This is a genomic window from Janthinobacterium sp. JF4, from assembly GCF_059617925.1.
Genome location: NZ_JCAQAV010000035.1, coordinates 1 through 56927 on the forward strand (window position 1 = coordinate 1; position 56927 = coordinate 56927).

A 56927-nucleotide genomic window follows, 5' to 3' on the forward strand; every position below is an offset into this window, starting at 1 on the left:
AGCACTGCCAAGGGAAGATTCCGGCATTTCCCCTATTTGCCGAGGACAGAGCCTTATTTTTTACTCCGGCATCACCGGCAAGATCCTGGGGCGACTACCCGCCGGATTTGGCCTGCCTGTCGCCGGCCAGGCCATGCAGGAAAAAGACCCGCCGGCAGCACAGTAACTGCTGTGCATCCATTAATGCGCGCTTGGCCCTGGAACGGCATGTCCCGCAGCGGCGTCTTCTGCCCCACCGAAGCTAACGAAAAAAACGCCAACCCGCAGGTTGGCGTTGTCAGTTCATGCCAGGCGGCCGCCTGCGGCCAGCCCCACGTGCTTACCACATCAAATCATCAGGAATCTGGAACGCCGCATACGGATCGTCCTCGTCCACTTCGGTGCTGGCCTGTTTTACACGCACGACGATGGCAGGGTCGCGTTCGGCGATCTTGTCGGCGATGATGCGCGGCACCAGTTCCACGGCGCCGCCCAGGCAGATGATGACCAGGCGGCCCGCCACCAGGTGGGCTTGCACGGCGGCCGTCACGTAGATGCGCTCGATCTTGTTATTAAATGTAAAGTTGTACGGCACGTCACCGTTGTTGCCCTTGCTCTGGCGGTTCTTTTGCACCATTTGCGCGATCTGCGCCACGATGGCCTTCTGGTTGGCGGCCGCGTCGCGCTGGGCGTTCAGTTCACGCGCGCGTTCCGCGTTCTTGCGCTGGGTCTCGAGCGCGGCCAGGCGCACCTCGTCGACACTTTGCGTGCCGCTCTTGCGCTCGTCCTTTTTTTGCTTGCTCTTGTCCTGGTTGGCCAGCTTGACCTTCTTCTTGTCGACCAGGCCGGCCTTTAAAAACTGCTCTTGCAACGAGACCATAACTACTCCGTATTGAGGGTGCGCCGGCCAAGGCAGCGGCATCGGCCGGTGGAAAGACGCTAGCATAGCAAAAAACAGGGGCGCTGCCGCCGCAAGATGGCTGCCCGGGCCGGCTGGCGAGCGTCCAACGCCCAGCAGTAACAAAAAGACACACTCGCGTGGCAATTTTGTTGATAAATGTCATATAGTTAGTTACGTTCTGCATATCGGCTTAGCTGCCGGTTGCATGCTCCCTTCCACTGACTGCGTCTACAAGGATTTGCCATGAAAAAATTAATCGCCCTCTGCATCGCCGCCGCGTTTGCCAGTACCGCCTTTGCCGCCGCACCGGAAGCGGCGCCCGTCGCCAAGACGGCGCAACAGTCAAAAATGACCACCTGCAATGCGGACGCCGCCGGCAAGAAAGGCGATGAGCGCAAGGCCTTCATGAAAGAATGCCTGAGCGCCAAGCCGGCGCCGGCCATGACGCAGCAAAACAAGATGAAGGCGTGTAATGCCGACGCCAAGGACATGAAGGGCGACGCGCGCAAGGCCTTCATGAAGGAATGCCTGAGCGCGCCGAAGAAATAAGCGCCTCGCCTGCCCGCCCCACAACGCCAGCGTCACGCTGGCGTTTTTTTTCACGGCGAGGCGTACGCCTGCATGAGCCGGTCAAGGAAAACAAACAACTTGCCGTTCATGGCGTGCCAGTCGTGTGTGCGCAGGACCGCTGGCGGCTGCACGAAGCGGTGCGCGGCGAGCGTGGCCAGTTCCGGCTCTGACGCGGCGATCAACAGTTCGACCACCTCCGGCGTGAACTCCAGATGGCACTGGAAGCCGTACACCAGCTTGCCGTACTCGACGATCTGGCGGGGGCAGCCTTCACTGCTGGCGATGACCTTCGCGTCATCCGTCAGACCCGGCATGTCGCTGTGCCAATGCCCGGCATCCAGGACATCGCCGAAATGGGCGAACTTGTCGCTCGCCTTTCCGTCTGCCGTCAGCATGATGGGGAACTTGCCGATCTCCTTTTCTGGGCTGTGCGCATGGCGCGCTCCCAGGGCTGCGCCGATCAGCTGCGCGCCCAGACAAACGCCGACGACGGCTTTGCCCGCCGCAGCACATGCGGCAATCAAGGCCTGTTCCGCTGCGGCGTCGAAATGCGGGCATTCCTCGCGCGTCGTGGACGGCGACTGCGGCCCGCCCATGACGACCAGCAGGTCGATGTCCGCGATGGAGCGGGGCAGCGGCTCATGGGCATGGACGCGGGAATACGTGGCCGCGTAGCCGCGCTCACGCACCCATGTTTCATAGGCGCCCGGCGCCTCGAACGCTTCATGCACGATGAAATGGACTTTCATGATGTTCCCTTTCTGTGACGAGGAATTAAAAAACTAGGGCCGGCCCAGCACCTGGGCCAGCACGCCGGCGAACGCCTGCGCGCTCGCTTCGTCGATGGTCGACACGGTGATCCGCAATCCCTGCGCCGGGGCCTGCACGCCGAAGGCTTCGCCGCCGCGCACCAGCCAGCCATGCCGGGCCAGCGCCTGCACGACCGCCTGGCTGGCGCCCGGTAGCGGCAGCCACAGGTTCAGGCCATCGGCAGGGTCGGCGCAGACCAGGCCTTGCGCCGCCAGCGCCGCCGCCAGGATGCCGCGGCGGCGCGCGTAGTCTTCGCGGGCCAGACCCACCTGCGCCAGCACTTCGGGCGACGACAGGCAGGCGCTCACGGCATCCTGCAAGAGATGGCTGACCCAGTTCGTGCCGGGCGCCAGGCGCAGGCGCAGGCGCTGCGCGGTCTGCCCGTCGCTGGCGACAACGGCCAGGCGCAGGTCGGGGCCGAAGATCTTCGACACCGAACGGATCAGCGCCCAGCGCCGGGCGGCAGGCGGAATCACATCGTGGTAGCCGGCGACGGACAGCAGCGAAAAGTGGTCGTCGACGATGACCAGCACGTGCGGGTAAGCGGCCAGCAGCGCGCGCAGCTGATCGGCGCGCGCCGCGCTCAGGTTGCAGCCGGTCGGATTGTGCGCGCGCGGCGTCACGATGACGGCTTGCGCGCCTTGCGCCAGCGCCCGTTCCAGCGCCCCGGGCCGCATCCCCTCGGCATCGACCGCCACGCCAACGGCATGCAGCCCGGCGATGCGCAAGGTGTTGATGCTGCTGACGAAACAGGGGTCTTCCACGGCCACCTTGTCGCCTGCGGCCAAGTACGCCGCCAGCAGGCGCTCGACCGCATCGACCGCCCCATTCGCCAGGGTGACGTCGTGCTCTTCCGGGCAATCGCCGGCCAGCCAGCGCCGCGCCAGGAGTTCCAGCGCCGGATCCAGCGTGGCCTCGCCATACAGGCGCGCCCGGTATGGCTTGCGCGCCAGGGCCGCGCCAACATCGGGCAGCCAGGCAAGGTTCGGATTGCCGCCGCCCAGGTCGGTCAGCGGCGAGCCGGGCAGCAGACCTTCCTGCTCGCCGGGATCGCGCTGCGCGCGGATGGCCGTGCCCAGGCGCCCTTGCGTGACGGCGATCCCGGCCGTCACCAGGCGCTTGTACGCCAGCGACACGGTATTGCGGTTCACGCCCAAGGTCGCCGCCAGCTCGCGCACGGTCGGCAGCGCCTGGCCCGGCGCCAGTTCGCCCGCCTGCGTCAGCGCGCGGATGCTGTCGCATAGCTGCGCCGCGGTTTTCCCGGTAATTCTCACGGTAGGCTCAGACATGATATATTTTGGCATAGGACAATCATACATCAATCTGCGCACTTCTTCCGCCAACGAGACTGACACATGCACAATGGCATTCCCCTGCTCACTCCCACCATGCACGAGCAGCATGGGCGCTGGCCGCAAGCCGTGTCGGTGGACGACTTGCGCCGCAATCTGGCGGCAGTGCATGCGCGCATGGCGGCCGCATGCCGGCGGGTCGGGCGCGATCCGGCCGGCGTGCGCCTGCTGCCCGTCAGCAAGACCAAGCCCGAAGCGAGCGTGCGCCTGGCCTACGCCGCAGGTTGCCGCCTGCTGGGAGAGAACAAGCCGCAGGAGGCGGCCCGCAAGTGGGAAGCGATGGCGGACCTGGCCGACCTGCAATGGTCGGTGATCGGCCATTTGCAGACCAACAAGGCCAAGCTGGTGGCGCGCTTTGCCAGCGAGTTCCAGGCGCTCGACAGCCTGCGCGTGGCCGAGGCGCTGGAGCGGCGCCTGCAAGCGGAAGGGCGTGGACTCGATGTGTTCGTGCAAGTGAACACCTCGGGAGAAGCCAGCAAGTACGGCTTGCCGCCGGACCAGGTGGCCGCTTTCCTGCGCGAACTGCCCGCCTTCCCGGCGTTGCGGGTGCGCGGACTCATGACCTTGGCGCTGTTGTCGGCGGAAGCGGTGCGCGTGCGCCGCTGCTTCGTGCTGCTGCGCGAACTGCGCGACCGGCTGCGCCAGGACGTCCCCGCTGGCATCAGCCTCGACGAGCTGTCGATGGGCATGTCCGGCGACTATGAAATCGCCATTGAGGAAGGCGCCACCGTCGTGCGGGTCGGCCAGGCCATCTTCGGCGCGCGGGACACGCCGGATAGCCACTACTGGCCCGCGGCGCAAACGGAATAGGCGGACCGATGCGCCCTGCAGGTGGTCATGGCATCAACCATGCCGAATGATCAAGATGACATGCAGAAAGATAGCGCGTAGTATTTAATCAACCTACTGCTCAGTACGGTTACACGGCATTCTGGAGAAAGGACGGCAGCGTGGCGGCGTCGAACGATCTCGCGCACTGGCGCGGCCAGGTCTTTAGCCGCCTGCTACAGGTGGTGCTGCTGCTTGGCTTCCTGACGGCCATTCCCAGCGCGCTGCTGGCCGCCAGCGAAGCCATCTGGTCCATTGTCGCGCTCGACTTGCTGGCCATCGGCTGGGTCGGCGTCATCTGGCATTGGCGCGCCATGCCCTACCGCTGGCGCGTGTGGCAATTCCTCATCGTCGCCTACCTGGTGGGCGTGGGCCTGTTGCTGAAAATCGGCCCCGTCAGCCAGATCTACATGATGCTCATGCCCGTGCTGGCGGCATTGCTGCTGGGTATGCGGCCAGCCTTGTCGACGCTGGCGCTGACCTCGCTGAGCATCTTTTTCCTCGGCCTGCATCCCGACGTCGCGCTGCAAATGCCGGGCACGCCCGATTCTCCCGTGCTGCGCGCGCTGATCGTGGCCCTGAATTTCCTGTTCATCGCCGCCGTGCTGACCCTGTCCTGCGCCTTCCTGCTGCGCCACCTGGAGCGCAGCAGCCAGGCCCTGTCGCAGCTGAACGCCGAGCTGCGCCTGACGGCCACGGCGCTGGCCCGCCTGAACGACATGGTGATGATCGCCGAAGTGCTGGACGGCCCGCGCGGCCCCGGCGCGGTACCGGGCACGCGCATCATCTTCGTCAACGACGCCTTCGAACGCAGCAGCGGCTATGCGCGCGCCGAGGTGATGGGCCGCAGCCTGCTGTTCCAGCAGGGGCCCGCCACCGATGCGGGCGAACTGGCGCGCGTTGCCGCCGCCATGGGCCGCGCCCAGCCGGCACGGGCGGAGCTGCTCAATTACAACAAGGCCGGCAAGGCATACTGGGTCGAAGCGGAACTGGTGCCGTTCACGGATGCGGACGGCAAGCAGACGCACTGGGTAGCCGTCGAGCGCGAAATCGACGAGCGCAAGCAATCGGAAGCGGATATCCACCGCCTGGCCTTCTACGACGTGCTGACGGGCTTGCCCAACCGGCGCCTGCTGATGGACCGCATCGGCCATTTGCTGGCCGCCGCGCCGCGCGACCATACCATCAGCGCGCTGATGTTCATCGACCTCGACCACTTCAAGCACATCAACGACGCGCGCGGCCATGCCACGGGCGACGCGCTGCTGCGCCTGGCCGGCGAACGGCTGGCGCAGCTGATGCGCAAGACCGACACGGTGGCGCGCATCGGCGGCGACGAATTCGTCGTGCTGCTGGCGCACCTGGCCGATGACCTGGACAGCGCCGCCCGCGCGGCGGCACAGGTGGCCGAAAAAATCCGCGCCGCCATCGCGCGCGACTTTGATATCGACGGGCAGTCCTACCACTGCTCGGCCAGCATCGGCGTATCCCTGCTGCCGAAAGCGGGCCAGCAGGCGCACGATCTGCTGCGCGAAGCGGACATCGCCATGTACCGCGCCAAGGCGGAAGGACGCAATGGCATCGCCTTTTTCGAAGCGGCCATGCAGGCGGGCCTGGAGCGCCGCCTGACCCTGGAACGGGCGCTGGCGCGCGCCCTCGCCCTGGACGAATTGTGCATGCACGTGCAGCCGCAGGTCGACCGCCACGGCCGGGTGACGGGGGCCGAATTGCTGATGCGCTGGCCGCAGGCCGACGGCACGCACATCACGCCCGGCGTCTTCATCCCCATCGCCGAGGAATCGGGACTGATCGTCAGGCTCGGGCACTGGGCCCTGCGCGAAGCATGCCGCGCCGCCAGCATGCTGGCGCGGGCCGGATCGCCCGTCGCCGTGTCGGTGAATGTCAGTCCGGCGCAGTTTCGCCAGCCCGATTTTTCCGCCCGCGTGCAGGCGGCGCTGGCCGAACACGGCACGCCGGCCGGCGCCCTGATCCTGGAACTGACGGAAGGCTTGCTGATCGACCAGCGCGACGCCTCGCTGGCGCGCATGCGCGAACTGGCGACCCTGGGCATCCGCTTTTCCATCGACGATTTCGGCACCGGCTATTCCAGCCTCGCCTACCTGACCTCGATGCCGCTGTACGAACTGAAAATCGACAAGCGCTTCATCGACGACACGCCGCGCGATGCGCGCGACACGGCCATCGTGCAAGCGATACTGGCCATGGCGCGCCACCTGGGCTTGCGCGTCGTGGCCGAAGGCGTGGAAACGCAGGAGCAGGCCGACTTCCTGCTCGCCCACGATTGCGACGGCTTGCAGGGCTACCTGTATGCGCGGCCGATGCCGCTCGACGACTTTCTCGCCTGGCTCGCTCAAAATCAAGCTTAGCTTTCCGACATTTCCTGCACGAAACTCCTCCGCTAGAATACCGGCCTCATAGCCTGTACCTTCACCATCCCCGTTGAATAAAGTGATCCCCGATGCGTCTGGTTCTTCCTCTGCTGCCGCTCCTGCTGCTTGCTCTGCTGCCCGCCGCCCATGCGGCCCCCTCCACCACCGCGCCCACGCCGATCACGCTGGACCAGGCCATGGCCGATCCCGACTGGATCGGCACACCCGTCGAAGCGGCGTGGTGGGGCTGGAATGGCCAGCTCTACTACAAGCAAAAGCGCCCCGGCTCGCCCCTGCGCGACACGTTTCAAGTATCTGGCGCGAATGCGAAACTCAATAGCGGCAAGAAGGTCGACGATGGGCAGCTGGCCAACCTCGATGGCCAGCAGATGGTGGTCAACCGGGCCGGCACGCGCGCCATCCTGCTGCGCAACGGCGACTTGTTCGAGCGCGACCTGAAAAACGGCGCCTTGACGCAAATCACGCGCGGCGTCCCGGCCATCAGCGACCCACAATATTCCGCCGACGGCGGCGCCGTGCAATACCGCAGCGGCACCGACTGGTTCAGCTGGAACCGCTCTGACCGCCTGAGCGCCCCCGTGGCCCTGCTGCGCGCGGCCAAGGACCCGGACGCCAAGCCGGAAGCGGACGCCCTGCGCGAGCTGCAGCTGCGCCTGATCGTCAACCTGGCGCGCCAGAAGGAAGACCGCGATGCGAACCGCGCGCGCCGCCAGGAAGAGCGCCGCCTGGACAGCACGCGCGCGCCGGAACCGATCTACCTGGGCGACAAGGTCACCATTTCCGGCAGCGCCCTGTCGCCGGACGGCCGCTGGCTGCTGTTCGTCACGCAAGAGAAGGCCGCCGAGAAAGGCAAGCTGGGCAAGCTGGCCCGCTACGTCACGGAAACGGGCTACCCGGACGTGGATGACGAGCGCACGCGCGTGGGCCGCAACATGCCCATCGCGCAAAGCCTGCAACTGGCCGACCTGCGCACGGGCCAGGTGCGCGACATCGCTTTCGAGGGCCTGCCCGGCATCGCCACCGATCCGCTGGCAGCCATGCGCGCCGAACAGAAGCTGCCGCCCCTGAAAGGCAACCGTGCCGTGCGCATCGACGCCCAGCGCGACGGCATCGCCTGGAGCGATGACGGTTCCAAGGTGGCCGTGCGCGTGCGCGCCATCGACAACAAGGACCGCTGGATCGCCAACGTCGACCTGGCCAACGGCACCCTCGTGCCCGTGCACCGCCTCAGCGATGCGGCCTGGGTCAACCGCCGCGCCGACGAATTCGGCTGGCTGCCCGACAACGCCACCCTGTGGTACCTGTCCGAAGAAAGCGGCTACGCCCACCTGTACGCGAAAACGGGCGCGGCGCCCGCGCGCGCCTTGACCAGCGGCCAGTGGGAAGTGAGCGCCGTCGAGTGGAGCCGCGACGGCAAGAATGCCTATTTTATGTGCAACCGGCAGGCGCCCGGCACGTATGAAGTATGCGCCAGCACGGCGAAAGATGGCGGCACGCGCGAAGTGACGCATCTGAAAGGCGTGGAAAACTTCGGCCTGTCGCCCGATAACGGCAAGCTGCTGCTGCGCTATTCGAGCAGCTATCTGCCGGCCCAGCTGGCGACGATTTCCGTTGCGGGCGGCACGGCAAGTATCCTGACCGATACGCGCAGCGACGCCTTCAAGGCGCGCCACTGGATCATGCCGGAACTGGTGCAAGTGCCGTCCACGCATGGCGCAGCGCCCATCTGGGCCAAGCTGTACCGGCCAAAGCAGCTGGAAGCGGGCAAGCGCTATCCGATCGTCATGTTCGCGCACGGCGCCGGCTACCTGCAGAACGTGACGCAGCGCTACCCCGTGTATTTCCGCGAACAGATGTTCCACAATCTGCTGGTCGAGCAAGGCTACATCGTGCTCGACGTCGACTACCGCGCCTCGATGGGTTACGGCAGCGCCTGGCGCACGGCCATCTACCGCCAGATGGGGCACCCGGAACTGGAAGATTTCATCGACGGCGCCAACTGGCTGGCAGCCCGGCACCAGGGCGACCTTCAGAACGTGGGCATCTATGGCGGCAGCTATGGCGGCTTCATGAGCCTGATGGCCCTGATGCGCGCGCCGGACGTGTTCAAATCGGGCGCCGCCCTGCGCCCCGTGACCGACTGGACCACCTACAACCACGAATACACGGCGAATATCCTGAACACGCCGGACGTCGATCCGCAGGCGTATAAAATTTCGTCGCCAATCGAATACGCCGACAAGCTGACGGGCAACCTCCTGATCGCCCACGGTATGATCGACGATAACGTGTTTTACCAGGATTCCGTGCGCCTGTCGCAACGCCTGATCGAGCTCAAAAAGGATAACTGGGAAATGGCCAGCTACCCGATGGAGCGCCACGGCTTCGTGCAGCCGGAAGCGTGGTATGACGAGTACCGTAGGATTTATCAGTTATTTCAGCGCACGCTGAAGTAAACGAAGCAATCACTCAGTCAAACGGCACCGGCCGCGGCGTCGTGTCCGACGACGGCGGCAGGATCGGCAGCACGATGTGCGGCTGCTTGCCCGTCAGGGTCTTCAGGAAAGCCACCAGCCTGGCGTTCTCGTCGGGCGTAAAGGTGCGGCCCAGCTGCAAGCGGCCCATCACGTCGACGGCTTGGGTCAGGGTCGCCGCTTCGCCATCGTGGAAGTAGGGATACGTCAGCTCCACGTTGCGCAGGGTCGGCACCTTGAAGTTGAAACGGTCGGCATCCTTGCCCGTCACGGCCGAGCGCCCTTGCGCCGTCATCGCCGTTTTATACGGCTCCACCACGCCCATCTTCTGGAAGGTGTTGCCGCCCACGGCGGGACCGTTATGACAGGCGATGCAGCCGCTCGATTTGAACAGCTGGTAGCCGGCCAGCTCGTCTTTCGTCAACGCGCTTTTCTTGCCTGATAACCATTGATCGAAGCGGGAACCGGGCGTCACCAGCACCTCTTCAAAGGCGGCGATGGCGCGCGTGACTTGCTCGATGGTCAATTTATCCTGGCCAAACACTTGCCGGAACTGCGCGCGGTAGGCGGGAATCGAGGCCAGCACGTCGATGGCCAGTGCATGCGTAAAAGCCATCTCGCCGGGATTGGCGATGGGGCCGCCCGCCTGCTCCTGCAAATCCTTGGCGCGGCCATCCCAGAATTGCGCCACGTTCATGCTGGAATTGAGCACGGTGGGCGAATTGATGGGCCCGCGCTGCCAGTTATGGCCGATCGAGGTCTTGATATTATCGGTGCCGCCCATGCTCAGGTTATGACAGCTGTTGCAGGAAATAAAGCCCGAGCGCGACAGGCGGGGGTCGAAAAACAGTTTCTTGCCCAGCTCGACCATGGCCGGATTGGCGACCTTGGCGGCAGTGACCGGCTGGATCGGCTCTTTCTCGACGGCATGCGACGTGCCGCCGAAGGCGAGGCTGGCGATGAAGAGAAAGGGGGAGAGGGTGCGGCGCATAGTCTAACTCCTGGAAGCATTCCCGAATCGGCGGCACGCGCCAGCGCGGGAATGCAGCGCGCCGGCCCGGTTGCCCCCCGTACATCGCTGATTGGATGTTGATTTATATTAACTTTGACGGCTTGATCATATAAATGACCGGGATCAAGGTTCCAGCCAAGCGCGAATCGCGCTTGCCATTTACGCAAGCGTGGCACATGATGAAGGCATGCACACACCCACCTACTCCACCCTGTTGCCACTGCTGCGCGCCGCGTGCGCCAGCTTCCTGCTGCTGGCCGCCAGCGCCTGCGGCAGCGCCCCCACGCAAGATGATGCGCCGCCTGCCCCCGGCAATGCCGGCTTGCTGGCGCAAATCCAGGCGGAAGTGGGCACGGCCGCCTGCGATTCCACCGAGCAATGCCACACCATCGCCATCGGCGCCAAGGCTTGCGGCGGCCCCGAGCGCTATCTGGCCTGGTCCAGCAAGGGCAATGACGGCAAGAAACTCAAGGTACTGGCCCAGGCGCAAGCCGAAGCGAGCCGCAAACAGCAGCAAGCGGACGGCATGATGTCGACTTGTTCCATCATCACGGACCCGGGCGCCACCTGCCAGGCGGGACGCTGCGTGCTGCAAAAGAACGGCCTGGGCGGCAGTTCGGCCATGTAATCGAGTGATACTGCAACGCGTCAAGACTGCAATTGCAAGGTCTTGACGATCTTGCTGTCCACCTTCTCGCCCGCGCCCGACATGGCACTCCGGCTTTCCTTGCGCAGCAACAATAAATGGTCGCCGCTGACGCCATACTGGCGCGTCTCGTCCGACTTTTGGGTAAAGCTGACGACGACAAAGGCGCGCCCGCTCACGTCAAAGTGAAAATGGCTGGCCAGCGGCGTGCCATCCGCGGCGATCCATACCTCGATGCCGCCTTCGAACTTCTTCACATACTTGCGGTCTTTCTCAGGCACCTTGTCGAGCGACAAGGTAAAGCTGAGCAAACGCGCCGGCTTGCCCTTGTAGCTATCCATCTTTTCGCTGCTGAACACGGCTTCCTCGATCTCGCGCGACAGCGCATCCGCCGCCGACACCATGGAGCGCAGCTCCGTCGCCTTCATTTCCCCCAGCGCAAAGCCGATCGGCGTCTTGACCTTCGGATCCTTCACCCTGGCGCGCTGCTCGGCTTCCACTTTCGCCAGCAAGTCCTTGCCGTAAAGCACCTGCAAACCCGCCGGCCCGCCCTCGACAGTGACTGTGGCCTGGCCGCTATCCTCTTCCGCCGCCTTGCCCTCGCCCTCGCGGCGCCAGGATCTCGATTCGACCTGCGCCTTGATGGGCATCTGGCCCTGCAAGCGCGCCAGCGCCGCATTCAAATCAGCGAGCCCGTCGGCCCGCGCCGCGCCGCACAACAAACTGAACACGCCCGCCACGGCCAGGCCTTGCACTCCAATACATCGCTGCATCGCCACATCCCTTCAGGTCAGACAAGGATGCCAAAACACCATGTTTTGGCCATCTGTTGCATTTGAACACAGCAAGCTCTGGTCAGGTGGGAAGTCTTTCTGCTATAATTCGCCGCCTTGGCCTGGTAGCTCAGTCGGTAGAGCAGAGGATTGAAAATCCTTGTGTCGGTGGTTCGATTCCGCCCCGGGCCACCAAGAATTCAGCAGGAAATATCAAAAAGCCAACCTCCGGGTTGGCTTTTTTGTTTCCTTTTCACAAAACTTCCGCCCCATCCCGCCGCTGTGTACGCAAACGTACGGACTGCCGCCGCCGAAGCGTCCATGCTGCAGGCAGACCACACACCCTTCCCGCCGCCAGCGTCCTGCGCGACACGGCGGAACGGCCACCTGGTCAGCTCTCCCCGCCACACCGCCATGCGAAACTCGCGCCCGACGCCGTCGAGCCGTTCCGTACATAACGGCACACTGCCAAAGGATGCATCATGAAACCTACCCTGATATTGCTCGCGCTCGCCTCTACCCTCGCCTTGACCGCTTGCCAGCGCGAAGCGCCGCCCGCGCCTACCGTCGTGCAAGTCGTCCCCGGCCCTGCCGGCGCGCCTGGTCCAACAGGCGCCACGGGTGCCACGGGCGCTGAAGCGTCTGCCGGCGCAACCGGTGCCACCGGCGCTACGGGCAAGACCGGCGACAGCGGTGCTGCCGGATTCGACGGTGCCAAGGGCGCCACTGGTGCACAAGGCAACGAAGGCGCCAAGGGCGACGATGGCGCCAAGGGCAAAACGGGTGAAACGGGCGACACGGTGATTGTCGTTCCGCAACGCTAATACCGTTAGCGCCGTGTAGCACCGGGAACCTGGTTCCCGCACAACGCCAACCCATGCGGTTGGCGTTGTGCGTATGCGCTGTACCGCACAGTAACATCGGCCGCATCGGCCTACCCTGTTCTCATTCACAGGGAGATATCGCATGCTGACGATCATACTGATGGTGGCCTTGCTGGGCTTGGCTTTACTGTTCGCGCCCGGCCCCGTGCGCCGCGCCCTGCTCGCTCCGCGCCTGCTGGCCTTGTTCAAGCGCATCCTGCCAACCATGTCCGACACGGAACGCGACGCGCTCGAGGCGGGCACCACCTGGTGGGACGCAGACCTGTTTTCCGGCCGGCCCGACTGGGCAAAATTGCTGGCGTATGGACGCGCCTCGCTCACGGCCGAGGAACGCCGCTTTCTCGAGCACGATGTCGAGCGCCTGTGCGAACTGGTCAACGACTGGGAAACGCAGCAGCAACTCGACTTGCCAGCGCAAGCCTGGGCCTACATGAAAAGCCAGGGTTTCCTCGGCATGATCATTCCCAGGCAATATGGCGGCAAGCAGTTCTCCGCCTATATGCATTCGCAAGTGGTCATGAAATTGTCGAGCCGCTGCTCGGCGCTGGCGGTGACCGTGATGGTGCCCAATTCGCTGGGGCCGGCCGAATTGCTGCTGCACTACGGCACGGAAGAACAGAAAAACCATTATCTGCCGCGATTGGCCGCCGGCACCGACATTCCCTGCTTTGCGCTGACCAGCCCGTATGCGGGTTCCGATGCGGCCGCCATCCCCGACCTGGGCGTGGCGTGCATGGGCATGCATGAGGGCCGCGCCACCGTGGGTTTCCGCCTCACCTGGAACAAGCGCTATATCACGCTGGCGCCCGTGGCGACCTTGCTGGGCCTGGCGTTCCAGACCAGCGATCCCGAACATTTGCTGTCCGAGAATGACACTCCGGGCATCACCTGCGCCCTGATCCCCGCCAGCCACGACGGCGTGGTGATCGGCCGCCGCCACCATCCCTTGAATGCCGCCTTCCAGAACGGCCCCACGTCCGGTAACGACGTCTTCATCCCCATCGACTGGGTCATCGGCGGCCAGGCGCAAGTGGGCAAAGGCTGGCGCATGCTGATGGAATGCCTGGCGGCGGGGCGTGCCATCTCTCTGCCCTCGTCCAGCGTGGGCATGGGCAAGATGGCCGTGCGCGGCACCGGCGCGTATGCGGCCGTGCGGCGCCAGTTCAACATGGCTATCGGCAAGTTCGAGGGGGTGCAGGAAGCGCTGGCCCGCATGGGCGCCAACCTGTACCTGATGGACGCGGCCCGCACCCTGGCCGCGCACGCCGTCGACCTGGGCGAGAAGCCGGCCGTCATTTCCGCCATCGTCAAATACCACGTCACGGAGCGGGGACGCGCACTCGTCAATGACGGCATGGACATTCTCGGCGGCAAGGGCATCTGCATCGGCCCCAACAATTTCCTGGCCAGCGCCTACCAGCAAACCCCCATCGCCATCACGGTCGAAGGGGCCAACATCCTCACGCGCAGCCTGATCATCTTCGGCCAGGGCGCCATCCGCGCGCATCCGTATGTGCTCAGGGAAATGGCCGCCGTCGGCGAAAGCGACGGCCGCAAGGCCTTGCGCGATTTCGACGCTGCCTTCTTTGGCCACGTGGGCTTCGTGCTGGGCAACCTGGCCAGGGGATTGTGGTACGGGCTGGGCGGCGCCCGCCTGGCGGCCGTGCCCGACGCCGGCGCACCCGCACTGGTGCCCTACTACCGCGCCTTGACGCGACTGTCGACGGCGTTTGCCGTCATGACGGATATGTCGATGTTCGTGCTCGGTGGCGAGCTCAAGCGCCGCGAACGGCTGTCTGCCCGGCTGGGCGACGTGCTGGCGCAGCTGTACCTGGCTTCGTCCGTCCTGAAGCGCTACGAGGACGATGGCCGGCCCGAGGCCGACTTGCCCTATGTGCACTGGTCGCTGCAAGATGCGCTGGTCAAGGCGCAGCAGGGCTTGACGGGCGTGCTCGACAATTTCCCCGCGCGCGCGCTGGCCGTGTTGCTGCGCACCGTGCTGTTCCCGTTCGGCCTGCCCCATCGACCACCGTCCGACGAGCTGGGCAGTGAAGTGGCGCTGGCCCTGCAAACGCCGGGCGCCGACCGCGAACGCCTGCTGGCCGACGGGTATGTGGCCAGCGACGCGGCAGACCCGGTGGCCTGCGCCGAACGGGCATTGACCCTGCTGCCCGAGGTCCTGCACATCGAAAAACGCCTGAAAGACACGCCCGCAGGGGCGGCCCTGCGGCACCTGCCGCAAAGCCTGTCTGCCATGCAGCAGTGGCTGGCAACGGCCAAGGCGGCGGACACCGTCAGCGGCCAGGAGCACAATGCCTTGCTGGAATATGCGCGCCTGGCCGACGGCTTGATCCAGGTCGATGATTTTGCCGCCCGTGCGGCACAGCTGGAACACTTGCCGGCACACCCGATACCTGCAGCCGCGCAGCCTGGGGCAAATTGCGACCTATACTGAATGAAGCGGGTACGGTGCCCGCTCTTGACAGAAAGGAGTCGATCATGACGCGCAAATTCATCGATTGCCGGGAATTCCCAAGCGACACGCATTGCTCGGTGGCCATCTCGGCCGACAGCGAAGAAGAGCTATTGGGTATTGCTGTGGAACACGCAGTCTCGGTACACCATCACCACGACACGCCGGAGTTGCGCCAGCAACTGCGTCAATTGTTCAAGGACGGCATGCCGCCCGAACACTTGCCCATGACGGGACAAGCCGGCAGCAGCGCCAGCGGCGTTTCGCACACACATTAGTACGCTCCGGTCACGCGGAATTGACAGCTCAGGACGCCAGCTTGGCCGCAGGCGTCCTGTTGCCCAGGCCCGGCACGAGCGGCAGGCGCAGCCCATCATCGCCCAGTACGCCGCCCAGCACGGGACCGATGATGAAGGCGGCGCCGACATGGCGTTGCGCCAGCCGAAGCGGCGCGCAAGCACCGACCGAGTGCACGGGAGGCGAGGCAGGCGAGCCCCTGGGCCATCTGGCGGCCAGTCCGCTGCCGGGCAGCTGGCACCACATGTCAATCCCTTGACCCAAGGCAAGGCGCTGGCGCGCCTGTCCGCATAGAATTGCTGGCTTTGCCCCTCCTCCATGCGCCACGCTCCCGAACTCCTCCTGCCTGCCGGCTCCCTGGCCAAGATGCATGCCGCCTTCGACTTTGGCGCCGACGCCGTCTATGCGGGCCAGCCGCGCTACAGCTTGCGCGTGCGCAATAACGATTTTTCGACCTTGCAAGCCTTACAGGAAGGAATCGATGGCGCGCATGCGCGCGGCAAGCAGTTCTTTGTCGCGAGCAACATCTTCGCCCACAACGCCAAGCTGAAAACGTATTTGCGCGACATGGAGCCGGTGATCGCCATGCGTCCCGACGCGCTGATCATGGCCGATCCGGGCCTGATCATGATGGTGCGCGACAAGTGGCCGGACATCCCCGTGCACCTGTCGGTGCAGGCGAATGCCGTCAACTGGGCCGACGTCAAATTCTGGCACCGCATGGGTTTGACGCGCGTGATTTTGTCGCGCGAACTGTCGCTCGACGAGATCGAGGAAATCCGCCAGCGCTGCCCGGAGATGGAACTGGAAGTATTCGTCCACGGCGCCCTGTGCATCGCCTATTCGGGCCGTTGCCTGCTGTCCGGCTATTTCAACCACCGCGACCCGAACCAGGGCACGTGCACGAATTCCTGCCGCTGGGATTACAAGGTGAAAAATGCGTCAGAAGACGCCAGCGGCGACCTGGGCGGCATGCAGGTGGTGCCGCTGGAATTCCACCAGGCGCTGGCCGAGGCCGACAACAATGCGTTTTCCGCCTTGCACCAGCAGCCGCGCCACCCGCTGGCGGACCAGCCCTATTTCATTGAAGAGGCCCAGCGCCCGGGCCAGCTGATGCCGATCCTCGAAGACGAGCACGGCACCTACATCATGAATTCGAAGGACTTGCGCGCCGTCGAGCACATCGAGCGCCTGGTGAAAATCGGCGTCGATTCGCTGAAGGTCGAGGGCCGCACCAAGTCGCTGTACTACGCGGCGCGCACGGCGCAAGTCTACCGCCAGGCCATCGATGACGCCGTTGCGGGCCGCCCTTTCGATATCGGCCTCCTGGGCCAGCTGCAAGGCCTGGCCAACCGCGGCTACACGGATGGCTTCTATCAACGCCACCACACGCAGGCGCACCAGAACTACATGCGGGGTGCGTCGGAAGCGGACCGCAGCCAGTACGTGGGCGACGTGCTGGGCGTGACGGACGGCTGGGCACGGGTAGACGTGAAAAACCGCTTCGCCGTGGGCGACCGCATCGAGGCCGTGCATCCGGGCGGCAACCGCGACTTCACCATTACCCGCATGCTCAGCGATGACGGCAACGAGATCCAGGTGGCGCCCGGCAGCGGCCACTTCGTGCGCATCGAACTCGACGCAGCCCTCGACAAGGCCTTGCTGGCGCGCTATTTGTAAGCGCCAGTCTGGCGGCGGCAGCGGCAAACCGGTCCACAAGTGTTTGATTTGACAAGTAAAAATCTGCACATCACCGCCTAAATAATTTGTTTAGGCTTCAACATTACTATACGATACGGCCACCCTGCGCCCGGGGGCCTTATCGGCATCCCGTGCGTCCCTGACACGTTCACCGGAATCCCCGATGCCACCTGCCACTACCGCCCTGATCACCAATGACGCCGTCGTCCTCGGCCTGCTTGCCATGACCCTGGGGGCCGTCTTCTGGACTGCCTCCCGCACTGAGGGCTTCTGGAAAAAGTTCTACACGTATGTTCCTTCCTTGCTGATGTGCTACCTGATCCCGGCACTGCTCAACACCTTCGGCATCATCGACGGCAATGCATCCGGCCTGTACGCCGTGGCGCGCGACTACCTGCTGCCCAGCGCGCTGGTCCTGCTGTGCGTGGCCATCGACTTCGGCGGCATCATCCGCCTCGGCCCCAAGGCCATCATCATGTTTCTCACAGGAACGCTCGGCGTGATGCTGGGTGCCCTCGTCTCGTTCGAAGCCTTGCGTCTGATCCACCCGGAAACGGTGGCGGGCGACACGTGGCGCGGCATGACGACTGTCGCCGGCTCGTGGATAGGCGGCGGCGCCAACCAGGCAGCCATGAAGGAAGTGTTTGAAGTCGATGCCACGCTGTTCGGCCAGTTCGTCGCCGTCGACGTGCTGGTGGCCAACGTCTGGACGGCCGTGCTGCTGTTCCTGGCCGGCCGCGCAGGCGCCTTCGACCGCTGGACCGGCGCCGACTTGACGGCCATCAATGCGCTCAAGGACAGCATCGAAAGCTACCGCGCCCAGCACGCGCGCGTTGCCAGCCTGACCGACATCATGGTCATCCTCGGCGTGGGCCTGGGCGTGACGGGCCTGTCGCACTTCCTGGCCGGTCCCATCATCAGCTGGATCACCACCCTGCCCGCCGCATGGCGCCTGCAGGATTACAGCCTGACGTCGAATTTCTTCTGGATCGTCGTGCTCGCCACCACCTTCGGCTTGCTGCTCAGCTTTACCCGCGCGCGCAGCCTGGAAGGCGCGGGCGCCTCGACCATCGGCTCGGCCATGCTGTACGTGCTGGTGGCCACCATCGGCATGCACATGGACTTGAAAGCCCTGCTCGACAAGCCTTTCCTGTTCCTGCTGGGCCTGATCTGGATCGCCGTGCATGGCGGCCTGATGCTGCTCGTCGCCAAGCTGATCCGCGCGCCCCTGTTCTTCATGGCCGTCGGCTCGCAGGCGAACATCGGCGGCGCCGCCTCGGCCCCCGTCATCGCCAGCGCCTTCCACCCGTCCCTGGCCCCCGTCGGCGTGCTGCTGGCCGTGCTCGGCTACGCGCTGGGCACCTACGGCGCCTACATCACGGGGTTGATTCTGCGCGGCATGGCGGGGTGATACCTGTCCTGGCTTGACCAGGCGAGCCGCAACGACAACGCCAGCCTTCGGGCTGGCGTTGTCGTTTACCACGCGCATCGGCCGCAGAGCGCTCAAAAATCCCCACAATGTAGCAGAAACCCCTCAAAACCAAATTTCCGCACCATTTTTGTGCGAAATCTGCGATGATAGTTGCCCAAATAACCGATTACCTCCATGGAATTCTGATGAAATACGCATCTGCTCACGAGTATGTCCAGCATGTCGCCGCACGCAATCCAGGTCAGCCCGAGTTTCTGCAAGCCGTCACCGAAGTCATGGAGAGCTTGTGGCCGTTCCTGGAACAGCACCCGAAATACGCGGAACAAGGCTTGCTGGAACGCTTGATCGAGCCCGAGCGCGTGGTGATGTTCCGCGTGTCGTGGGTCGATGACCATGGGCAAGTACAAGTCAATCGCGGCTACCGCATCCAGCACAGCATGGCCATCGGGCCATACAAGGGCGGCATCCGCTTCCACCCTTCCGTCACCCTGTCCGTGCTGAAATTCCTCGCCTTCGAACAAACGTTCAAGAATGCGCTGACCACGTTACCGATGGGCGGCGGCAAGGGCGGCGCCGATTTCGATCCGAAGGGCAAGAGCCCGGGCGAAGTGATGCGCTTCTGCCAGGCCTTCGTCAGCGAACTGTTCCGTCATGTGGGCTCGGACACGGACGTGCCGGCCGGCGACATCGGCGTGGGCGGGCGCGAAGTGGGTTACATGGCCGGTATGATGAAAAAACTCAGCAACCGCGCCGACTGCGTGTTCACGGGCAAGGGCGCCAGCTTCGGCGGCTCGCTGATGCGTCCGGAAGCGACGGGCTACGGCACCGTGTATTTTGCTGAAGAAATGTTGAAAACGCGGGGCCGCTCGTTCGAAGGCATGCGCGTGTCCGTGTCCGGCTCGGGCAACGTGGCGCAGTACGCGGTGGAAAAAGCCATGGCCATGGGCGCGAAAGTCATCACCGTCTCCGATTCGAGCGGTACCGTCATCGACGAAGAAGGCTTTACGCCGGAAAAGCTGGCCATTCTGATGGAGATCAAGAACCATCTGTACGGCCGGGTCAGCGACTACGCCGAACGCACGGGCGTGCGCTTCGAGGCGGGCGTGTCGCCATGGCATGTGCCGGTCGACATCGCCCTGCCTTGCGCCACGCAAAATGAATTGAACATCGACGATGCGCGCACCTTGATCGCCAATGGCGTGCAATGCGTGGCCGAAGGCGCCAACATGCCTACCACCATCGAGGCGGCCAAGGCGTTCGAGGCAGCCGGCGTGCTGTATGCGCCGGGCAAGGCCAGCAATGCTGGCGGCGTGGCGACTTCCGGCCTGGAAATGAGCCAGAATGCGGCCCGCATTTCCTGGCCGCGCGAAGAAGTCGACGCGCGCTTGCTGCAGATCATGCAAGGCATCCACGCGGCGTGCAAGCAATACGGCACGCGCGCCGATGGCACCGTCAGCTATGTCGACGGCGCCAATATCGCCGGCTTCGTCAAAGTCGCCGACGCCATGCTGGCGCAGGGAGTCATTTAACCCAATGACAAAATCTGGGGTCGGACCCTCAGGGTCCGACCCCGGCCCTTGCGTTTGGGGTTAACTCATTTCAGGCTTCATCAGGCTTTTGCGGCTGATGGTCCGGCCCGACACCATGAACTCGCCGTTGCCACGGTAGTGCAGGGTTTCGGGCAGCTTGGGCGAGGTGGCCACATGGGCTTTCACGCACTCGAAGATGAAGAAGCCGCCCTTCGGATTACCCGCCACCTGCGCCAGCTTGCATTCGAAGTTGGCGTAGCACTCGGCGATCAGGGGCGCGCCCACCAGTTCGGCCGGCTGCGGCGTCAGGCCGAAGGCCGTGAACTTGTCCGTGTCTGCGCCGCTGCAATTGCCGATGGCCACCACCTGGTCGACCATGTCGGCCGTGGGCAGGTTGATCACGCATTCCATGCTGCGCTTGATCATTTCATAGCTGTGGTTCGCGTCGGAAATGAAGCAGCCCAGCAAGGATGGCGTAAATTCCATCAGCATGTGCCAGGCCATGGTCATGACGTCGCTTTCACCATTCCACGTTGAACTGACGAGCACCACCGGCCCCGGTTCGAGAAAGCGGCGGATATCGGCGACGGGATAATCTTCTTTATGGTAATTTTTCATGCAGTCTCCAGGACGCGGTATGCCATAGCATAGCCCAACGGCGCCTCGCCGGGCGCGCGGCAGCCCGATGGCAGCGGTCATCCGCGCCGCGATTTGTGCAGTTCGTCGCAAATTTCTCCCCAATGGAGATGTTGCACAATAGAATACACTGATCAACTACTCAAGGAAACCGCCATGCGCCCTCTGTTTCTGTTGTCAGTCCTGTCGCTCGCCTGCCTCTCCACCCTCGCGCATGCCGACGAGCAAACCCGCACGGTCAGCGCCTTCAACGCCATCGACATCCGCGGCCCCATCAGCATCGAAGTCGAATCGGGCAAGGAGCAAAGCCTGCTGCTGCGCGGCGACCAGAAATTCCTCAGCGGCGTGATCACGGAAGTGGTCGATGGCGAGCTGAAGATTTCCATGAAGGATAAAGATATCAAGAAGACGGAAGGCGACCCGCGCATCATCATCACCATGCCCACCTTGCGCAAGCTGATCGCGGAAGGCGCGGGCGAAAAAATCCTGACCAAGCTCCATGGCCCAAGAGTCGACATCAGCTACAAGGGCGCGGGCCGCCTGGCCGCCGATGGCCAGGTTGACTGGCTGCGCCTGAAGGCGCAAGGCGTGGGCGAAGTCGATACGAAAGCCTTGCTGGCGAAAAACGTCGACGTCAATTTTGAAGGCATCGGCTCCGTCAAGGTATATTCCTCGGGCGAACTGAACGCCGTCGTGCGCGGCATGGGCGAACTGACGTATTACGGCAAGCCGAAGATCGTGCACAAATCGGTCGCCGGCATCGGCAGCGTGAATGCCGCCAAATAAGATTTCCTAAAACAACAAGGCCATCAGGCCACTGGAGACCGCATGACCGCAACACATGACACGCAGGCACCGCTGGTGCTGCGCGAGGACGAGGGTGGCCTCGTCACCCTGCGCCTGAACCGTCCCCTGCAATTCAATGCCCTGTCGGAAGCCATGCTGGCGGCGCTGCAGGCTGAACTCGACCTCATCGCCGGGCAGCCGCACGTGCGCTGCGCGGTGCTGGCCGCCGAAGGCAAGGCCTTTTGCGCGGGCCACGACTTGCGCCAGATGCAAGCCACGCGCCAGCTTGATTACTATCAAACCCTGTTCGCGCAATGCTCGCGCGTGATGCAAGCCATTCAAACCTTGCCCGTGCCCGTGATTGCCCGCGTGCACGGCATCGCCACGGCGGCCGGCTGCCAGCTGGTCGCCAGCTGCGACCTGGCCGTGGCGGGCGCCTCGGCCCGTTTTGCCGTCTCCGGCATCAACGTGGGCCTGTTCTGCGCCACGCCATCGGTCGCCCTGTCGCGCAATGTGTCGGCCAAGCGGGCCTTCGACATGCTGGTGACGGGCCGCTTCATCGACGCCGACACGGCCGCCGACTGGGGCCTGGTCAATGAGACGGTGGCCGACACGGCGCTCGACGAGGCCGTGGCGCGCCTGGCGCAGCAGATCATGGCAAAAAGCCCGACGGCCATCCGCTACGGCAAGCAGATGTTCTACCGGCAGCGCCAGCTGCCGCTGGACGAGGCGTATGCGTATGCGGGCGACGTGATGGCGCGCAACATGATGGAAGAGGATGCGGACGAAGGCGTCACCGCCTTCCTGGAAAAGCGGCCGCCCGGCTGGGCGCGGCCTTGAGTACCTGACCGAACCTACTGCGCGTCGGTATAGGCAGCCTGCGATGCTCACCGTACTTTAGTACGGTTGCGCTTCTCGGCTACCTCTCCCTTCCGCTCGCTACGATTCTGTCAGGTACTCTTGGACTCCATAGTCTTAACGACTGTCCTTCATCTGCTGCTGGACCGAAAGACTCAGGGTACCGAGGTCTTCCTTGCCCAGCAGCGGCAATTGCGCCAGCAGCTGCATCAGGGCGGAGCTGCCCGTCACGTCCAGCTCGGACGATTGCACCAGCACCGTGCCGGCGCCCGTGAAGTCGATCTGCTTTTCCTCGCCCGACAAACTGAAACCGGTGAGCGCGCCGGCGGCCGAGGCCCAGCCCTGCACGTGGGCGTAGTCGTAGTGATACGAGGGGCTGGGGCAATCGGCCCAGCCCAGCACGGCCTGCTCGTCGACGCGGCATGGCAGTTCCAGGAAGTGCACGGGGCCGTTCGACGAGGCGATCACCTTGCCCGTGCCGATCATGGTCAGATAACCGGGCAAGGTCGATTCCTGGCAAATCACGTCCTTCGTAAAACCCAGCAGGTTTTTCGCGCGGATGGTCATGTTGGCGTTGTCCAGGTCGTAGCAGGCCAGGTCGTTGCCGTTGTCGCCCAAAATCAATTGGCCTTGCCCTTGCGCCACGACAAAGTGGTGGAGGTATTTGGGCGCATTGAAGGCGTTGCGCACGATCAGGTCGAGCACGCTGCTACCCATGGCTTCGAAGCGCAACTCGCCATAGAAGGCGATCATCTTGCCCTTGCGAATGAAGATCTGTTCCTTGACGTCGATGACATACGAAAAACGGTTCAGGTTATCGTTCTTCGGCAAGGTATCGGGAGTGTAAATCGTCATGGCTTACCTTTCGCTCGCTTGGATATAGACCGTGCCCTGGCCCGTGAACTTCACCTGGTACGATTCGCCGGACGCCTGGCCGACGAAGGTTTTCCAGTTCAGGTCCGTGACGATGGCCGAGCTCAGCTGCCCCGTGTGGCCGATATACGCCTGCGGGTCGACAAACACGGGCACGTCCGGCGTGACGGGCAAGCCGATGGCATTTCCGTCCGACAAAATCGCCACTTCGCCCGTGCCTTGCAAGGTGGTGGTAAACAAGCCCTGGCCCGAGGCCATGCCGCGCACCACGCCCTGCACGCCGCCCTGGTTGCCGAGGAACATGGTGCCAGCCGTCAGGCGCGCATCGAAGGCCAGCAGGGAATCGCTTTCCACATAGAACGTTTCGCCGCGCACGGGGACGATGGTGACGAACAGGCCGCCCTGCGCATAAAACACGCTGCCCGTGCCACGCGCCGACATCATGGCGTAGCCTTCGCTCGTGACGGCGCGCATGGCCAGGCTTTGCACGCCCTGGCCGGCCAGGAAGGCGCGGCTGAACGCCACATCGCCCTGGTAGGACACCATGGCGCCCTTGCGCGCGAACACTTCTTCATTGCCGAGTTTGACCTCAAGCATCTTTTCATTGATCTGCTGATAGACAGGCATGGCGGGTCCTCGCTGACTTAACGTTCGGCGGGCTGGATGAACACCACGCCCTGGCCTGTGAATTTGTGCTGGTACGATTCGCCCGAGCTCTGGCCGATCATGGTGCGCCAGTTGACGTCAAAAACGAATTCCTGGCGGATGTCGCCCTTGAAGCCGACGAAGGCGTCCGGGTCCACGCGCAGCGGGTGCGCCGGCGTCACTTCCAGCATGATCAGGTTGCCGCGCGAAATGACGGCCAGGTTGCCATGGCCTTCGACGGTGGTGGAAAACAGGCCCTGGCCCGAGCTGGCGCCGCGCAAGCCCGCAAAGCTGGTGCCCGTCTTCAGGCTGGTGTCGTAGGCCAGCAGGCTGCTGCTTTCGATGGTCAACTTTTCGCCGGCCAGCGCCATGACGGTGATCTCGGCCGCATTCTGCGCGAAAAACACCGTGCCGCTGCCTGAAGCCTGCATCACTTGCATGCCTTCGTTCGTCACCTTGCGCTTGAGCGCGCCGAACAGGCCCTCGCCACCGAGCAGGGACTTTTCAAATTTGATGGCGCCCGTATAGGCGACCATCGCGCCGGCAATCGCCAGCACTTTTTCATCCTGCAGGCGCACTTCCAGCAGGCGATCGGTATTGGTGCGGAAACTGGTCACGCGCGACTCCCCAAGAATGCCAGGGCACAAAGCCATGGCTATCCGACAAGATACCGGGGGCGTTACCGCCATGCAAGTGCTATTCCTCCTGAACGGGGGTGAATGAATAAAAAAAAGGCGTGCCCGGAAGCACGCCTTGCGTTCACACAATGAACCGTTTAGTCAGCCAGCACAGGCCTGGCGCCGCGTGCGTTCTGGAACAGCGGCACGGGATCATTGGTATTGACCTCGACCACCGTCACGCCCTGCAGCACGCCGCCCACCTGGTAGCCGACGGCGCCCAGGTGGCGCTTGCCTTCGGCCAGGTTGGACCAGCTCAGGGAGACCGACGCGGTACCGCCCGTGTAGGCCGTACCCGGCATCAGCGCCTTGAAGCCGCCATTCGACAGGCCCGGCGCCAGCACCCACGACGACAAGGTGTAGTCGGCCTGGCCGTTTTGCGGCGCATAACCGATCACGCATACCTTGTAGGTGCCAGCGGCAGGCAGGCGCAGTTCCACTTGTTCATTGGAACTTTCATTGCCGCTGCTGCCGACCAGCACATTGGCGGCGTTGTAGACCTCCATGTCCAGGTCGGTATTTGCGCCGCCCGTCGTTTCCGCATCGTAGGTGGCAAAGCGCGCCGCCAGGGTGCCGGCCGGGATGACCACGCTGTGCACGTTCACGCCCGTGGCGCCACCGGCCTTGCAGGCAGCCGATGCGGCAGCGCCCGTCGCTGCCTGGCCGATCGTGCGCGCCTGGCGCACGGCTTCGACGAGACCCGACTTGACGCCCACCAGCGCGCCCGTGAAGCCCGTTCCCAGGGTCAGCACCTTGCTGCCCGTGGCCGCTTCGCTCTTCACCAGCGGGATGGCGACCAGCGAGGTGCCGCGCGCCGTCAGCGGGCTGCGCACCGTGTGCGTGCCATCCGTCCAGCTCAGGGCGCCATAGGTCCAGGTATTGGCCGGCGCCGTGGTGCGCGTCAGCTTGACCTGGTACTGGCCCTTGGCGCCCGGCGCCAGACTCAGGCTCGTTGGCGTCACCGCCACCGTATAGCCGGGCAGGCTGGCCGAGACGTTGTAGACGGCGCTGCTGGCGCCCACGTTGGTCACCATGCGCGTCAGGGTTTGCGTGCCCAGCACGTTGGCCGCCGTCAGCGACGCCAGGTTCAGGTTATAGGCCGGGATGGTGCCGATGGCCTGGCAGGTGGCGGCGCTGTAGACCTTCAGGTTCAGGCCGCACAGGAAGCGCGCATAGTCGATTTCCGACATGTCGTACACGAGGCCGGGATCGGCCGCGCTGTTCGGCGCGATATGGCCGGCGCCCTGGCCCCATGGCAGCTGGCCCGAATTCTTCGCCGTGGCATCCCACGACACGGAACCGTTCAAGCCATCCGAATAGGTGCTGAAGGCCGTCGTCATCAATGCCGACTTGATGGCTGCGGGCGACCAGTCCGGATGCTGCTGCTTGAGCAGCGCCGCCACGCCGGCCACGTGCGGGCTGGCCATCGACGTGCCGGAATAGAAATCCCACTCGGCCGCTGGCGCCACGCCGCCGGCCGCCACGGCATCGCGCTGCGCCGGGGTCAGGTCGGCCGTCACGCCGGCCAGCACGTTGGTGCCGGGCGCCGACAGGTCCGGTTTGAGGATGTTCGCGTTGGCCACGTTCGGCCCGCGCGAGGAACGGTCGCTGACGATGGGCGCCTGTACGGTCGTGTCGGCGATGGTATGGATTTCGCCCAATGCCGCCGTGCCGTCCGGATTGGACGCCATGAAGGCCTTCAGCGCGTCGCCCTGCGCCTGCGCCAGGTGCACCGTCGACAGCGCGTGCGCCTGGTTGATGACGGTGTTGGCGCCGCCGGCCACGTTGGCGATGACCACACCCGCGGCGCCGGCCGTCTTCGCATTCGCGCTCTTGTTGACCAGCACGTTGCCGCCACGGTCGCACACGAGCACCTTGCCGGCCACTTTCGCCGGATCCAGATACGCCGAGGTGGCATCGGCCGCGCCGAAGCAGCGCAGCAAATTGACGTCCGTCGGCAGCACGCCGGCCAGGCCCGCGTCGCGCGAGCGGATCAGCGGCAGCGCCGGCGTATTCGCATTGCTCGACGCGCCTTCCAGTTTGCTGCCGTTGCTGAGGATGACATTGCCCGCGTACAAGCGGTTGTGGGTGGAATTGGCGACTGTTGCCAACCACGGGCTGATGTGCGACACGGGCGCCGGCACGTCGGGTGCGGGCGTGGCCGGGCCGGAATTGCCGCCGGACGTGGCGACAAACACGCCCGCTGCAGCTGCGCCGAGGAAGGCCACTTCCGTCGGCTCATCGAAGGCGCCGCCGCCCGCGTTCGGGCCGATGGAGAAGTTGATGACGTTCACGCCATCCTTGACCGCCTGGTCGATGGCGGCCACGCTGTCGGCCGTGGCGCAACCGTTGCGGCCCGTCGAGGCAGCCGTCCAGCACACTTTATAGGCGGCGATGCGGGCGCGCGGCGCCATGCCCGAGGCCTTGCCCAGCGATACGCCGTTCGAGGTGGCGATGGCGCCATTGTTGCCGCCGGCCGTGGAGGCCGTGTGCGTGCCATGGCCGCCGTGTCCCGTCAGGCCGGCGACGGAATCGCGCGGCGACAAAAATTCCGTCCAGTGCAGCGCCGAGGTGGCGGCGCGGTAGTAGCGCGCACCGATCAACTTGTTGTTGCAATTCTCGGCGGAAAATCCCTCGCCCGTCTGGCAAGCGCCCTGCCAGCTGGCCGGTGGCGCGCCGTACACGACATTGTTGCCGCTGTGACTGGGCACGCCGTTCTCGTCGAGGCGGTCGGCAAAGGCCGTGTTCTCCGGCCAGATGCCGCTGTCGACGATGCCGATGATGATGTCTTCACCGGCGTGCGCCTTGCCGCCCAGCTGCTCCCAGATGCCGCCCGGCTTGTCCAGGCCCAGGAAGCTGGGCGTGTAGCTGGTGTCGAGCTGCAGGACGGAATCGGCGCTGATGCTGGCCACGCCGCTGTTTTTCTTCAGGGCCCGCACTTCATCATCCGTCAGCAAGGCGGAAAAGCCGTTGAAGACGACGCTGTACTGGTGCGTGATTTCCGCCGCGCTGACGGTGCCGGCCACGGCGGCCTGTTTGGTGTCGAGGTAGCTCAGGTAGGCCTGCACATCGGCGGCGCCCACGTTGATGCGCGCGCCCGGGGCCGGCTTGGTGGCGGCCAGGCCGTCGACCTGGCCCGTGTAGGTGGCGGCCGGCTTGTCGACCAGTTGCACGATGTAGGAGCGGCGTTCCTGCGCCTGCGCCGCTTGCGCCAGGCTGGCGGCCAGCAGGAGGATAGCGAGTGAAACGGGACGTAATTTCATCTCACGCTCCTTGCACGGTGAGCGCGACGAACTTGCCGCTGCGGCGGCGCGACAGCATGCCGATGGCGCCCAGGCCGGCCAGCATCAGCATGTAGGTCGACGGTTCCGGCACGGCGCTGACATTGATATTGTCGAGCGCGAACTGGCCCTGGTTAAAGGCGGGGAAATCGAGGGAATTGCTGCACGCGCCAGTGTCGTTGAAAATGCAGGCGTTGAAGGTCAGGCCCGTAAACGCATAGTTGCTGAAGCCGCCCAGCAGGGAAGCGCTCTGGAAATAGTAGCTGCCATCGCTGCCCTGGCCGGGAAACGCCAGCGAGGTGCTGACCACCTGGCCGTTGCTGAGGGTGCCGCTCAGCTGCAGTTCGCCCCACTGCATGTTGGGCAAGCCGGACACGGGCGCGATGAAGGAATAGTCGAAACCGGCCAGGGTGAATGCCTGGTGGTCGGCACGCGCGAAATTCACGCCGCCATCGTTGAGGATGGCCAGATAATTGCCGCTGGCGCCCTGCGGGCAGGCGGCGATATCGCACGACGAACCCGCGCGGCCATCGAGAATGGCGCCCACGCCGCTGACGCCGCCGCCGGCAGCCGTCGTCGGGTCGGCCAGGAACAGCAGGTTGTAGCTCGACGTATTGAGCGTCTGGCCGCTTTCATATATGTCGGGGCGCAAGTTATCGAAGGTCAGGACACCGGCCATGGCGGGCGCCGAGGCCAGCACGGACAGGGTGGCCAACGCGGCAAGGACGGTGGTGCGACCGCGGGTAGCGGGCGGAGTGGCGGTGGCGGGCGATACCCGCGCATGTGATGGACGATTCATTCTATTCCCTTGATTGTTGTGGATAGATAGGTCGGCAGGTCTGGCGCCCGCTTTCAGCTTTTTCACAAAAGTGTCAACAAATATAGCAAATCGCATAAAACAAATATCATATTTTTAATATCATTTATTTATTTTTTATCTAACTCCACGAAACTTTGTTTTGTTTTATCTATGAAAGCTTGAGGAGTCTCAACGTTACATCTGAACAACAATGCATCGCACGGCTGGCGTGCGCGCCAGCGCGCCGGCCTCACTTCAGATAAGCTCGAAAACCGCGCCTGCCGCGCCGGCCTCCCCCGTCACATCGCGGTACACCTGTTCCATCCTGGAACAGTTATCGATCTCCACCGCCCCCCGCAAGACGCGCCCCCGGTGCCACGGCGCCGATGGCATGAAGCTTGCACAACAACGACATCGACCGTGCTCAGGGAGCAGCATCATGGAACACCATCAACTTGACACCCAGACAAGCGCGCACTCCCGGCCGCGCCGGACCGTCCTGCTGTGCTGCGCGCTGGCGCTGGCTTTTTTCCTGCTGGCCGCCAGGCTGGATATGGCGGAACGGCTGACGCACGCGCTCTGGCGCCAGGAGCACTGGCAACTCGATGAACTGGCCCTGAGCCTGCTGCTGCTGATATTGGCGCTGGCCGGCTTTGCCGTGTGGCGCGGACGCCAGGTGGCGCTGCTGCTGGCGCAAAACCGTGCACTCACGCAGCGCCTGCTGCGCACGCAGGAAGAGGAGCGCTGCGCGCTGGCGCGCGAGCTGCACGATGAGGTAGGACAGGACTGCACGGCCATCCGCGCCGCCGCCAGCTACATCCTGCGCGCGCGCGAGGGCGACCAGGCAAACGTGCAGGCCTGCGCCGCCAGCATCGCCCGCTCTGCGGAAGCGCTGCATGCGATGGTGCGCAGCATGCTGCGCCGGCTGCGCCCGCCCGTACTCGACAGTCTGGGCCTGGAAGCGGCGCTGCAGGCGCTGTGCGACAGCTGGGCCCAGCAGCACGGCATCGCCTGCCATTTCGCGCCGCACGCCATCCCCGCCGGCCTCGACGACAGCACTGCCACCGCCATCTACCGCCTGGTGCAGGAAGGCTTGACGAACGTGGCGCGCCACGCGGGCGCCGACCGGGCCACGGTGGAATTGCGCGCCGATGCGCACGGCTTGCTGCACCTGGCCATCGAAGACAATGGCCAGGGATTGTGCCCGGACAAAACGCCAGCAGATGGTTTCGGCATGCTGGGCATGCGCGAGCGCGTGGCTGGCTTGCGCGGCCATATCCGCTGGATCAGCGCGCTGGGCAACGGCTTGCGCATCGAAGTGGCCCTGGCGGCACGGTGCGCGGCATGAACGCCATGAGCGCAATGAGTGGCAATATGCGGCCGATCCGCGTGATGCTGGTGGACGACCATCCGGTGGTGCGCACGGGCTACCGGCGCCTGCTGGAACAGGGCGGCGACATCGCCGTCGTGGCCGAGGCGGGCAATGGCGAAACGGCATATGGCTTGTACCTGGAGCACACGCCCGACGTCTGCGTGACGGATTTGTCCATGCCCGGCATCGGCGGCCTGGAATTGCTGCGCAAGCTGCTCGCCCGCGACGCCAGCGCCCGCGTGCTGGTGTTTTCCATGCACGACACGCCGCAGCTGATCGCGCGCGCGTTTGACGGCGGCGCCTGCGGCTTCATCAGCAAGCAGGCCGACCCGGAACACCTGGTCGACGCCGTGCGCGCCGCCCACGCGGGCCGGCGCTACCTGGACCCGCACAGCGCGCCCGGCGTGCTGCAAGGCACGGCCCGCATGGAAGCGCAGCGTTTGAGCAGCCTGAGCCAGCGCGAATTCGAAATCTTCCGCCTGCTGGCCGAAGGGCGCAGCGCCGCCGACTGCGCCCGCCTGCTGCACGTGAGCAGCAAGACGGTGGCCAACCACCAGACCTGCATCAAGGAAAAGCTCGACGTGCCCGGCCCCGCCGCCCTCGTTCATCTTGCGCTGCGCAACGGCGTCATCGAGCACGTCCAGCCTTAAAACGCATAGCGCAAGCCCACGTTCACGCTGCGCGGCGCGCCGGCCGCATAGAAGGTCGCGTTGACCATCGGATAGTCGCCATTCACGGCGGGCAGCGGCCGGGCGGCGAAATTGCCGTTGGCGTCGAAACCCGTCGCGCCCAGCTGGGCCGCCGTCGCATATTTGCGGTCGAACAGGTTATTTACCTGGGCAAACACGCTCAGTTGCGGCGTCAGCTGGTATTTGCCATTCAGTTCAACCACCGCGTAGCCGCCGCTCTTGCCCGCGCCCAGGTAAGCCGGTCCGCCCGCCTGGTGCGCATTGTTTTCATTGCCGCGCGCATAGGCGCCCGACACGGCCGTCATGGCCAGGCCCACCGTCCAGTCGCGTCCTCCTTGAACCTCCACGTGCGCCTTCAGGATATGGCTCGGCGTCAAGGGAATCCGGTTGCCGGGCGTGATGACGATATTGCCTTCCAGGCCCGGTGCGTCCGCATCGCTGCTGCTGTTGGCGCTGCCGTTGACGAGCTCCCGGCTTTGATACGTCGCCTGCAACCACGTGTAGTTGACGCCGAAGTCCAGCGCGCCCGCCTTGCCGTCGGCCGCCAGTTCCACGCCCTGGTGGCGCGTCTTGCCGAAATTCTTGAAGTAGCCAAAACCGGCCTGGTTGTCGGCCACGAACAGGATATCGTCATGGTTCTCCGCGCGGAACACGCCGGCGCTCCAGCGGGCCACCGCGCCCCACTGGCCGCGCAGGCCCGCTTCCCACGTCTTCGTCACCACCTGTTTCAATGGCGGGTCGCCGGCCATGGCGTTGGGCAGGCGGCACGGGTTCTCCGGGTCGGCACAACCGAGTTCGATGGCCGTCGGCGTGCGGCTGCCTTCGTTGTAGCCGAGGTAGGCGCTCACGCCCGCAGCTGGCGCATACGCGAGGCCGATGGCGGGATTGAAGCGGCTGAAACGGTGGTCGCCATCGAGCGAGCCGCTGCCGCCGCCGGGCGTGATGGCATCGCGGTTGCGCACGGTGCTGCGGTTGTAGCGGCCGGAAACGGTCAACGTCAGGTCTTGATTGAACGCCATGCTGTCGCTCGCAGACACGCTCCAGGTGCGCATGCGCCCGCTCAAATCGACCCGATTGTCGACGGGCGTGCCATCGTCGTCGATCTGCGTGCCGTCGGCAAAGAACTCCACGGGCGTGATGCTGCGGTCCGGGTTCAGATAGCCGAACTGGCTGGTCTGGCGGAAGGTGGCGTGGCTCGCATCGAAGGCGGCGCCGGCCGTGACGGCATGGCGCATGCCGGCCACGTCGGCCAGTGCGGTGAACTGGCCGGAGAACCCATAGTTTTCCTGCTTGGTACGGCTGCGGTTGATCATGCCGTTGCACTTTTCGGCCGGCTCATCGTTCAGCAGCACGTTGCCGATGCAGCGCCACTGCGGAAACGGCGTATTGCCGGCGTTCGCCCCGCTGGCGGGAAAGCCCGTGTAGCCGGCGGCCGCCAGCGCCGCCCGCTCGGCCGCGCCGGGCTGGTAGACGGCCTGGTCGAGCGACTCGTCGTTCAGGTCGCCGTTGAACGTGTGCGTGTCGATCTTGCGGTAGTACACATTGCCGGACAATAGCAAACCAGCGCCGGCCTGGTGCTTGCCCGTCACATTCAGCAGGGTCGACTTGTTTTGCGTCAAGTCCGGTTTGGTGTAGACGCTGCGGTAATCGCGCGCCAGCAGGCGCTGTTCCTGCAAACCGTTGCCCGTCAGCGCATTGTCCGCGTGGGCCAAGGTGACGGCCACGTCCGTGCGCGCATCGCTCCAGCCCAGCTTGCCAAACACCTGGCGCACGTCGGACGGCGAATCGTCGCGCCAGCCGTCTTCCTTGAAGCGATTGCCCGTCACATACCAGTGCCAGCCCTGCGCATTGCTGCCGCCATGTTCGACCTCCACGGCACGCCGTTGATCGGAACCCAGGCGCGCCTCGATGGCGGTGCCGGGACTGCTCCTGCCATCCTTGGTCTGCAGGGCCAGCGCGCCGCCCAGGGTATTGAGGCCAAACAGGGGGTTCGAGCCGGGCATCAGGGTCAGCGATTCGATGGCCATGCGCGGGATCAAGTCCCAGCTGACGACATCGCCAAACGGCTGGTTCAGCCGCATGCCATCGAGATACACGGACAGTCCTTGCGGCGTGCCCAGCAGGGGCGAGGCCGTATAGCCGCGGTAGCTGACGTCGGGCTGGAACGGATTGTTCTGCACCTCGTTCACGTAGACGCTGCCCAGGTTGCGGCGCAAGAAGGCGGAAATATCGAGCGCGCCGCTGCGGGCGATCTGCTGCGCGCTGGCCGTCTGCACGGGCGCGGCCAGCGCATCGCGCGGCTGGTCCACGGTGGGCAAGGGCATGCTGCCCGTGATGATGACGGTGGGCAAGTCACCGGAGATGGCCAGGTTCGCGGCCAGGCTGGCGGCGGCCGGTTCGGCGGCCTGCGCCTGGCACAGCGCCATGGCGGCGGCGGCGAATAAAGTCAGTTTCATGCGGGTCCCCGATTTATAGTGGTTTTTATTACTCTCCAGTATCGGACAGCCACCATCTGGGAACTAGGGAAAAACTCCCGCCATGCAGGCAGACTTATCGTTGCAGGGGCAAATAGCTCTGCTTGAGCTGGCGCAAGACAAAGCTCGATTTGCTGTGCCGGATGCCGGGAATCTTATACAGGCGCTCGCGCAGCAGGCGTTCGTAGTCGCGCGTGTCGCTGACCGCGATGCGCAGGTAGTAATCGTAGTCGCCGGAGACGAGAAACGCTTCCAGCACTTCGGGGATCATGGCCAGCGCGTGGCCGAACTCGAACAGGGCCTGGTCGGAATGGTCGTCAAGCGTCACTTGCACGATGACGGTGTCGGCCAGCCCCACCTTGGCCGCGTTGACGTTCACCGTGTAACCCTCGATGACGCCGTCGTCTTCCATGCGCTTGATGCGCGCCCAGCACGGCGACGAGGTCAGTCCCACCTTGGCGCTCAGCTCGTGCAGGCTGATGCGGGCATCCTGCTGCAGGGCCGTCAGGATGGCGAGGTCGAATTTGTCCAGTTTCATTCTGTTAAGTCCTTATTTCACGGCAAATTTTGCTGAAATATGCATTCTATACGAGAAAACCAGCAGCCTTTTCTGCCGGGGCAAGCAGAAAATAGACCCATGAAACCCGATCCCGCTCCCCTCCTCGCTCCCGCCCACGATCCTGCGCCGCGCAACGGCGCCAGCGTCCTCATCGACACCCTGCTGGCCCTGGGCGTCGACACCGTCTTCGGCTACCCGGGCGGCGCCGTGCTGCCCCTGTACGACGCGCTGCACGCGCAGCCCCGCTTGCGCCACGTGCTGGTGCGCCACGAACAGGCAGCCGTGCATGCGGCCGAGGGCTATGCGCGCAGCACGGGCCGGCCCGGCGTCGTCTTCGTCACGTCCGGCCCCGGCATGAGCAATACCACCACGGGCTTGCTCGACGCCCTGTGCGATTCGATTCCCGTCATCTGCATCAGCGGCCAGGTGGCCACCACCAGCATCGGCACCAATGCCTTCCAGGAATGCGACGCGCTGGGCATCTCGCGCCCCGTCACCAAGTGGAACCGGCAAATCCGCACTGCCGATGAAACGGCGTCCGTCGTGCACGAAGCATTTGTTCAGGCCACGCAGGGACGGCCCGGCCCCGTGCTGGTCGATTTTCCCAAGGATATGCAGCTGGCGCCCGTCGCGGCAAGCACGCCGCTGTCGCCCGCCGCCGCAGCGGCCGCGCCCCTGCCCGACAGCCCTGACCTGGAACATGCCGCCAGCCTGATCGCCTCCGCGCGCCGGCCCGTGTTCTATGGCGGCGGGGGCCTCATCAATTCCGGCCTCGATGCCTGCGCCGCCTTCGGCCAGCTGGTGAAACTGGCGGCCGCGCCGTGCACCCTGACCTTGTTGGGCCTGGGCGCCTTTCCCGCCTCGCACCCGGCCTTCCTCGGCATGCTGGGCATGCATGGCACCTTGGAAGCGAACCTGGCCATGCACCATGCGGATCTGATCGTCTGCGTCGGCGCCCGCTTCGACGACCGGGTCACGGGGCGCCTGGACGCCTTCTGTCCCGGCGCAAAAATCATCCACGTCGATATCGATCCGGCGTCGATCGGCAAGGTGGTGCGCGCCGACGTGGCCCTGCGCGGCGACTGCGCGCCCGTGCTGGCCGCCCTGCTGGCGCAGCTGCGCGGACGCCTGCTGGCGGACCGCCAGCCGTGGTGGCGGCGCATCGACGGCTGGCGCGCGCAGGATTCGCTGGCGTTCGACAACACGCCGGACGTGATCGCGCCGCAGGCGCTGATGCGGCGGCTGCAGGCGGCGCTGGACAGAATGGATAGCGTCGACGCCATCGTGTCCACGGACGTGGGCCAGCACCAGATGTGGGCGGCGCAGCATTTGCGCTTCGAGCAGCCGCGCCGCTGGCTGACCTCGGGCGGCGCCGGCACCATGGGTTATGGACTGCCAGCCGCCATCGGCGCGCAGATTGCCCATCCCGAAAAATGCGTGGTGTGCGTCAGCGGCGACGCCTCGATTTTGATGAATATCCAGGAACTGGCCACGGCCGTGCAGCACCGATTGCCCGTCAAAGTGGTGTTGTCGAACAATGGCTACATGGGCATGGTGCGCCAGTGGCAGGAGCTGCACCACGGCGAGCGCTACAGCCACAGCTACACGGCAGCGCTGCCCGACTTCGTCGCCCTGGCGCAGGCGTTCGGCTGGCAGGCGCACACGGTGAGCCGGCGCGAGGAACTCGACGCGGCATTGACGACCTGCCTGGCGTCCGAAGGCCCGTACTTCCTCGACGTGCGCGTGCATGGCGCGGAAAACTGCTTCCCCATGCTGGCGCCCGGCGCGGGGCACCATGAGGTCACTTTATCCAAGGGAAAGGTGTACAGCGAGCGGTAGGTCGGATGACGGCCCTTCGGCCCTCATCCGACCTACGTCCATATTCGATAGATCCAGTAACTTTCATCCTCGCGGCTGGCACGCGCCAGTTCGGTGGGGCTCAAGCCCGTGATGGCGCGCACCTCGCGGCACAGGTGGGCCTGGTCGGCGTAACCGCCCTCGGCGGCGATATCGCTCCATGAGGCATTGCCTTGCAGCATGGCCTCGCGCGCGTCGAGAAACGACTGTTCCGCGCGGCGCATGCGGCGCAAGGTGCGCATTGGCTGGCCGGCCCAGGCCTTGATGCGGCGCTCGATATTGCGCGCGCTGCTGGCCAGGCCCGTCGATGCCGCCTGCACCCCCAGGCGGCGCACCCAGTCCTGTATGGCGCCGGCCGGATGGTCGCCGCTCTTGCGCGCCACCGCCCAGCGCGGCGCCAGGAACGCTTCCACCAGCGCGATGCGCGCCGCGTCGTCCGGTGCGGCCAGCACGGCATCGGACAGCGCCAGCCAGTCGGCGTCGAACAGGGGTTCGAGCGGGCGCACCTGGTCGAACAGGACCGCCATGTCGATGCCCGTCAGCGCATGCAGGGCGGCCGGATACAGCATCACCATGAACGAGTGCACGGGGCCGGGGTTGTAGCTGACCAGCGGATAGCCGCGCGGGCCGCTGAACAGGGCGGGCGGCATGCGCACATGCAGCAGGTCGGGGCCAGGCGCCGCCGCCTCGACCTCGCCCGCGACGGTCCACAGCAGGCAGCACATGGGCGTGGCAGGAAAACGGTTCAGGCGCTGCGCTGGCGGCAACGGCGCGCAGCGCGTGGTGTCGCGCACGAGGAAGGCGCGCACGCAGGAAGCGAGCGCGGTGCGTGGCGCGATCAAACGGGTCAGGGGCGTAGGGGCGGCAGGCATGGCGACGATTGTACCGGCAATTTCTGCTTGCGCGCGATGTCGTATTCGTTCAAGACGCGCGTGCGCAAGCGCGCTACAGTGAGGTCATTGTCGCCATCCTCCAGGAGAATGCCATGCCCCCGCTCGACCACGCCATCGCACCCGCCGCCACCACGGCCCTGCGCCAGATCCGCCAGCTGCCGGGGCCATTCGCACTACCCATCATCGGCAACGCGCTGCAAGTAAAACTGCCGCGTATCCACCGCGACGTGGAAGAGTGGGTGCGGCGCTACGGCCCGTTCATGCGCGCCTGGTTCGGGCGCACGCTGGTGCTGCTGGTGGCCGACAGCGAGGCTGTCGCCGCCGTGCTGCGCGAGCGCCCGGACGGCTTCCGGCGCCCGCTGTCGAGCTATAAGATTTCGGTGGAAATGGGCGGCAACCCCGGCCTGTTCCTGGCCGAGGGCACGCAGTGGCGCAACCAGCGGCGCATGGTCATGGCCGGCATGGCGCCAGGCGCCATCAAGGCCTACTTCCCCGCCCTCGTGACGGTGGCGCAGCGGCTGCAGCGGCGCTGGCATCTTGCCGCCACGCAAGGCCAGGCCATCACCCTCGATGGCGACCTGAAACGCTACACGGTCGACATCATCGCCGGCCTGGCCTTCGGCACGGCAGTCAATACGCTCGAATCGGGCGAGGACGTGATCCAGCGCCACCTCGATGCGATCCTGCCCGCCGTGGCGCGGCGCAGCCTGTCGATGCTGCCGTACTGGCGCTACTTCAAGCTGCCCGTCGACCGCCGGCTGGACCGCGACGTGGCGGCGCTGGACGTGGCCGTGGCCGACCTGGTGCGGCAGGCGCGCACGCGCCTGGAGCGCGATCCCGCGCGGCGCTTGCGCCCGCCCAACCTGCTCGAAGCCATGATCGCCGCCGCCGACGAAGCCGACAGCGGCGTGGACGACCGCGCCGTGGCCGGCAATGTGCTGACCATGCTGCTGGCGGGCGAAGACACGACGGCCAACACGCTGTCCTGGATGATTTACCTGCTGCAACGCCACCCGCACTGCCTGGCGAAGGCGCGCGAGGAAGTGCGGCGCCTGGCGCCCGACGTGGCGCACTTCACCCTGGCGCAAATGGACAGCCTCGACTACCTGGGCGCCTGCGCCAGCGAAGCCATGCGTTTGAAACCGGTGGCGCCCTACATCCCGCTCGAAGCGCTGCGCAACACGGTGGTGGGCGACGTGGCCGTGCCCGCCGGCAGCATGCTGTGGTGCGTGATGCGCCATGACAGCGTGTCCGACGCGCACTTTCCCGACGCGCAGGCGTTCCAGCCCGAGCGCTGGCTGGAGGACAGCAGCGAGGCCAACAACAAGCGCGCCGCCATGCCCTTCGGCGCCGGCGTGCGCACCTGCCCCGGCCGCTACCTGGCCTTGCTGGAAATCAAGATCGCCATGGCCATGCTGCTGGGCAGCTTCGACATCGCCGGCGTCGACACGCCCGATGGCGGCGAGGCGCAGGAACTGATGGGTTTTGTGATGTCGCCCATCGGCCTGAGCATGCGCCTGGCGCGGCCGCGGTGATACCATGGGGGACATCCCATTCATTCGACTTCCCCCATGACTATCCGCCTGGAATCGCCGCAGCAAGCCGACGTGCAAACCCTGATCGCCGAGCTTGATGCGTATCAACAAACGCTGTATCCGGCCGAGTGCGTCTACTCGCTGGATCTGGCATCCGTGCCGTCGGACAGCCTGCTGTTTGCCGTCGCCCGCGATGCGGCAGGCACGGCGCGCGCCTGCGGCGCCATCGTCGTCACGCCCGATTTCGGCGAGCTCAAGCGCATGTACGTGCATCCGGACAGCCGCGGCCTGGGCCTGGCCAAGCGCCTGCTGGCCCTGCTGGAAGAGCAGGCGCTGGCGCGCGGCTGCCGCTTGCTGACGTTAGAGACGGGCATCCATCAACCTGAGGCCATCGCCCTGTATGCGCGCGACGGCTACCAGCGGCGCGGGCCGTACGGCGACTATCCCGACGATCCGTTCAGTGTCTTCATGGAAAAACCGCTGCGGGTGGCGGCATGAACGCGCCCACCGACAGCTTGCTCGACATTCGCGCCCGCCTGCGCGCCTTTGCCACCGAGCGCGACTGGGACCAGTTCCACACGCCGAAAAATCTGGCCATGGCCCTGTCCGTGGAAGTGGCGGAACTGGTGGAGCACTACCAGTGGCTGCCCACGGGCGCGGATGCCGAACTGGACGAGGCGAAGCGCGCGGGCATCCGCCACGAACTGGCCGACGTGCTGATGTATCTGGTGCGCCTGGCCGACAAGAGCGGCGTCGACCTGCATGAGGCCGTACTGGAAAAGATGGAACTCAATGCGCAGAAATATCCGGCGCAGCAGGTGCGCGGCGACGCGCGCAAATACAGCGAGTACTGATCCCCCAGCCGTGCGTGGCTGCCGCGCAAAAAGGCGTAGCATCAAGCCATGCGCACTTACCACCCTCTCCTGCTGACGCTGCTGCTCCAAGGCCCTATTGCGCTGGCGCAAACCGCGCCCGTGCCGCAAGTCAAAGTGGATGCCACGCGCGACCCCGTGGATAAATCCTACCGCAAGATGCTGCAGGGCGTGGAACGCTTCGAGCGCGACCATGCGCTGGCGCCGCAGGCGGTGCTGCGCTTTCGCTTGCTGCCGCGCCAGCCCGGCGTGGACATGACGGGCGTGCAGCTGCGCATCGCCGGCGATACCGTCAGCATCCCCTTGCCCTTGGCTGAGGACAACAGCTTTGCCCCCGTGCGCAACGCGCAGGCCGCGCGCGAAGATGCGATCCTGATCGCCAACCGCAAGGCCACCACCATGAGCTGGCGCGCGCAAGTCATCACGCCCGGCCTGCCCCCTGGCACGCGGCGCCTGGGCGACCTGCGCCTGGAATGCCGCGCCGGCATGGATTCGGGCCTGATCTCGAACGACCCGCAAATCATCGCCTGGCTGTCCAGCATGCTCTACAGCACAGACAAGGTGTGTTCCGAGCCGGATGGCAATTATCTGTTCTTCACGGACCGCCCCCTGTTCGGCGTCACCCTCGTGCATGGCGAGCGCCGCCTGGCGCTGCCGTTCACCATGCTATACGCGGGCGGCGAGCAAACGCCCGCCTCGCTGCCGTATTGCGATTGCCAGGTGCTGCTCGACCGCACGTATTACGCGCCCCTGTGGGACGCCAGCTGGCCCGACGATACCCTGCTGGAATTTACTTACATGGACGAGGTGGCGCCATGAAGTGGCTGGTGATCGCCATGCTGATGCTGCTGGCCGCCTGCTCCGGCACGCGCGCCTTGCAGGCAAGCAAGAATGTGCCTTATGCCACCCTGGAGCAAACCGTGCAACCGGGCAGCAGCACGCGCGAACAGGTGCGCGCCGCGCTGGGCGACAGCACGTCCATCCGTTTCGACAGCGGCAATGAAGTGTGGATGTACACCTACCCGGCGGCCTCGGGCGCGCAGGGAGAATATGTGATTCTGTTTGGCGGGGATGGGGTGGTGAAGAAGGTGCGCAGCGGCCAGGTGTACCGGATACGGAAATGAACCCCGCCAGCGTTGCGCTGGCGGGCGGCATGCTTATCTTGCCTTCAGCAAGGCCCGCGACGCCACGCCAGCGCCCGCGCTGGGGCTGCGGCCTACGCCGGCAGCCTTGCGCTTGGGCGACGTCTTCAATTTGAAGATGCCGATCGACTGAGCCACGCTCTCGGTGCGCTGCGCCAGATTGGTGGCGGCAGCGGCCGCCTGCTCCACCAGCGCCGCATTTTGCTGCGTGATGCCATCCATCTGGATAACGGCCTGGTTGACCTGGCTGATGCCCTGGTTCTGTTCGCGCGTCGTGGAAGAGATCTCGTCCATCACTTCCGTCACGCGGGCTACCGAGGCGATCACTTCCGTCATGGTGGCGCCCGCATTGCTGGTCAGCACGCTGCCCGCATTCACCGTGGCGATCGAATGGTCGATCAGATTCTTGACTTCCTTGGCCGCCGTCGCCGAGCGCTGCGCCAGGCTGCGCACTTCGCCGGCCACGACGGCGAAGCCGCGGCCATGCTCGCCCGCGCGGGCCGCTTCCACGGCCGCGTTCAAGGCGAGAATATTCGTCTGGAAGGCGATGCCGTCAATCAAGCCGATGATGTCGAGAATCTTGCGCGAGGAAGTGCTGATCTCATCCATCGTGGTGACCACTTCGCTGACGATGGTGCCGCCCTTGGCCGCGACGGTGGATGCCTGCGTCGCCAGGCCGTTGGCCGTGGCCACGTGATCGGCGCTGTTTTGCACCGTGGACGTCAGTTCTTCCATGCTGGCCGCCGTCTGCTCCAGGCTGGACGCTTGCGATTCCGTGCGGCTGGACAGGTCCATATTGCCCGTGGCAATTTCCGCCGTGGTGATGCGGATATCCTCGAAATTGGCGCGCACATCGCCGATGATGCTGTGCAAATTGATATTCGTCTGGCGCAAGGCCGCCATCAATTGGCCCATGTCGTCGTCGCGCACCTTGTCGATGACGCCCGTCAGGTCGCCGCCGGCCATCTTGCGCGCCATGGTGATGGCGTCGCCCAGCGGCGCGACGAGGGAATTGTGCAGATGGGCCCAGAAATACAGCATCAGCGCCACGGCTGCGGCAGCAGCGCCGCTGAGCCAGCTGCGCGTGGCCGTGCTCGTGTCGCCGTCGATATTCCAGACGGCGCAACCGAGGATGGCCAGCACCACGCCAAAGACGATGCAATGCAGGGCCAGGTCTTGCGACAGGGTCAGCTTGCGCCACTCGGCCAGCTTGGCGGCCCAGCCCTGGCGCACGACGCGGCCATTGCGGATCGCCAGCTTGGCGGCATTGCCATCTTTGAAGCTTTTATACAGGGCAGCCGCATCATTGATCTGCTCGCGCGTGGGCTTGGTGCGCACGGACATATAGCCGATCGGGCGGCCGTTCTCGATGACAGGCGTGATATTGGCGAAGACCCAATAAAAATCGCCATTCTTGCAGCGGTTCTTGACCATGCCGGTCCATGGCATGCCCGTCTTGATGGTGTCCCACAGGTCGGCAAACGCTTCGGCCGGCATATCGGGATGCCGCAGGATATTCTGTGGTGCACCCAGCAATTCCATTTCTGAAAAACCGCTGACTTCAATGAAATACTGATTGGCGTAATTGATGTTTCCCTGTAAATCCGTGGTGGAAACAATCGTCATGCCTTCATTTAATACGTATTCATTTTGCGTGATAGGCGTATTGACCCGCATCGTCGCTCCTCTATATTTTTTTCAACTAGCATAACAAAAACATAAAAACAATATACCACATCAAGCAGTCGTGATATATCGCCGTGGCGACAGTGACGCTGGTAAAACAATTTAATAAAAGTCAATTATTTTATGCTTTATAATTTATTTTGAATCAACTTGATTGACTTTATTGAAATGCAAAATCTTAATGGCGTGCAGTATAAATAATGAATTAAATATTATTTATTGTTATCGGGCGCGAGAAACAAGCCGTATATGTCGATTAAAAGACGGCAACAGCAGTTCGATAGGGAAAAACCATGGCGCAGCCCATCCGCGTTAGTAACGGAGCGGCAAGGTTCGTTTACTGGAGGGAAATAAAAACTGGCGCGAACGCGCCAGTCGGGGATGTGTCTCCAATCCGCGACACAGGCGCCGGGGAGACGCCTGTGATGGGATCGCTTACTTGAACGTTTTGCGCGGCGACTTCGGACGCGGTGGCGCAGGTTTACGCTCCGTCGTGCCATCGTCCAGGCTGATGCGCAGCTTCTGGCCCGAGACCACGACCGATTTCAGGTGGTCGAGGATTTCCGGCGGCATGCCTTCCGGCAGGTCCAGCACGCTGTAGTTGTCAAAGATATCGATGCGGCCGATATGCTTGGCTTCCAGGTTCGCTTCGTTGGCGATGGCGCCAACGATGTTGCTTGGCGTCACGGCGTGCTCGCGGCCCACTTCGATGCGGTAAGCCGTCACGCCCGGGCGTGGACGCTCCTTCTTCGGCGCGCGCGGCGCTGGCGCTGCGTCGCCCGCATCCGCTGGCGCATCCTTGAACGCTGGCGCGGACTTGGCGGCGAACGGCTTGCGCGGCGCGGCTGGCGGCGCCAGATCCGGTGCGTCGCCGTCACGGCTGATGCGCAGCTGCTGGCCCGCCACCCACACGGTTTTCAGCTGGTCCAGCAATTCTTTCGGCATGCTGTCCGGCAAGTCCAAGACGCTATAGTCGTCATAGATTTCGATGCGGCCGATGTTTTTCGAATCGATGCCCGCTTCGTTGGCGATGGCGCCGACGATATTGCCTGGTTTCACGCCATGCTGATGACCAACTTCAATGCGGAAGGTCTGCATGCCGGCGTCGGCAGGACGGGAGATGCGCTCCTTTTTCGGGAAGGCCGGGCGCTCGCCACGGTCGCTGCGCTCGAAGCGATCGCCCCGTTCCGGACGGTCGTTGCGTTCAGGGCGGTCAAAACGGTCCTGGCGCACAGGACGGTCGTCTTGCCACGTGGCTTGCTCGCGCGCCTTGTTCTTGTCCAGCAACAGCGGCACATTGCCACGCGCCATCTTCGCCAGGGCGGCGGCGATTTCGATGGCGGGAATGTTCTGTTCGCGTTCGAAATCTTCGATCAGGGACTGGAACTGCTCCAGTTCGCCCAAGGCCAGGGTTTCGCTGATCTGTTCCTTGAACTTGGCGATGCGCACATCGTTGACGGCCTGGATCGTCGGCAGTTCCAGCATGCCGATCGGCTGGCGGGTCGAGCGTTCGATGGCTTTGAGCAAGTTCTTTTCACGCGGGGTGATGAACAGGATCGCTTCGCCGCTGCGGCCGGCGCGGCCCGTGCGGCCGATGCGGTGGGTATAGCTTTCCGGATCGTGCGGCACGTCGTAGTTGACGACGTGGCTGATGCGCTCGACGTCCAGGCCGCGGGCGGCCACGTCGGTTGCCACGAGGATGTCGATCTTGCCGTCTTTCAACTGCTGGATCGTGCGCTCGCGCTGGGCTTGCTGGATGTCGCCATTGATGGCGGCAGCCGAGAAGCCACGGGCTTGCAGCTTGCCGGCCAGCTCTTCCGTTCCCAGCTTGGTGCGGGCGAAGATGATCATGCCGTCAAACACTTCCGCTTCCAGGATGCGGGTCAATGCGTCCAGCTTGTGCATGCCCGACACCAGCCAGTAGCGCTGGCGGATGTTGTCGGCCGTGCCCGTCTTCGCGGCGACCGTCACTTCGGCCGGGTTCACCAGGTAGGTCGTGGCGATACGCTTGATGACGGAAGGCATGGTGGCCGAGAACAGGGCCGTTTGATGGCCATCCGGCGTTTCTTTCAAGATGCGTTCGACGTCGTCGATAAAGCCCATGCGCAGCATTTCATCGGCTTCGTCCAGCACCAGCGTCTTCAGCTTGGACAGGTCGAGCGAACCCTTGTCCAGGTGATCGATGACGCGGCCAGGGGTACCGACGATGACGTGCACGCCGCGGCGCAGGGCCGACAGCTGCGGGCCGTAGCTTTGGCCGCCGTAAATCGGCAGCACGTGGAAGCCGGGAATGTGGGCGGCGTACACCTGGAACGCTTCGGCGACCTGGATGGCCAGTTCGCGCGTCGGTGCCAGGACCAGGGCTTGGGGTGAGCTTTGTTTCAGATCGATGCGCGACAGGATCGGCAAGGCGAAGGCGGCGGTTTTACCCGTGCCCGTTTGCGCCTGGCCCAGCACGTCGCGGTTCGCGAGCAATAATGGAATCGTGGCCGCCTGGATAGGCGACGGTGTTTCGTAACCGACATCCTTGAGCGCGCGAATCAGCGGCTCGCTCAGGTTTAGGTCGGAAAATAAGGAAATTGGTGTATCAGACATGAAATCACTCACAAGTTCGCTCGAATCGCCCAATGCGAAAGAGTGTATCTGCTAGTTTACTCTTTACTGGACCTTACCGGGTGGCTGCATGCCGCAGAACGCCGTTTTTTGCGCCATATCTACGTAAAAATGGCAGAAAAATCGGTGATCCGCACGCAATTGGCGCGTGATTTTGCCAATATTAAACGATACACAACAATATGCCGACTGCGTCTGTTCTGCGCGGCAACAGCAAGGGCGGGCGCCCCCCGCACCATTGCGCCCGCCCCGTTTCAAGTGCGCAAAAACTCCAGCAAGTCCTCGTTCAGCCTGTCCTTGTGCGTCGTCGCCAGGCCGTGCGGCGCGCCCGCATACACGAGCAGTTTGCTGCCGATGATGAGCTCGGCAGTGCGCCGCGCCGAGGCGGCAATCGGCACGATCTGGTCATCGTCGCCATGGATCACCAGGGTCGGCACGTCGAACCTGGCCAGGTCGCTGGTGAAATCCGTCTCGGAAAATTGCTTGATGCACAAATAGGATGCCGGCATGCCTGCCTGCATGCCCTGCAGCCAGAAATGCTCGCGCACGCCCTGCGATGGCTTCGCATCGGGCCGGTTGTAGCCATAGAACGGCTCGCTCAAGTCGCGGAAGAATTGGCTGCGGTCGGCCTGCACGCCGGCGCGGATGGCGTCAAAGGCGGACAGCGGCAAGCCCAGCGGATTATCGGCCGTCTGCAGCATCAGCGGCGGCACGGCCCCCACCAGCACGGCCCCCGCCAGACGAGCCGTGCCATGGCGGCCGATGTAGCGCGCCACCTCGCCGCCGCCCGTCGAGTGGCCCACGAGCGTAGCGCCCGTCAAGTCCAGCGCGGCGATCAGGGCGGCCAGGTCGTCGGCATAGGTATCCATGTCATTGCCGTCGAAGGGCTGGCTGGAGCGCCCATGGCCGCGCCGGTCGTGCGCGATGACGCGGTAGCCGCGCGAGGCCAGATAAAACATCTGGTCTTCCCAGGCGTCGGACGACAATGGCCAGCCGTGGCTGAAGACGACGGGCGGGCCGCTGCCCCAGTCCTTGTAGTAGATCAGGGTGCCGTCGGCGGTACGCAGGGTATTACTCGATTGCAAGTCAGTGGCAGTCATGGAACGCTCCTTGTCGGTGGACCAGCGGCCATTGTGGCCGCAATGGCGCGTGCACGCCGCGCGCTACGCCAGAGCATTGCGGTAGAGTAAGATTGCCGCTGCTTTGTTTTCCCGTATTCACTTTTGGAGTTGCCATGCGTTTTCCCTTCGTCCTCGCCGCCAGCCTGTTCAGCACGGCTACCCTCGCCCAACCGCTCGTTGCCGAAGCGCCCCTGCGCGCCCACCTGTCCTTCCTGGCCGACGATTTGCTCGAAGGTCGCGGCACGGGCCAGCGCGGCGGCGACCTGGCCGTGCGCTACCTGGAAACGCAGGCGGCCGTGGCCGGCTTGCAGCCCTTGCATGATGGCACGTATCGCCAGGCGCTGACCATCGTCGGCAGCAAGGCCTTGCCATCGAGCACAGTGACCTTCAGCGCGGGCGGCAAGACCTTGTCCCCCGTCTTCGGCCAGGACATCGTCTTTGGCGCGGCGAATGGCCAGGAAAAAGTGGCGTTCGACGCGCCCGTCGTGTTCGCCGGCTACGGCATCCGCGCGCCCGAGGAAAACTGGGACGATTTCAAGGGCGTTGACCTGAAAGGCAAGCTCGTCATCATGCTGGTCAACGACCCGCAGCCGACCGTTGCCGAACCAAACCGTTTTGCCGGCAAGTCCCTCACGTATTACGGCCGCTGGGTCTACAAGTACGAGGAGGCGCTGCGCCAGGGCGCGGCCGGCGTCTTGCTGATCCACACGACGGCGTCCGCCTCGTATCCATGGTCGGTGCCCGCCAACGGCTTCGGCCATGAACGCTTCAACCTGGCCGGCGCGGGCAATGCGATGGAAGGCTGGCTGCAGGAAGACGTGGCGCGCACGCTGTTCCAGGCTGGCGGACAGGACCTCGACGCCTTGCGCGCGCAGGCGGAAGCGCGCGCGTTCCGCCCCGTGGCCCTGAACGCGACGGTCAAGGTGCAATTGAACAGCCAGATCCGCAGCATCGAGCAATTCAACGTGGCCGGCATCGTGCCGGGCACGGACTCAAAACTCAAGGACGAGGCCGTGATCTACTCGGCGCACTGGGACCACCTGGGCAAGGATGACGCAGGCAGCAGCCAGAGCGACCATATCTACAACGGCGCCATCGACAACGCCTCGGGCGCGGCCGCCCTGCTGGCCATGGCGCAAGTGGCCGTGAAACAGCCGGCGCGCCGCACGCAGATTTTCCTGTGGCCGGCCGGCGAGGAAACGGGCATGCTGGGCAGCACCGCCTACACGCGCAAGCCCTTGTGGCCGCTGGCCAAGACGGCCGCCGACCTGAACCTCGACAGCATGAATTTTGTTGGCAAGACGCACGACATCGGCGTGGCGGGCGCCGAGCGCAGCAGCCTGTACGCGAGCGCCGCCAAGGTGGCCAAGCGCATGGGCCTGCGCCTGGCGCCCACCATTCCCGACCTGTCCGGCGCCTTTTACCGGGCCGACCATTTTGCGTTTGCCAAGGCCGGCGTGCCCGCCTTCAACGTGGGCTCGGCCGTGTTTTCCGGCGACGGCTCGTTCGATTTCGTCCAGCAGCCCAAAGCCTCCGGCGAGCGCCTGGTGGCGTTCAAGAAGGATTACCACCAGGTCACCGACGAGTACAACCCCTCATGGGATTTATCGGGCATGGTGCAGCAGGCACAATTTACGCTGAACCTCGGCTATGAAGTGGCGAATGACAAGAATTTGCCGACATGGAACAAGGGCGAGGCGTTTGGCAAGGTGAAGCGGTAAGCAGATAGCGGTGAATTAACCCGCAAAACAAAAAAGGCCGGGGTCAGTCACTGCGTGATCGGAATGCCCCCATTGGGCGCATTCCCCCAGCGGGTCTGACCCCGCTGGTTCAAATCGCCATGATGCGTTTCAGGTCGACGAACGCCGTTTCGTACAAATGCTGAAACGCGCCGATCATGACCTCTTCCACGCCTTCGGCCGCGTCGAATTCGCTCGACCATTGCGCCACGCACTCATTCGCGCCCGGTTCGCCCGTGACGCGCAAGGTAGAGCGGTAGTTCTTGACGGGGATCGGGCCCGAGACGATGGTGTAGCTGTAGCTCTTGTCCGCTTCGCTGTAGCTTTGCAGGCGTTCGGCGATAATGGCGCCGTCCGTGGTTTTCAGGCGGCGTACTCTGCCGCCGTGCTCGGACAAGCTGGTCTTGATGGAGCTCGACCATTCAGCCAGCGACTGGAAGCCGCCGATAAAATCCCACACGCGTTCGGCGCTTGCCGCCAATGTTACAGAAACAATTACTTGGGCCATCTTTGATTCGGTTCCTCATCCAGGTTTGCCGGGCGCCGCGCCCGGCCGGCCGGAGTCGCCCGGCACAGCCGCTATTTTAGCGCCCATGCGGCTTTGCTGCTGAGCGGAAAATAGCCGCTGGCCAGCCTGGCGAGGCAAGCTTACAAGTTTTCCGCCAGGAAAATCAAGGAATTGCCATGCGCGTGGGCGGCCGCGCGCTGCTGGTAGCTGTCGCGGTGGGTGCAGTTGAAACCATGCTCGGCGCCCGGGTAGATATGGATTTCCACGTCTTGCCGGTCTTCGAAGCGCTCGGCGATCTGTTGCACGGCTTCCGGCGGAATATGGCTGTCCTGACCGCCAAAATGCATGAGCAACGGCACCTGGACCCGGTCAGCCAGGTCCAGCTTGTTCTGGATGCCGCCGCCGTAATAGGCGATGGCCGCGTCGACCAGGCCGGCCGCAGCCGTCTGGAACGACAGGCGGCCGCCGAAGCAGTAGCCGACCGAAGCCAGCTTGCCCGTCACTTCCGGGCGCGCGCGCAGGACGGCGATGGTGGCGGCGATATCGGCGTCGGCATGCGGATTGTCGCTCGCCTGCATCAGTTCGACGGCGCGCTTCCAGCCGTCCGCTTCATAGCCCAACTCGATGTGCGCGCCGGCGCGCCAGAACAGGTCGGGCACCAGCACCACGTAGCCATCGGCCGCGTACTGGTCGGCCACGGCGCGGATGTGCTCATTGACGCCGAAAATTTCCTGCAACAGGATGATGGCAGGGCCCTTGCCCACGTGCGGCACGGCCAGGTAAGCCTGGAAGCTGCCGTCCGGGCCGGCGATATCGATCCACTGCGATGTTGTGCTCATAGAAACTCCAGTCTAAGGTTGGGGGAATGCCACAGCCAGGCATGTTACTGGTTTTTCCCCCTTTCTGCGCCCACCCTTTGTTCTGGCTCAATACATCTCGCGCAGATAAATCACGGGGCCCGACTTGAAGACGCCGAAGACGACGGTGCCGACCGTGCTGGCCAGGTAGGGATGGCTGCCCACGGAAACGTCGACGCTGCCGGCCTTGCCGGCGCCGGGCGCCAGCAGGGTCAGGAGATTGGTTTGCGGCAGTGTGCCTTGCACGACGGTATAGGTCCGGTCATCGACGGCCAGCGCGGCGCAGTCCAGCGTTTTCTTGCAATGGGCCAGCACCACATCCGGCTTCTTGATCGCACTGATGCTGTCGAGCAGATTCGTGACCCATCTCGTCCCATTCCAGTACTGGACTTGTACGGCCAGCCTGACGGGCAGCAACTCGGAGCCATAGCCGTGAGGCACCATCCATTGCCCCGACAGCACGGTCATGCGTGCCTCGTTCTGTATCACTGGCGAGCTTGAGCTGACGACGATGCTGCCCGGATACGTGCTGCTGGCGCGCAAACGCACGTCGGTGGGCGCGATCTTCGCCGGCACGCCGGCCTTGCCCGGAAAACGGTAGGCGACCATGGGCGAGGCGACGCCGAGGGTGAATGTCGCGGGCGCCACGCCGGTGACGGTGTTTTGCTCCTTCTTGCCGTCGGTAAGGCGGCTGCTGCCATCAGGAGTGCTCGGCGGAAAGGAAATCGTGCCCGTGGCCGCATCCAGGCCTTCGAGCAGCACCGGTGCCAGGGCCGTCGGGTTGCGTTCGTCATAGTTTTGGGTCGTCGTCCCGCCCAGGGCGCGCGCCGTCACGCGCACGCCGACCGCCTGCCCCGAGTAGGCGTAACGGCCGTTCGTCCCATCACCGGCGCAGGTGAGCGGCGCGACGCATGGCATGGCGATGCCGTTGGTAGCTGCCGGCTCGTCACCGTCGTCCTTTTTGATCAGCTCCGTGATGAAGTGGTGCGGGATGAACTGCACGTCCTTGCTTACGCTCGAGGCCGGCGCAGCAAGGTTGGCATCCAGGTAGCCGTTGGGATTGGCCAGATTAAAGGCGATGGTGATCGTTCCCACTTCCGGCCAAGTCATGTCGCTGCTGGCAACGCTGCCATTCTTGAATACCACGCCCCCCTTCAGGGCGGGCCTGGCTGGCTTGTCTGGTGCGGCAATCTCATCCGTCGTCGGCTTGACCAGGCTGTCCAGCGTAGGCAGCGCCGTCTCTGCTATCTTTTCATTGCCGAAATTCGGCGTCACCTGGTCCACGTTATTGAGCGCGCTCATGCTGACCGCCACAGGCGCGCCCGCGCGCTGGGGAGTGGCGATGGTAACGGTGCCGAACTTGGCCGGCACGACGATGACGCTGCCGCTGCCCGTCATGCTCAATCCGGCGTCGCCGGTAGTGGCCGACCCCGTATAGGTGGCCGTCAAATTCAGCTGGCCCACGTCCGCATACGACATGAGGGCGGTGGCGATGCCCTGGTTGTTGAACGCCAGCTTGACGTTGGCACCCGCCGTGCTGCAGGCGCTGGTATCGTTGTTGGCCAGTGGCACGAACGTCCCCGTGCCCTGCACGAAGACGGGCAGGGTGCCGCTGGCGGGATTGCCATAGCTGCAAGCGAGGTTCAGGTTCTTGCTGGCATTTTTGAACAGGGGCACGCACGCTTGCGCGTTGGGGGAAGCCTGCACGGCGCTGACGTCGAACGCCTTTTGTGTGGCAGAAACATGATTGACGGGTGTGACGGTCAAGCCTGTCGCCGCAAAGCTCATGTCGCAGCTGCTGGTGGGTGCCAAAGCGCGCTTGCATACAAGCGCGCCCGTGGTGCCGGGCACGCTCGTCAGGCTCAAGGTGGCCGTGCCGACCGTGTACTGGCGCACGCTGGCCGTTGCCACGCCGCTGCTGCCTATCTGCGTCGCCGTGCCGCCAGGGCTGACGGTAACATTCGCGCCGTTCGTGTACTTCGCGCTGCAGGCGGCATCCGCGCACGCCGTCACCGTCACCGCCTGCGGCGCGCACGTCAGGGCATTGCCCGAATGCTCGATCTGGAAGTGGTGGGGGCCGGCCTGCGTGCCCGGCCCGCATTTCGGCCCCATCGGTTCATTGAAGGCCCAGCCGCTGTTGTTCGTCACGCAGCTGCACGGATTTGAGGGGGTATACGCCTTGCAGGTGATGGTTTTCTGCACCCGCCCCTGCCAGCCCAGGGTGATGTGATCGACCAAGGCGTTGCCCGTGATATACGCCTTGGCCGACTCCAGGGTGACATTGCCGCCCTCCACATTGCCATCGATACCATTACCCGAGGAAACAATCAGCGTCTTCGACGCCGTCACATCGCCCGTGACCAGCAGGCCGGATGCCTTCAGGTCGATGATAGGCGACTTCAGGTTGCCCGTCACCTGGCTGCCGGAACCGATGGTCAGCGAGGTGCTGGCCGTGATATTGCCCTGCACCTCGCTTTGAGCGGGGTCGATACTGACGATGGGCGCCTCGGTGGTGCCCTTCAGGCTGCTGCCTGAGCCCAGGCTGAACGATTTTCTGGCAGTTACGTCGCCCGTGATTGTCACTTTGGAGCTGGTCGTCACAATGGCGCCGCTGATGGGGCCAGAGATGGTCGAATTGGAACCGATGCTCACGCTATCGGCGGCCTGGATGCTGCCCGTGATCGTCACGTTGGAGTTGGTCGTCACATTGCCGCCGTTGATGGCGCCATTCAGCGTCGAGCCGGAAGAAATGTCGATATTGCCCGTGGCCGTGATACTGCCGGTGATCTTGACTGCCGTGCCACCCAGGATGACGGACGCGGCAGAGATATCAGCCACGATGACACTGCCGCCCTGCGAACCCAGCTTGAAGCTGCCGCCCTTGGAAATGATGCTGCCGCCAGTGACCTTCAGGTTCGGCGTATTGATATTGCTGAAGTCAATATTGCCATTCACCGTCAGCGATGCCGTGCCACTCATGGAGAATGACTGGTTATAGCCCAGATTGACACTGCTGCTGACCGTCACGCCATAACCACTGGCAATGGTAATGACATCGGACGAACTGAAGGCGGCACAGGTATACAGCTTGTCCGCGCGGCTGCAGCCGTCGACGGCGCCGCCATTGAAGTTGAGCGTGGCCGCGTGGGCAAGGGATGCGCCCAGCAGCAATGTCAGGGCGGCAAAAATGTGGAGTAAGCGCACGATATCGAGGAATCCGGTGGGTGGAGAGCCAGCGGGCGCGCGGAGGATTTCATGCTAACCTACGCCATCGCTGTTGTTGCATTATGGCAGTATTTATCCCCCTCGCGCATATCGCATGATCAAGCAAAGCCCCAAAGAATTTCCCCTGCGCACCGTCGATATCATCGTCTATCCCGGCTTCAAGGCACTCGAAGCCATCGGCGCCATGAAAGTGTTTGACTACGCCAACACCCATTTGCGCCTGCGTAACCGGCCCGGCGGCTACGACGTGCGCATCGTCTCGACGGCCATCGGCCCGGTCGAGTCGGACACCCTGATGTCGCTGTACGCCAGCAAGGCGCTCGATGGCAGCCGCTTGCCCGACCTGGCCGTCATCGTCGGCTGCCACCACGTCGAGCACGTCTTGCAGGACATTCCCGCCCTCGCCGCCTGGGTAGCCGAGGCGGCGCCGCGCATCGACACCCTGGCGGCCCTGTGCACGGGCTGCTTCTTCCTGGCCGAGGCGGGCGTGCTCGACGGCAAGAGCGCGGCCACGCACTGGAGCGCCGTGGACAGTTTGCGCCAGCGCTATCCATTGATACAGGTCAATGCCGATGCGATTTTCGTGCGGGAAGGAAAATTCTGGACGTCGGCTGGCGTGACGGCCGGCATCGATTTGGCGCTGGCCCTGGTGGAAGACGATTTCAGCCGCGATATCGCGCTGGAAGTAGCGCGCGACCTGGTGGTGTATTTGAAGCGGCCCGGCGGCCAGTCGCAGTTTTCCGTACACCTGTCGAGCCAGATGACGACGCATCCGACCATCCGCCAGTTGCAGGGCTGGATCATGGAGCATCTTGCCGAAGAGCTCACGGTGCCGCTGCTAGCGGCCAGGCTGGCCATGAGCGAGCGCAATTTTACGCGCGTCTTCCAGCGCGAAACGGGCAGCAGCCCCACGGAATTCATCGACACGGCCCGCTTTGAAGTGGCGCGCCGCTTGCTGGAAGACAATGTGTCCTCCTTAAAACAGGTGGCCGTGCAGGCGGGCTTGCATAGCGAAGACAGGCTGCGCCGCCTGTTTCAAAAGAAACTCGCCATCACGCCGCGCGATTACCGCGAGCGCTTTTCCAGCACGGCGCGTTAGGACTTCAGCGCGGCTTGCCGTGACGTACGTGGCGCGTGGCCAATTGGCGGCTCTGCCGGGCCAGCGGTGTAAACAGGAGTGCGCACAGCAGATAGGTGGCCAGCAGCGCCAGCCAGATGGCGGGCGTGGCAAGGTTGGCGGCATTGCTCCACCACAAGGCCAGCAGGGATGACAGGGCCGCGCCGAGGAAGACGGGCAGCATGCGGCGCAAGGTCGCGAGGTAGGCAATGGCAAACATGGACGGCTCCCAAAGCAAGGCGGATGTCTTCACACTAGCAGGGGCAGGCGGCGAAGTACAGGCTGCCGCCCTGCCCCGCCCATCATGTGTTGCGCAATACGTACACTCGGGTCAGTACAGCACCACGGAACGGATCGATTCGCCGCTCTTCATCAGGTCGAAGCCCTCATTGATGCGTTCGAGCGGTAAACGGTGCGTGATCAGGTCGTCGATATTGAGCTTGCCTTCCATGTACCAGTCGACGATCTTCGGCACGTCCGTGCGTCCCCGCGCGCCGCCGAAGGCCGAACCGCGCCATTCGCGCCCCGTCACCAGCTGGAACGGGCGCGTGGAAATTTCCTGCCCGGCCGCCGCCACGCCGATGATGAACGATTTGCCCCAGCCCTTGTGCGTGCACTCGAGCGCCTGGCGCATCAGGGTCGTGTTACCGACGCATTCGAAACTGTAGTCGGCGCCGCCGTCCGTCAGCTGCACGATGGCGTCGACGACGTTTTCCACCTCATTCGGGTTGATAAAATGCGTCATGCCGAACTTGCGCGCGATGGCCTGGCGCGCCGGGTTGATATCGATGCCGATGATTTTATCGGCGCCGACCATCTTCGCCGCCTGGATCACGTTCAGGCCGATGCCGCCCAGGCCGAACACGGCCACGTTGGCGCCTGCCTCGACCTTGGCCGAGAACAGGACGGCGCCCACGCCCGTCGTCACGCCGCAGCCGATGTAGCACACCTTGTCGAACGGCGCGTCTTCGCGGATTTTTGCGAGAGCGATTTCCGGCACGACGATGTAATTCGAAAAGGTGGAGGTGCCCATGTAGTGGAACAGCGGCTGGCCATTCAGCGAGAAGCGCGAAGTCGCGTCCGGCATCAGGCCGCGGCCCTGCGTGGAGCGGATGGCCTGGCACAGATTCGTCTTTTGCGACAGGCAGAACTTGCACTGGCGGCATTCCGGCGTGTACAGGGGGATGACGTGATCGTCCTTTTTCAGGGTCGTCACGCCAGGGCCCACGTCGACGACGACGCCGGCGCCTTCATGGCCGAGGATGGCAGGGAAGATGCCTTCCGGGTCGGCGCCGGACAGGGTGTAGTAATCGGTGTGGCAAATGCCCGTGGCTTTCAGCTCGACCAGCACTTCGCCGGCGCGCGGGCCGGCCAGGTCGACTTCTTCGATGGTCAGCGGGGCGCCCGCCTTCCAGGCAATCGCGGCTTTGGTTTTCATGGGGATGTCTTCCTGCTCGGTTTCAGATGCGCCATTATCGGGCGGCTGCGGGCGCGGCAGTGCCGCTGGACCCGCGCTTGTCTGAAAACGCGGCGCATTTGTCCGATGCCGCCGCACGGTGCAGCAGCGCACGGAAGTGCGGACGCCACGCGGGGTATGCTTGCGCAAGCTCAATCATGCCGACGCCAAAACGCGCATTCTTGCAGCAAACCTAGCGCCATACCGAGCAGCCATTTCATCGTTCCCGCAGGAGACTGACATGCGCCACTTCCTATCCCGGCTTTCCCCTGCCTGGCCAGCTTTGCTGCTGGCCTGCTGCCTGAGCCTGCTGGCATCGTGTGGCGGGGGCGGCGGCCACCATCCGCCTGCCGCCGGCACCGGCAGCCTGAATGTCAGTATCGGCGGCTTGCCGGCCGGCGTGGCGGGCGCCGTCACGGTCACGGGACCTGCGTCGTACAGCAAGACGCTGACGGGGAGCACCACGCTCACGGACCTGGCGCCCGGCGCCTACGGGCTCAGCGCCGCCAGCGTGGCGCAGGGCACGGGGACGCTGGCGCCCACGCCCGTCACGCAGCAAGTGCAAGTCCATGCGGGGGTGACGGCCAGCGCCAGCGTCCTGTATGCGCCGGCCACGCCGCTGGCCCTGGGCCTGCAGGAGGTGATCAGCGGACTGGATGCCCCCATTTTCCTCACGGCGCCGCCCGGCGACAGCCGTTTGTTCATCATCGAACGGGCCGGCCGCATCCGCGTGGTGCAGAACGGCAACTTGCTGGCCACGCCCTTCCTCGATATCAGCGCGCTCACCACCACCAGCGGCGAGCGGGGCTTGCTGTCGCTGGCATTCCATCCGCAGTACGCGAACAATGGCTATTTCTTCATCTATTACACCAATCTGGCCGGCGACATCGTCATCGAGCGGCAGCAAGTGTCGGCGGGCAACGCCAACGTGGCCGATCCCCTGTCCGCCCTGACCATCCTGACGATTGCCCACCCCACGTTCAGCAACCACTATGGCGGCTTGCTCAGCTTTGGCCCGGACGGCTACCTGTACGCGGGCACGGGCGACGGCGGCAGCACGGGCGACCCGCCCGGCAATGCGCAAAACACGAATGTGCTACTGGGCAAGCTGCTGCGCCTGGACGTCAACGCCAGCACGGTAGCCCAGCCGTACGCCATTCCACAGGGCAACCCATTTGCCACGGCAGGCGGGCGCCCTGAAATCTGGGCCTACGGCTTGCGCAACCCTTGGCGCTACGCCTTCGACGTGCCGGCCCAGCTGCTGTACCTCGCCGACGTCGGCCAGGCCAACTGGGAAGAGGTCGATGTGCGTCCCGTGGGCGAGGCGGGCAACAACTATGGCTGGAACATCATGGAAGGCGCGCACTGCTACAACAGCGCCAGTTGCAACCAGGCGGGACTGGTCCTGCCCGCCATCGAATACGGCCACGATGCGGCTGGCGGCTGCTCGATCACGGGCGGCTATGTGTACCGGGGCACGGCCTTGCCGGAACTGACGGGGCACTACCTGTATTCCGACTATTGCAGCGGCTGGCTGAAAAGCTTCAGCTACAGCAATGGCACGGCCTCTGCCGTAAAAGATTGGGGCATCACGAACGTGGGCAACATCCTGTCGTTTGGCCAGGATGCGCAAAACGAGCTGTACATGCTGAGCGGCACGGGCAAGGTGTACAAGATTGTACGTAAATGAGCGTGCGCAGCGTGCGTCTATAAGCGTGCGCAAGCAGTCATGGCGGAACACGCCTGGGGCGGCGTTTTTCGACGGGACGCGGGGAACCGGCTAGAATTGACATTTCCGCCGCGCCCGGCGCACCAGTCCAAGAGAACACCATGGCCCGTTTGAAACTTGAATTCCCTGAAGACCAGTACTGCTATGCCTCGCAACTGACGGTACGCACGACGGACATCAATGCCGGCAACCATCTCGGCAACGATTCCATGATTTCCATGATTTCCGAGGCCCGCGCCCGCTTCCTGTTCGAGTACGGCGTGCGCGACATCGAAGCGGATGGCACCGGCATCATCGTCACCGACCTGGCCACCACCTACCGCGCCGAAGCCCACGCGCGCGACCAGTTGCTGTTCGAAGTGGGCGTCATGGATTTCAACAAATATGGCGGCGACATCACCTTCCGCATCACGCGCCCGCGCGACAACACCCTGATCGCGATGGCCAAGTCCGGCTTTGTCTTCTTCAACTACAAGCGCAGCCAGGTCGTGCCCATGCCGGACGAGTTCGGCAGCAAGTTCCCGCAGGTGAACTGGATCGATTAACAATATCTTCATGCCGCCATGCTGTATGCTTGCCAGGAAGACATTGAAACTGGAGCGGCATGCAATCAGCAATCATGGCAAGACTGTGCCTGGCCCTGGCCCTGCTGGGCATCTTGCTGCCCGCCCTGGCCACGCCGCAAACCGTCATCCTGTACGGCGACGACGACTATGCGCCGTACAGCTATGTGAAAAACGGCGTCTTCAAGGGCATGTATGTCGATATCCTGCGCCAGGCGGCCAGCGCGATGCGCGATTACCGGCTGGAACTGCAGCCACGCCCCTGGAAACGGGGCCTCGACGCGCTGGAAAGG

At 64.4% G+C, this 56927-nt stretch carries 49 protein-coding genes and 1 tRNA gene (1 of these 50 running past the window's edge); 27 read left to right on the forward strand and 23 right to left on the reverse strand.

Annotation, left to right across the window (positions count from 1 at the left end; all coding sequences use genetic code 11):
- Positions 1–319 precede the first annotated feature (319 nt).
- The gene (locus tag AC54AF_RS21070) at positions 320–859 is read right to left on the reverse strand and encodes a DUF2058 domain-containing protein (RefSeq protein WP_034784389.1); all 540 of its coding nucleotides are present in this window, start codon (positions 857–859) and stop codon (positions 320–322) included.
- A gap of 264 nt (positions 860–1123) precedes the next feature.
- Here AC54AF_RS21070 and AC54AF_RS21075 point away from each other — a divergent pair, with 264 nt between their 5' ends.
- Complete coding sequence (locus AC54AF_RS21075; protein ID WP_131689942.1) at positions 1124–1429, forward strand: PsiF family protein; 306 nt, start codon at positions 1124–1126, stop codon at positions 1427–1429.
- Between the two features lie 50 nt (positions 1430–1479).
- Here AC54AF_RS21075 and AC54AF_RS21080 read toward each other — a convergent pair whose 3' ends face one another.
- Both AC54AF_RS21080 and ptsJ read right to left on the reverse strand, forming a co-directional pair.
- The gene (locus tag AC54AF_RS21080; protein WP_496638092.1) at positions 1480–2199 is read right to left on the reverse strand and encodes a glutamine amidotransferase-related protein; all 720 of its coding nucleotides are present in this window, start codon (positions 2197–2199) and stop codon (positions 1480–1482) included.
- Positions 2200–2232: 33 nt separating this feature from the next.
- Positions 2233–3534 carry a MocR-like B6 salvage transcription factor PtsJ gene (ptsJ, locus tag AC54AF_RS21085; RefSeq protein ID WP_496638135.1) on the reverse strand — a complete coding sequence of 434 codons (1302 nt, stop codon included), beginning with the start codon at positions 3532–3534 and terminating at the stop codon, positions 2233–2235.
- 81 nt (positions 3535–3615) lie between these two features.
- Between ptsJ and AC54AF_RS21090 the strand changes: the two genes are divergently transcribed.
- From AC54AF_RS21090 to AC54AF_RS21100, 3 genes are all read left to right on the forward strand, one after another.
- On the forward strand, positions 3616–4422 hold the full coding sequence (locus AC54AF_RS21090) for a YggS family pyridoxal phosphate-dependent enzyme (RefSeq protein ID WP_496638093.1): 807 nt from the start codon (positions 3616–3618) through the stop codon (positions 4420–4422).
- Positions 4423–4562: 140 nt separating this feature from the next.
- Positions 4563–6827 (forward strand): putative bifunctional diguanylate cyclase/phosphodiesterase, encoded by a 2265-nt coding sequence (locus tag AC54AF_RS21095; protein WP_496638094.1) that lies wholly within the window; start codon positions 4563–4565, stop codon positions 6825–6827.
- 92 nt (positions 6828–6919) lie between these two features.
- Positions 6920–9307, forward strand: coding sequence for a S9 family peptidase (locus tag AC54AF_RS21100; RefSeq protein ID WP_496638095.1), 2388 nt, complete (start codon positions 6920–6922; stop codon positions 9305–9307).
- Positions 9308–9320: 13 nt separating this feature from the next.
- Here the strand turns inward: AC54AF_RS21100 and AC54AF_RS21105 are convergent, their stop codons facing one another.
- The gene (locus AC54AF_RS21105; RefSeq protein ID WP_496638096.1) at positions 9321–10316 is read right to left on the reverse strand and encodes a cytochrome-c peroxidase; all 996 of its coding nucleotides are present in this window, start codon (positions 10314–10316) and stop codon (positions 9321–9323) included.
- A gap of 208 nt (positions 10317–10524) precedes the next feature.
- On the opposite strand from AC54AF_RS21105, the gene AC54AF_RS21110 reads away from it, so the two are divergent.
- Positions 10525–10965: a hypothetical protein gene (locus AC54AF_RS21110; protein WP_496638097.1), complete on the forward strand. Its 441-nt coding sequence runs from the start codon at positions 10525–10527 to the stop codon at positions 10963–10965.
- Between the two features lie 20 nt (positions 10966–10985).
- Here AC54AF_RS21110 and AC54AF_RS21115 read toward each other — a convergent pair whose 3' ends face one another.
- On the reverse strand, positions 10986–11756 hold the full coding sequence (locus tag AC54AF_RS21115; protein WP_496638098.1) for a hypothetical protein: 771 nt from the start codon (positions 11754–11756) through the stop codon (positions 10986–10988).
- A gap of 119 nt (positions 11757–11875) precedes the next feature.
- Here AC54AF_RS21115 and AC54AF_RS21120 point away from each other — a divergent pair.
- The 4 genes from AC54AF_RS21120 to AC54AF_RS21135 all read left to right on the forward strand — a co-directional run bounded on the left by AC54AF_RS21120 (position 11876) and on the right by AC54AF_RS21135 (position 15391).
- Positions 11876–11951: transfer RNA gene (locus tag AC54AF_RS21120), tRNA-Phe, on the forward strand.
- Positions 11952–12238: 287 nt separating this feature from the next.
- A complete protein-coding gene (locus tag AC54AF_RS21125; protein ID WP_496638099.1) occupies positions 12239–12580 on the forward strand; it encodes a collagen-like protein in 342 nt (113 codons plus the stop codon).
- A gap of 142 nt (positions 12581–12722) precedes the next feature.
- Positions 12723–15095 carry an acyl-CoA dehydrogenase gene (locus tag AC54AF_RS21130; RefSeq protein WP_496638100.1) on the forward strand — a complete coding sequence of 791 codons (2373 nt, stop codon included), beginning with the start codon at positions 12723–12725 and terminating at the stop codon, positions 15093–15095.
- 44 nt (positions 15096–15139) lie between these two features.
- Positions 15140–15391 (forward strand): DUF1059 domain-containing protein, encoded by a 252-nt coding sequence (locus tag AC54AF_RS21135; protein ID WP_496638101.1) that lies wholly within the window; start codon positions 15140–15142, stop codon positions 15389–15391.
- 28 nt (positions 15392–15419) lie between these two features.
- Here AC54AF_RS21135 and AC54AF_RS21140 read toward each other — a convergent pair whose 3' ends face one another.
- A complete protein-coding gene (locus tag AC54AF_RS21140; RefSeq protein ID WP_496638102.1) occupies positions 15420–15656 on the reverse strand; it encodes a hypothetical protein in 237 nt (78 codons plus the stop codon).
- A gap of 72 nt (positions 15657–15728) precedes the next feature.
- Here AC54AF_RS21140 and trhP point away from each other — a divergent pair, with 72 nt between their 5' ends.
- From trhP to gdhA, 3 genes are all read left to right on the forward strand, one after another.
- A complete protein-coding gene (trhP, locus tag AC54AF_RS21145) occupies positions 15729–17090 on the forward strand; it encodes a prephenate-dependent tRNA uridine(34) hydroxylase TrhP (RefSeq protein ID WP_496638103.1) in 1362 nt (453 codons plus the stop codon).
- A 184-nt stretch (positions 17091–17274) separates the two neighbouring features.
- On the forward strand, positions 17275–18522 hold the full coding sequence (locus AC54AF_RS21150; RefSeq protein ID WP_496638104.1) for a DUF819 family protein: 1248 nt from the start codon (positions 17275–17277) through the stop codon (positions 18520–18522).
- Between the two features lie 206 nt (positions 18523–18728).
- Entirely contained in the window at positions 18729–20072 is a 1344-nt protein-coding gene (gdhA, locus tag AC54AF_RS21155; protein WP_496638105.1) for an NADP-specific glutamate dehydrogenase, read from the forward strand.
- A 60-nt stretch (positions 20073–20132) separates the two neighbouring features.
- Here gdhA and AC54AF_RS21160 read toward each other — a convergent pair whose 3' ends face one another.
- Entirely contained in the window at positions 20133–20690 is a 558-nt protein-coding gene (locus AC54AF_RS21160; protein WP_496638106.1) for a flavin reductase family protein, read from the reverse strand.
- 174 nt (positions 20691–20864) lie between these two features.
- Here AC54AF_RS21160 and AC54AF_RS21165 point away from each other — a divergent pair, with 174 nt between their 5' ends.
- Together AC54AF_RS21165 and AC54AF_RS21170 are read left to right on the forward strand one after the other, a co-directional pair.
- The gene (locus AC54AF_RS21165; protein WP_496638107.1) at positions 20865–21494 is read left to right on the forward strand and encodes a head GIN domain-containing protein; all 630 of its coding nucleotides are present in this window, start codon (positions 20865–20867) and stop codon (positions 21492–21494) included.
- A 42-nt stretch (positions 21495–21536) separates the two neighbouring features.
- Positions 21537–22334, forward strand: coding sequence for an enoyl-CoA hydratase (locus tag AC54AF_RS21170; protein WP_496638108.1), 798 nt, complete (start codon positions 21537–21539; stop codon positions 22332–22334).
- Between the two features lie 135 nt (positions 22335–22469).
- Here the strand turns inward: AC54AF_RS21170 and AC54AF_RS21175 are convergent, their stop codons facing one another.
- The 5 genes from AC54AF_RS21175 to AC54AF_RS21195 form a co-directional block, all read right to left on the reverse strand.
- Positions 22470–23207, reverse strand: coding sequence for an AIM24 family protein (locus AC54AF_RS21175; protein WP_496638109.1), 738 nt, complete (start codon positions 23205–23207; stop codon positions 22470–22472).
- 3 nt (positions 23208–23210) lie between these two features.
- Entirely contained in the window at positions 23211–23852 is a 642-nt protein-coding gene (locus AC54AF_RS21180; protein ID WP_496638110.1) for an AIM24 family protein, read from the reverse strand.
- Between the two features lie 17 nt (positions 23853–23869).
- The gene (locus tag AC54AF_RS21185; protein WP_496638111.1) at positions 23870–24523 is read right to left on the reverse strand and encodes an AIM24 family protein; all 654 of its coding nucleotides are present in this window, start codon (positions 24521–24523) and stop codon (positions 23870–23872) included.
- Positions 24524–24645: 122 nt separating this feature from the next.
- The gene (locus AC54AF_RS21190) at positions 24646–27810 is read right to left on the reverse strand and encodes a S8 family serine peptidase (protein WP_496638112.1); all 3165 of its coding nucleotides are present in this window, start codon (positions 27808–27810) and stop codon (positions 24646–24648) included.
- Between the two features lies 1 nt (position 27811).
- The gene (locus AC54AF_RS21195; protein WP_496638113.1) at positions 27812–28627 is read right to left on the reverse strand and encodes an NF038120 family PEP-CTERM protein; all 816 of its coding nucleotides are present in this window, start codon (positions 28625–28627) and stop codon (positions 27812–27814) included.
- Positions 28628–29066: 439 nt separating this feature from the next.
- Between AC54AF_RS21195 and AC54AF_RS21200 the strand changes: the two genes are divergently transcribed.
- The gene (locus AC54AF_RS21200; protein ID WP_496638114.1) at positions 29067–29975 is read left to right on the forward strand and encodes a histidine kinase; all 909 of its coding nucleotides are present in this window, start codon (positions 29067–29069) and stop codon (positions 29973–29975) included.
- A 5-nt stretch (positions 29976–29980) separates the two neighbouring features.
- Positions 29981–30649: a response regulator gene (locus tag AC54AF_RS21205; RefSeq protein ID WP_496638115.1), complete on the forward strand. Its 669-nt coding sequence runs from the start codon at positions 29981–29983 to the stop codon at positions 30647–30649.
- Here the strand turns inward: AC54AF_RS21205 and AC54AF_RS21210 are convergent.
- Together AC54AF_RS21210 and AC54AF_RS21215 are read right to left on the reverse strand one after the other, a co-directional pair.
- Complete coding sequence (locus AC54AF_RS21210; protein WP_496638116.1) at positions 30646–33144, reverse strand: TonB-dependent receptor; 2499 nt, start codon at positions 33142–33144, stop codon at positions 30646–30648. The genes AC54AF_RS21205 and AC54AF_RS21210 overlap by 4 nt on opposite strands.
- Before the next feature lie 94 nt (positions 33145–33238).
- A complete protein-coding gene (locus tag AC54AF_RS21215; protein ID WP_034784295.1) occupies positions 33239–33700 on the reverse strand; it encodes an Lrp/AsnC family transcriptional regulator in 462 nt (153 codons plus the stop codon).
- A gap of 99 nt (positions 33701–33799) precedes the next feature.
- Here AC54AF_RS21215 and ilvB point away from each other — a divergent pair, with 99 nt between their 5' ends.
- Positions 33800–35560, forward strand: coding sequence for a biosynthetic-type acetolactate synthase large subunit (gene ilvB / locus AC54AF_RS21220; protein ID WP_496638117.1), 1761 nt, complete (start codon positions 33800–33802; stop codon positions 35558–35560).
- A gap of 32 nt (positions 35561–35592) precedes the next feature.
- On the opposite strand, the gene AC54AF_RS21225 is transcribed toward ilvB, so the two are convergent.
- Complete coding sequence (locus AC54AF_RS21225; RefSeq protein WP_496638118.1) at positions 35593–36450, reverse strand: helix-turn-helix domain-containing protein; 858 nt, start codon at positions 36448–36450, stop codon at positions 35593–35595.
- Between the two features lie 113 nt (positions 36451–36563).
- Between AC54AF_RS21225 and AC54AF_RS21230 the strand changes: the two genes are divergently transcribed.
- Genes AC54AF_RS21230 through bamE form a run of 5 tightly spaced genes read left to right on the forward strand, consistent with a single transcriptional unit; the run spans position 36564 to position 40002 of the window.
- A complete protein-coding gene (locus AC54AF_RS21230; protein ID WP_496638119.1) occupies positions 36564–38006 on the forward strand; it encodes a cytochrome P450 in 1443 nt (480 codons plus the stop codon).
- A 36-nt stretch (positions 38007–38042) separates the two neighbouring features.
- On the forward strand, positions 38043–38504 hold the full coding sequence (locus AC54AF_RS21235) for a GNAT family N-acetyltransferase (RefSeq protein WP_496638120.1): 462 nt from the start codon (positions 38043–38045) through the stop codon (positions 38502–38504).
- Positions 38501–38860, forward strand: a complete 360-nt coding sequence (locus tag AC54AF_RS21240) for a nucleotide pyrophosphohydrolase (protein WP_496638121.1) — start codon at positions 38501–38503, stop codon at positions 38858–38860. Before AC54AF_RS21235 ends, AC54AF_RS21240 begins: the two co-directional genes overlap by 4 nt.
- Before the next feature lie 48 nt (positions 38861–38908).
- Positions 38909–39697, forward strand: coding sequence for a hypothetical protein (locus tag AC54AF_RS21245; protein ID WP_496638122.1), 789 nt, complete (start codon positions 38909–38911; stop codon positions 39695–39697).
- Complete coding sequence (gene bamE / locus AC54AF_RS21250) at positions 39694–40002, forward strand: outer membrane protein assembly factor BamE domain-containing protein (RefSeq protein WP_496638123.1); 309 nt, start codon at positions 39694–39696, stop codon at positions 40000–40002. Before AC54AF_RS21245 ends, bamE begins: the two co-directional genes overlap by 4 nt.
- 33 nt (positions 40003–40035) lie before the next feature.
- On the opposite strand, the gene AC54AF_RS21255 is transcribed toward bamE, so the two are convergent.
- The 3 genes from AC54AF_RS21255 to AC54AF_RS21265 all read right to left on the reverse strand — a co-directional run bounded on the left by AC54AF_RS21255 (position 40036) and on the right by AC54AF_RS21265 (position 45419).
- Entirely contained in the window at positions 40036–41697 is a 1662-nt protein-coding gene (locus AC54AF_RS21255; RefSeq protein WP_496638124.1) for a methyl-accepting chemotaxis protein, read from the reverse strand.
- A gap of 444 nt (positions 41698–42141) precedes the next feature.
- Positions 42142–44301, reverse strand: coding sequence for a DEAD/DEAH box helicase (locus AC54AF_RS21260; protein WP_496638125.1), 2160 nt, complete (start codon positions 44299–44301; stop codon positions 42142–42144).
- Positions 44302–44573: 272 nt separating this feature from the next.
- The gene (locus AC54AF_RS21265) at positions 44574–45419 is read right to left on the reverse strand and encodes an alpha/beta fold hydrolase (protein WP_496638126.1); all 846 of its coding nucleotides are present in this window, start codon (positions 45417–45419) and stop codon (positions 44574–44576) included.
- Between the two features lie 134 nt (positions 45420–45553).
- Here AC54AF_RS21265 and AC54AF_RS21270 point away from each other — a divergent pair, with 134 nt between their 5' ends.
- On the forward strand, positions 45554–47161 hold the full coding sequence (locus AC54AF_RS21270; RefSeq protein ID WP_496638127.1) for a M28 family peptidase: 1608 nt from the start codon (positions 45554–45556) through the stop codon (positions 47159–47161).
- A 109-nt stretch (positions 47162–47270) separates the two neighbouring features.
- On the opposite strand, the gene AC54AF_RS21275 is transcribed toward AC54AF_RS21270, so the two are convergent.
- The 3 genes from AC54AF_RS21275 to AC54AF_RS21285 form a co-directional block, all read right to left on the reverse strand.
- Positions 47271–47687 carry an SRPBCC family protein gene (locus AC54AF_RS21275; RefSeq protein ID WP_436483027.1) on the reverse strand — a complete coding sequence of 139 codons (417 nt, stop codon included), beginning with the start codon at positions 47685–47687 and terminating at the stop codon, positions 47271–47273.
- Between the two features lie 140 nt (positions 47688–47827).
- Positions 47828–48526, reverse strand: coding sequence for a dienelactone hydrolase family protein (locus AC54AF_RS21280; RefSeq protein WP_496638128.1), 699 nt, complete (start codon positions 48524–48526; stop codon positions 47828–47830).
- Between the two features lie 87 nt (positions 48527–48613).
- Positions 48614–51748: a DUF6701 domain-containing protein gene (locus AC54AF_RS21285; RefSeq protein ID WP_496638129.1), complete on the reverse strand. Its 3135-nt coding sequence runs from the start codon at positions 51746–51748 to the stop codon at positions 48614–48616.
- A 115-nt stretch (positions 51749–51863) separates the two neighbouring features.
- Between AC54AF_RS21285 and AC54AF_RS21290 the strand changes: the two genes are divergently transcribed.
- Entirely contained in the window at positions 51864–52868 is a 1005-nt protein-coding gene (locus tag AC54AF_RS21290; RefSeq protein WP_496638130.1) for a GlxA family transcriptional regulator, read from the forward strand.
- A gap of 4 nt (positions 52869–52872) precedes the next feature.
- On the opposite strand, the gene AC54AF_RS21295 is transcribed toward AC54AF_RS21290, so the two are convergent.
- Both AC54AF_RS21295 and AC54AF_RS21300 read right to left on the reverse strand, forming a co-directional pair.
- Positions 52873–53106, reverse strand: a complete 234-nt coding sequence (locus tag AC54AF_RS21295) for a hypothetical protein (protein ID WP_496638131.1) — start codon at positions 53104–53106, stop codon at positions 52873–52875.
- A 111-nt stretch (positions 53107–53217) separates the two neighbouring features.
- Complete coding sequence (locus AC54AF_RS21300) at positions 53218–54324, reverse strand: S-(hydroxymethyl)glutathione dehydrogenase/class III alcohol dehydrogenase (protein WP_035824324.1); 1107 nt, start codon at positions 54322–54324, stop codon at positions 53218–53220.
- Positions 54325–54583: 259 nt separating this feature from the next.
- On the opposite strand from AC54AF_RS21300, the gene AC54AF_RS21305 reads away from it, so the two are divergent.
- The 3 genes from AC54AF_RS21305 to AC54AF_RS21315 all read left to right on the forward strand — a co-directional run.
- Positions 54584–56032 (forward strand): PQQ-dependent sugar dehydrogenase, encoded by a 1449-nt coding sequence (locus tag AC54AF_RS21305; protein WP_496638132.1) that lies wholly within the window; start codon positions 54584–54586, stop codon positions 56030–56032.
- A 140-nt stretch (positions 56033–56172) separates the two neighbouring features.
- Positions 56173–56616, forward strand: a complete 444-nt coding sequence (locus AC54AF_RS21310; protein ID WP_131689381.1) for a thioesterase family protein — start codon at positions 56173–56175, stop codon at positions 56614–56616.
- 59 nt (positions 56617–56675) lie between these two features.
- A protein-coding gene (locus AC54AF_RS21315) for a substrate-binding periplasmic protein (protein WP_496638133.1) crosses the window boundary here: on the forward strand, positions 56676–56927 show its 5' end (the start). The gene runs 534 nt beyond the window's last position; only the first 252 of its 786 coding nucleotides appear in the window; the start codon lies at positions 56676–56678; its stop codon lies beyond the right edge, outside the window.

Excerpts from the sequence above, each read along its gene's own strand:
- AC54AF_RS21070 (WP_034784389.1), bottom strand. The coding sequence starts at position 859 with ATGGTCTCGTTGCAAGAGCAGTTTTTAAAGGCCGGCCTGGTCGACAAG.
- AC54AF_RS21075 (WP_131689942.1), top strand. The coding sequence starts at position 1,124 with ATGAAAAAATTAATCGCCCTCTGCATCGCCGCCGCGTTTGCCAGTACC.
- AC54AF_RS21080 (WP_496638092.1), bottom strand. The coding sequence starts at position 2,199 with ATGAAAGTCCATTTCATCGTGCATGAAGCGTTCGAGGCGCCGGGCGCC.
- AC54AF_RS21090 (WP_496638093.1), top strand. The coding sequence starts at position 3,616 with ATGCACAATGGCATTCCCCTGCTCACTCCCACCATGCACGAGCAGCAT.
- AC54AF_RS21100 (WP_496638095.1), top strand. The coding sequence starts at position 6,920 with ATGCGTCTGGTTCTTCCTCTGCTGCCGCTCCTGCTGCTTGCTCTGCTG.
- AC54AF_RS21105 (WP_496638096.1), bottom strand. The coding sequence starts at position 10,316 with ATGCGCCGCACCCTCTCCCCCTTTCTCTTCATCGCCAGCCTCGCCTTC.
- AC54AF_RS21110 (WP_496638097.1), top strand. The coding sequence starts at position 10,525 with ATGCACACACCCACCTACTCCACCCTGTTGCCACTGCTGCGCGCCGCG.
- AC54AF_RS21115 (WP_496638098.1), bottom strand. The coding sequence starts at position 11,756 with ATGCAGCGATGTATTGGAGTGCAAGGCCTGGCCGTGGCGGGCGTGTTC.
- AC54AF_RS21125 (WP_496638099.1), top strand. The coding sequence starts at position 12,239 with ATGAAACCTACCCTGATATTGCTCGCGCTCGCCTCTACCCTCGCCTTG.
- AC54AF_RS21130 (WP_496638100.1), top strand. The coding sequence starts at position 12,723 with ATGCTGACGATCATACTGATGGTGGCCTTGCTGGGCTTGGCTTTACTG.
- AC54AF_RS21135 (WP_496638101.1), top strand. The coding sequence starts at position 15,140 with ATGACGCGCAAATTCATCGATTGCCGGGAATTCCCAAGCGACACGCAT.
- AC54AF_RS21140 (WP_496638102.1), bottom strand. The coding sequence starts at position 15,656 with ATGTGGTGCCAGCTGCCCGGCAGCGGACTGGCCGCCAGATGGCCCAGG.
- trhP (WP_496638103.1), top strand. The coding sequence starts at position 15,729 with ATGCGCCACGCTCCCGAACTCCTCCTGCCTGCCGGCTCCCTGGCCAAG.
- AC54AF_RS21150 (WP_496638104.1), top strand. The coding sequence starts at position 17,275 with ATGCCACCTGCCACTACCGCCCTGATCACCAATGACGCCGTCGTCCTC.
- gdhA (WP_496638105.1), top strand. The coding sequence starts at position 18,729 with ATGAAATACGCATCTGCTCACGAGTATGTCCAGCATGTCGCCGCACGC.
- AC54AF_RS21160 (WP_496638106.1), bottom strand. The coding sequence starts at position 20,690 with ATGAAAAATTACCATAAAGAAGATTATCCCGTCGCCGATATCCGCCGC.
- AC54AF_RS21165 (WP_496638107.1), top strand. The coding sequence starts at position 20,865 with ATGCGCCCTCTGTTTCTGTTGTCAGTCCTGTCGCTCGCCTGCCTCTCC.
- AC54AF_RS21170 (WP_496638108.1), top strand. The coding sequence starts at position 21,537 with ATGACCGCAACACATGACACGCAGGCACCGCTGGTGCTGCGCGAGGAC.
- AC54AF_RS21175 (WP_496638109.1), bottom strand. The coding sequence starts at position 23,207 with ATGACGATTTACACTCCCGATACCTTGCCGAAGAACGATAACCTGAAC.
- AC54AF_RS21180 (WP_496638110.1), bottom strand. The coding sequence starts at position 23,852 with ATGCCTGTCTATCAGCAGATCAATGAAAAGATGCTTGAGGTCAAACTC.
- AC54AF_RS21185 (WP_496638111.1), bottom strand. The coding sequence starts at position 24,523 with ATGGCTTTGTGCCCTGGCATTCTTGGGGAGTCGCGCGTGACCAGTTTC.
- AC54AF_RS21190 (WP_496638112.1), bottom strand. The coding sequence starts at position 27,810 with ATGAAATTACGTCCCGTTTCACTCGCTATCCTCCTGCTGGCCGCCAGC.
- AC54AF_RS21195 (WP_496638113.1), bottom strand. The coding sequence starts at position 28,627 with ATGAATCGTCCATCACATGCGCGGGTATCGCCCGCCACCGCCACTCCG.
- AC54AF_RS21200 (WP_496638114.1), top strand. The coding sequence starts at position 29,067 with ATGGAACACCATCAACTTGACACCCAGACAAGCGCGCACTCCCGGCCG.
- AC54AF_RS21205 (WP_496638115.1), top strand. The coding sequence starts at position 29,981 with ATGAGCGCAATGAGTGGCAATATGCGGCCGATCCGCGTGATGCTGGTG.
- AC54AF_RS21210 (WP_496638116.1), bottom strand. The coding sequence starts at position 33,144 with ATGAAACTGACTTTATTCGCCGCCGCCGCCATGGCGCTGTGCCAGGCG.
- AC54AF_RS21215 (WP_034784295.1), bottom strand. The coding sequence starts at position 33,700 with ATGAAACTGGACAAATTCGACCTCGCCATCCTGACGGCCCTGCAGCAG.
- ilvB (WP_496638117.1), top strand. The coding sequence starts at position 33,800 with ATGAAACCCGATCCCGCTCCCCTCCTCGCTCCCGCCCACGATCCTGCG.
- AC54AF_RS21225 (WP_496638118.1), bottom strand. The coding sequence starts at position 36,450 with ATGCCTGCCGCCCCTACGCCCCTGACCCGTTTGATCGCGCCACGCACC.
- AC54AF_RS21230 (WP_496638119.1), top strand. The coding sequence starts at position 36,564 with ATGCCCCCGCTCGACCACGCCATCGCACCCGCCGCCACCACGGCCCTG.
- AC54AF_RS21235 (WP_496638120.1), top strand. The coding sequence starts at position 38,043 with ATGACTATCCGCCTGGAATCGCCGCAGCAAGCCGACGTGCAAACCCTG.
- AC54AF_RS21240 (WP_496638121.1), top strand. The coding sequence starts at position 38,501 with ATGAACGCGCCCACCGACAGCTTGCTCGACATTCGCGCCCGCCTGCGC.
- AC54AF_RS21245 (WP_496638122.1), top strand. The coding sequence starts at position 38,909 with ATGCGCACTTACCACCCTCTCCTGCTGACGCTGCTGCTCCAAGGCCCT.
- bamE (WP_496638123.1), top strand. The coding sequence starts at position 39,694 with ATGAAGTGGCTGGTGATCGCCATGCTGATGCTGCTGGCCGCCTGCTCC.
- AC54AF_RS21255 (WP_496638124.1), bottom strand. The coding sequence starts at position 41,697 with ATGCGGGTCAATACGCCTATCACGCAAAATGAATACGTATTAAATGAA.
- AC54AF_RS21260 (WP_496638125.1), bottom strand. The coding sequence starts at position 44,301 with ATGTCTGATACACCAATTTCCTTATTTTCCGACCTAAACCTGAGCGAG.
- AC54AF_RS21265 (WP_496638126.1), bottom strand. The coding sequence starts at position 45,419 with ATGACTGCCACTGACTTGCAATCGAGTAATACCCTGCGTACCGCCGAC.
- AC54AF_RS21270 (WP_496638127.1), top strand. The coding sequence starts at position 45,554 with ATGCGTTTTCCCTTCGTCCTCGCCGCCAGCCTGTTCAGCACGGCTACC.
- AC54AF_RS21275 (WP_436483027.1), bottom strand. The coding sequence starts at position 47,687 with ATGGCCCAAGTAATTGTTTCTGTAACATTGGCGGCAAGCGCCGAACGC.
- AC54AF_RS21280 (WP_496638128.1), bottom strand. The coding sequence starts at position 48,526 with ATGAGCACAACATCGCAGTGGATCGATATCGCCGGCCCGGACGGCAGC.
- AC54AF_RS21290 (WP_496638130.1), top strand. The coding sequence starts at position 51,864 with ATGATCAAGCAAAGCCCCAAAGAATTTCCCCTGCGCACCGTCGATATC.
- AC54AF_RS21295 (WP_496638131.1), bottom strand. The coding sequence starts at position 53,106 with ATGTTTGCCATTGCCTACCTCGCGACCTTGCGCCGCATGCTGCCCGTC.
- AC54AF_RS21300 (WP_035824324.1), bottom strand. The coding sequence starts at position 54,324 with ATGAAAACCAAAGCCGCGATTGCCTGGAAGGCGGGCGCCCCGCTGACC.
- AC54AF_RS21305 (WP_496638132.1), top strand. The coding sequence starts at position 54,584 with ATGCGCCACTTCCTATCCCGGCTTTCCCCTGCCTGGCCAGCTTTGCTG.
- AC54AF_RS21310 (WP_131689381.1), top strand. The coding sequence starts at position 56,173 with ATGGCCCGTTTGAAACTTGAATTCCCTGAAGACCAGTACTGCTATGCC.